This is a genomic window from Methylobacillus sp. DLP286 (assembly GCF_056636515.1).
In genome coordinates this window covers 1,992,085-2,049,755 of record NZ_CM153145.1, presented here as the reverse complement: position 1 = coordinate 2,049,755, position 57,671 = coordinate 1,992,085, and the positions used below count along the sequence as shown (strand labels likewise).

49 protein-coding genes and 1 riboswitch (2 of these 50 only partly in view) are annotated in these 57,671 nt (G+C 58.3%); of the genes, 23 read left to right on the top strand and 26 right to left on the bottom strand.

Annotation, left to right across the window (positions count from 1 at the left end; genetic code table 11):
- The 5 genes from ACWXTG_RS09820 to ACWXTG_RS09800 all read right to left on the bottom strand — a co-directional run.
- Positions 1-245: the 5' portion of a TolC family outer membrane protein gene (locus ACWXTG_RS09820; protein ID WP_480219761.1), read on the bottom strand. It extends 1,135 nt beyond the left edge of the window; only the first 245 of its 1,380 coding nucleotides appear in the window; the start codon lies at positions 243-245; its stop codon lies beyond the left edge, outside the window.
- 25 nt (positions 246-270) lie between these two features.
- Positions 271-3,447 carry an efflux RND transporter permease subunit gene (locus tag ACWXTG_RS09815; protein ID WP_480219760.1) on the bottom strand — a complete coding sequence of 1,059 codons (3,177 nt, stop codon included), beginning with the start codon at positions 3,445-3,447 and terminating at the stop codon, positions 271-273.
- The gene (locus ACWXTG_RS09810) at positions 3,444-4,538 is read right to left on the bottom strand and encodes an efflux RND transporter periplasmic adaptor subunit (RefSeq protein ID WP_480219759.1); all 1,095 of its coding nucleotides are present in this window, start codon (positions 4,536-4,538) and stop codon (positions 3,444-3,446) included. The genes ACWXTG_RS09815 and ACWXTG_RS09810 overlap by 4 nt, the downstream gene beginning before the upstream one ends.
- A gap of 8 nt (positions 4,539-4,546) precedes the next feature.
- Positions 4,547-5,191, bottom strand: a complete 645-nt coding sequence (locus ACWXTG_RS09805; protein ID WP_480219758.1) for a TetR/AcrR family transcriptional regulator — start codon at positions 5,189-5,191, stop codon at positions 4,547-4,549.
- A 193-nt stretch (positions 5,192-5,384) separates the two neighbouring features.
- On the bottom strand, positions 5,385-6,041 hold the full coding sequence (locus ACWXTG_RS09800) for a protein-L-isoaspartate O-methyltransferase family protein (RefSeq protein WP_480219757.1): 657 nt from the start codon (positions 6,039-6,041) through the stop codon (positions 5,385-5,387).
- 170 nt (positions 6,042-6,211) lie between these two features.
- Positions 6,212-6,322: riboswitch (TPP riboswitch) on the top strand.
- A gap of 70 nt (positions 6,323-6,392) precedes the next feature.
- On the opposite strand from ACWXTG_RS09800, the gene thiC reads away from it, so the two are divergent.
- Positions 6,393-8,279, top strand: coding sequence for a phosphomethylpyrimidine synthase ThiC (gene thiC / locus ACWXTG_RS09795; protein WP_480219756.1), 1,887 nt, complete (start codon positions 6,393-6,395; stop codon positions 8,277-8,279).
- 59 nt (positions 8,280-8,338) lie between these two features.
- Here the strand turns inward: thiC and ACWXTG_RS09790 are convergent, their stop codons facing one another.
- Positions 8,339-8,734 carry a type II toxin-antitoxin system death-on-curing family toxin gene (locus ACWXTG_RS09790; RefSeq protein ID WP_480219755.1) on the bottom strand — a complete coding sequence of 132 codons (396 nt, stop codon included), beginning with the start codon at positions 8,732-8,734 and terminating at the stop codon, positions 8,339-8,341.
- A complete protein-coding gene (locus tag ACWXTG_RS09785; protein WP_480219754.1) occupies positions 8,731-8,955 on the bottom strand; it encodes an AbrB/MazE/SpoVT family DNA-binding domain-containing protein in 225 nt (74 codons plus the stop codon). Before ACWXTG_RS09785 ends, ACWXTG_RS09790 begins: the two co-directional genes overlap by 4 nt.
- A gap of 115 nt (positions 8,956-9,070) precedes the next feature.
- Between ACWXTG_RS09785 and ACWXTG_RS09780 the strand changes: the two genes are divergently transcribed.
- From ACWXTG_RS09780 to mutY, 5 genes are all read left to right on the top strand, one after another.
- Positions 9,071-10,255: a pseudouridine synthase gene (locus tag ACWXTG_RS09780; RefSeq protein WP_480219753.1), complete on the top strand. Its 1,185-nt coding sequence runs from the start codon at positions 9,071-9,073 to the stop codon at positions 10,253-10,255.
- A gap of 26 nt (positions 10,256-10,281) precedes the next feature.
- Positions 10,282-10,677: a YidB family protein gene (locus tag ACWXTG_RS09775; RefSeq protein WP_480219752.1), complete on the top strand. Its 396-nt coding sequence runs from the start codon at positions 10,282-10,284 to the stop codon at positions 10,675-10,677.
- 95 nt (positions 10,678-10,772) lie between these two features.
- The gene (locus ACWXTG_RS09770) at positions 10,773-11,582 is read left to right on the top strand and encodes an undecaprenyl-diphosphate phosphatase (protein ID WP_480219751.1); all 810 of its coding nucleotides are present in this window, start codon (positions 10,773-10,775) and stop codon (positions 11,580-11,582) included.
- 84 nt (positions 11,583-11,666) lie between these two features.
- Positions 11,667-14,348: an AsmA family protein gene (locus ACWXTG_RS09765; protein ID WP_480219750.1), complete on the top strand. Its 2,682-nt coding sequence runs from the start codon at positions 11,667-11,669 to the stop codon at positions 14,346-14,348.
- A gap of 1 nt (position 14,349) precedes the next feature.
- Entirely contained in the window at positions 14,350-15,462 is a 1,113-nt protein-coding gene (mutY, locus tag ACWXTG_RS09760; protein ID WP_480219749.1) for an A/G-specific adenine glycosylase, read from the top strand.
- Positions 15,463-15,562: 100 nt separating this feature from the next.
- Here mutY and ACWXTG_RS09755 read toward each other — a convergent pair whose 3' ends face one another.
- Positions 15,563-16,759 (bottom strand): PepSY-associated TM helix domain-containing protein, encoded by a 1,197-nt coding sequence (locus ACWXTG_RS09755; protein ID WP_480219748.1) that lies wholly within the window; start codon positions 16,757-16,759, stop codon positions 15,563-15,565.
- Positions 16,760-16,994: 235 nt separating this feature from the next.
- Here ACWXTG_RS09755 and ACWXTG_RS09750 point away from each other — a divergent pair, with 235 nt between their 5' ends.
- Complete coding sequence (locus ACWXTG_RS09750) at positions 16,995-19,115, top strand: TonB-dependent siderophore receptor (protein WP_480219747.1); 2,121 nt, start codon at positions 16,995-16,997, stop codon at positions 19,113-19,115.
- A 67-nt stretch (positions 19,116-19,182) separates the two neighbouring features.
- Here ACWXTG_RS09750 and fae read toward each other — a convergent pair whose 3' ends face one another.
- Complete coding sequence (fae, locus tag ACWXTG_RS09745; protein WP_309565772.1) at positions 19,183-19,734, bottom strand: formaldehyde-activating enzyme; 552 nt, start codon at positions 19,732-19,734, stop codon at positions 19,183-19,185.
- A 340-nt stretch (positions 19,735-20,074) separates the two neighbouring features.
- Between fae and ACWXTG_RS09740 the strand changes: the two genes are divergently transcribed.
- From ACWXTG_RS09740 to ACWXTG_RS09715, 6 genes are read left to right on the top strand one after another with little or no spacing between them, the layout of a single operon-like run.
- On the top strand, positions 20,075-20,500 hold the full coding sequence (locus ACWXTG_RS09740) for a type IV pilin protein (RefSeq protein ID WP_309565771.1): 426 nt from the start codon (positions 20,075-20,077) through the stop codon (positions 20,498-20,500).
- A gap of 3 nt (positions 20,501-20,503) precedes the next feature.
- Positions 20,504-21,043, top strand: a complete 540-nt coding sequence (locus ACWXTG_RS09735) for a GspH/FimT family pseudopilin (RefSeq protein ID WP_309565770.1) — start codon at positions 20,504-20,506, stop codon at positions 21,041-21,043.
- A complete protein-coding gene (locus ACWXTG_RS09730; protein ID WP_480219746.1) occupies positions 21,034-21,486 on the top strand; it encodes a type IV pilus modification PilV family protein in 453 nt (150 codons plus the stop codon). The genes ACWXTG_RS09735 and ACWXTG_RS09730 overlap by 10 nt, the downstream gene beginning before the upstream one ends.
- A complete protein-coding gene (locus ACWXTG_RS09725) occupies positions 21,483-22,520 on the top strand; it encodes a PilW family protein (protein ID WP_480219745.1) in 1,038 nt (345 codons plus the stop codon). Before ACWXTG_RS09730 ends, ACWXTG_RS09725 begins: the two co-directional genes overlap by 4 nt.
- Positions 22,517-23,125, top strand: a complete 609-nt coding sequence (locus tag ACWXTG_RS09720) for a pilus assembly PilX family protein (RefSeq protein WP_480219744.1) — start codon at positions 22,517-22,519, stop codon at positions 23,123-23,125. Before ACWXTG_RS09725 ends, ACWXTG_RS09720 begins: the two co-directional genes overlap by 4 nt.
- 32 nt (positions 23,126-23,157) lie before the next feature.
- Positions 23,158-26,922 (top strand): pilus assembly protein, encoded by a 3,765-nt coding sequence (locus ACWXTG_RS09715; protein WP_480219743.1) that lies wholly within the window; start codon positions 23,158-23,160, stop codon positions 26,920-26,922.
- A gap of 52 nt (positions 26,923-26,974) precedes the next feature.
- On the opposite strand, the gene gshB is transcribed toward ACWXTG_RS09715, so the two are convergent.
- The 5 genes from gshB to ACWXTG_RS09690 all read right to left on the bottom strand — a co-directional run bounded on the left by gshB (position 26,975) and on the right by ACWXTG_RS09690 (position 32,185).
- Positions 26,975-27,916 carry a glutathione synthase gene (gene gshB / locus ACWXTG_RS09710; RefSeq protein ID WP_480219742.1) on the bottom strand — a complete coding sequence of 314 codons (942 nt, stop codon included), beginning with the start codon at positions 27,914-27,916 and terminating at the stop codon, positions 26,975-26,977.
- A gap of 13 nt (positions 27,917-27,929) precedes the next feature.
- Complete coding sequence (gshA, locus tag ACWXTG_RS09705) at positions 27,930-29,213, bottom strand: glutamate--cysteine ligase (RefSeq protein ID WP_480221224.1); 1,284 nt, start codon at positions 29,211-29,213, stop codon at positions 27,930-27,932.
- A 377-nt stretch (positions 29,214-29,590) separates the two neighbouring features.
- Positions 29,591-30,976, bottom strand: a complete 1,386-nt coding sequence (locus ACWXTG_RS09700) for an ammonium transporter (protein WP_480219741.1) — start codon at positions 30,974-30,976, stop codon at positions 29,591-29,593.
- A gap of 10 nt (positions 30,977-30,986) precedes the next feature.
- Positions 30,987-31,325 carry a P-II family nitrogen regulator gene (glnK, locus tag ACWXTG_RS09695; RefSeq protein WP_309565763.1) on the bottom strand — a complete coding sequence of 113 codons (339 nt, stop codon included), beginning with the start codon at positions 31,323-31,325 and terminating at the stop codon, positions 30,987-30,989.
- A gap of 68 nt (positions 31,326-31,393) precedes the next feature.
- On the bottom strand, positions 31,394-32,185 hold the full coding sequence (locus ACWXTG_RS09690; protein ID WP_480219740.1) for a TorF family putative porin: 792 nt from the start codon (positions 32,183-32,185) through the stop codon (positions 31,394-31,396).
- Between the two features lie 251 nt (positions 32,186-32,436).
- Between ACWXTG_RS09690 and ACWXTG_RS09685 the strand changes: the two genes are divergently transcribed.
- The 6 genes from ACWXTG_RS09685 (at position 32,437) to ACWXTG_RS09660 (ending at position 41,585) form a co-directional block, all read left to right on the top strand.
- A complete protein-coding gene (locus ACWXTG_RS09685; protein ID WP_309565761.1) occupies positions 32,437-32,679 on the top strand; it encodes an accessory factor UbiK family protein in 243 nt (80 codons plus the stop codon).
- A 2-nt stretch (positions 32,680-32,681) separates the two neighbouring features.
- Positions 32,682-34,172 (top strand): YifB family Mg chelatase-like AAA ATPase, encoded by a 1,491-nt coding sequence (locus ACWXTG_RS09680; RefSeq protein WP_480219739.1) that lies wholly within the window; start codon positions 32,682-32,684, stop codon positions 34,170-34,172.
- A gap of 5 nt (positions 34,173-34,177) precedes the next feature.
- Positions 34,178-35,221, top strand: a complete 1,044-nt coding sequence (locus ACWXTG_RS09675; RefSeq protein WP_407993306.1) for a VIT1/CCC1 transporter family protein — start codon at positions 34,178-34,180, stop codon at positions 35,219-35,221.
- Between the two features lie 184 nt (positions 35,222-35,405).
- The gene (gene metH, locus ACWXTG_RS09670) at positions 35,406-39,194 is read left to right on the top strand and encodes a methionine synthase (RefSeq protein ID WP_407993305.1); all 3,789 of its coding nucleotides are present in this window, start codon (positions 35,406-35,408) and stop codon (positions 39,192-39,194) included.
- 58 nt (positions 39,195-39,252) lie between these two features.
- A complete protein-coding gene (gene mpl, locus ACWXTG_RS09665) occupies positions 39,253-40,635 on the top strand; it encodes a UDP-N-acetylmuramate:L-alanyl-gamma-D-glutamyl-meso-diaminopimelate ligase (protein ID WP_480219738.1) in 1,383 nt (460 codons plus the stop codon).
- A complete protein-coding gene (locus ACWXTG_RS09660; RefSeq protein WP_480219737.1) occupies positions 40,635-41,585 on the top strand; it encodes an energy transducer TonB in 951 nt (316 codons plus the stop codon). The genes mpl and ACWXTG_RS09660 overlap by 1 nt, the downstream gene beginning before the upstream one ends.
- Positions 41,586-41,896: 311 nt before the next feature.
- Here the strand turns inward: ACWXTG_RS09660 and ACWXTG_RS09655 are convergent, their stop codons facing one another.
- Positions 41,897-42,358, bottom strand: a complete 462-nt coding sequence (locus ACWXTG_RS09655; protein ID WP_480219736.1) for an HIT family protein — start codon at positions 42,356-42,358, stop codon at positions 41,897-41,899.
- Positions 42,359-42,519: 161 nt separating this feature from the next.
- On the opposite strand from ACWXTG_RS09655, the gene ACWXTG_RS09650 reads away from it, so the two are divergent.
- The gene (locus ACWXTG_RS09650; RefSeq protein ID WP_480219735.1) at positions 42,520-43,437 is read left to right on the top strand and encodes an SdiA-regulated domain-containing protein; all 918 of its coding nucleotides are present in this window, start codon (positions 42,520-42,522) and stop codon (positions 43,435-43,437) included.
- Here the strand turns inward: ACWXTG_RS09650 and ACWXTG_RS09645 are convergent.
- Positions 43,434-44,000 carry an NADPH-dependent FMN reductase gene (locus ACWXTG_RS09645; RefSeq protein WP_480219734.1) on the bottom strand — a complete coding sequence of 189 codons (567 nt, stop codon included), beginning with the start codon at positions 43,998-44,000 and terminating at the stop codon, positions 43,434-43,436. The two genes, ACWXTG_RS09650 and ACWXTG_RS09645, sit on opposite strands and share 4 nt — an antisense overlap.
- Positions 44,001-44,030: 30 nt before the next feature.
- On the bottom strand, positions 44,031-44,687 hold the full coding sequence (locus ACWXTG_RS09640; RefSeq protein WP_480219733.1) for a pyridoxamine 5'-phosphate oxidase family protein: 657 nt from the start codon (positions 44,685-44,687) through the stop codon (positions 44,031-44,033).
- Positions 44,688-44,827: 140 nt separating this feature from the next.
- Here ACWXTG_RS09640 and ACWXTG_RS09635 point away from each other — a divergent pair, with 140 nt between their 5' ends.
- From ACWXTG_RS09635 to ACWXTG_RS09625, 3 genes are all read left to right on the top strand, one after another.
- On the top strand, positions 44,828-45,343 hold the full coding sequence (locus tag ACWXTG_RS09635; protein WP_480219732.1) for a sigma-70 family RNA polymerase sigma factor: 516 nt from the start codon (positions 44,828-44,830) through the stop codon (positions 45,341-45,343).
- A gap of 8 nt (positions 45,344-45,351) precedes the next feature.
- The gene (locus ACWXTG_RS09630) at positions 45,352-46,320 is read left to right on the top strand and encodes a FecR domain-containing protein (protein ID WP_480219731.1); all 969 of its coding nucleotides are present in this window, start codon (positions 45,352-45,354) and stop codon (positions 46,318-46,320) included.
- A gap of 116 nt (positions 46,321-46,436) precedes the next feature.
- On the top strand, positions 46,437-48,932 hold the full coding sequence (locus ACWXTG_RS09625) for a TonB-dependent siderophore receptor (protein WP_480219730.1): 2,496 nt from the start codon (positions 46,437-46,439) through the stop codon (positions 48,930-48,932).
- Between the two features lie 79 nt (positions 48,933-49,011).
- On the opposite strand, the gene ACWXTG_RS09620 is transcribed toward ACWXTG_RS09625, so the two are convergent.
- The 9 genes in view from ACWXTG_RS09620 to rodA are tightly spaced (at most 50 nt apart) and all read right to left on the bottom strand, a layout consistent with a single transcriptional unit that may run on beyond the window.
- Positions 49,012-50,280, bottom strand: coding sequence for an FAD-dependent monooxygenase (locus ACWXTG_RS09620; RefSeq protein ID WP_480219729.1), 1,269 nt, complete (start codon positions 50,278-50,280; stop codon positions 49,012-49,014).
- Complete coding sequence (locus tag ACWXTG_RS09615) at positions 50,270-51,583, bottom strand: hemolysin family protein (RefSeq protein ID WP_480219728.1); 1,314 nt, start codon at positions 51,581-51,583, stop codon at positions 50,270-50,272. The genes ACWXTG_RS09620 and ACWXTG_RS09615 overlap by 11 nt, the downstream gene beginning before the upstream one ends.
- A gap of 12 nt (positions 51,584-51,595) precedes the next feature.
- The gene (gene lipA, locus ACWXTG_RS09610) at positions 51,596-52,573 is read right to left on the bottom strand and encodes a lipoyl synthase (RefSeq protein ID WP_480219727.1); all 978 of its coding nucleotides are present in this window, start codon (positions 52,571-52,573) and stop codon (positions 51,596-51,598) included.
- The gene (gene lipB / locus ACWXTG_RS09605; RefSeq protein WP_480219726.1) at positions 52,570-53,226 is read right to left on the bottom strand and encodes a lipoyl(octanoyl) transferase LipB; all 657 of its coding nucleotides are present in this window, start codon (positions 53,224-53,226) and stop codon (positions 52,570-52,572) included. Before lipB ends, lipA begins: the two co-directional genes overlap by 4 nt.
- A gap of 21 nt (positions 53,227-53,247) precedes the next feature.
- The gene (locus ACWXTG_RS09600) at positions 53,248-53,541 is read right to left on the bottom strand and encodes an HP0495 family protein (RefSeq protein WP_480219725.1); all 294 of its coding nucleotides are present in this window, start codon (positions 53,539-53,541) and stop codon (positions 53,248-53,250) included.
- Positions 53,542-53,546: 5 nt separating this feature from the next.
- A complete protein-coding gene (locus tag ACWXTG_RS09595; RefSeq protein WP_480219724.1) occupies positions 53,547-54,413 on the bottom strand; it encodes a D-amino acid aminotransferase in 867 nt (288 codons plus the stop codon).
- Positions 54,414-54,424: 11 nt separating this feature from the next.
- The gene (locus tag ACWXTG_RS09590; protein WP_480219723.1) at positions 54,425-55,582 is read right to left on the bottom strand and encodes a D-alanyl-D-alanine carboxypeptidase family protein; all 1,158 of its coding nucleotides are present in this window, start codon (positions 55,580-55,582) and stop codon (positions 54,425-54,427) included.
- Positions 55,583-55,632: 50 nt separating this feature from the next.
- Positions 55,633-56,565: a septal ring lytic transglycosylase RlpA family protein gene (locus ACWXTG_RS09585; RefSeq protein WP_480219722.1), complete on the bottom strand. Its 933-nt coding sequence runs from the start codon at positions 56,563-56,565 to the stop codon at positions 55,633-55,635.
- A gap of 49 nt (positions 56,566-56,614) precedes the next feature.
- Positions 56,615-57,671 carry the 3' portion of a rod shape-determining protein RodA gene (rodA, locus tag ACWXTG_RS09580; protein ID WP_480219721.1) on the bottom strand. Its footprint extends 38 nt past the window's final position, so only the last 1,057 of its 1,095 coding nucleotides appear in the window; its start codon lies off the right edge, out of view; it ends in the stop codon at positions 56,615-56,617.

Sequence of the window (57,671 nt, the reverse complement as noted above, 5' to 3'; positions counted from 1 at the left end):
TCGGAATGGCTGGCATCCGTCGTGAAGTTGACGGTGGGGCGGTACAGCGCCTTGCCCTGCTCGATTTTTTCCTGCGCCGCCAGGTTGCCGCTGCGTGCGGCGGCCAGCGTCGGGTCGTTGGTCAAGGCGATTTCGTAGATGTCGAGCAGGTTCTGCCCATTGGCGGCGGCTTGTGCCTGGAACGAAGCCAGGCCGGCTACGGCAATGAAGAATAATGGAATGTGGGCAACTCTCATGGCAGTCATCTCTGAAATATCTGTTAATACCTTGTCAGGGTTGGTCGTCCGGCATTCTAACCCGATACCAGGCGGCATACAGTGCCGGCAGCGACAATATCGTCAACACGGTGGCGACGGTCAACCCGCCCATGATCGCGACCGCCATCGGGCCGAAGAAGGTATTGCGCGTGAGCGGTATCATCGCCAGGATCGCCGCCGCGGCGGTGAGCATGATGGGCCGGAAGCGGCGCACGGCGGATTCGACGATGGCTTCCCATTCGGGCTTGCCTGCGCGTTTGTCCTGCTCGATCTGGTCCACCAGGATCACCGAGTTGCGCATGATCATGCCCGATAGGGCGATGGTGCCCAGCATCGCGACGAAGCCGAAAGGCTTGTTGAAGATGAGCAGGGCGATGGTGACGCCGATCAGCCCGAGCGGCGCGGTCAATACCACGAGGAAAGTGCGGGAGAGGCTTTGCAGTTGCAGCATGAGGATGGTCAGCACGGCAAAGATGAACAGCGGCACGCCCGCCGCCACGGATTGGCCGCCCTTTGCCGACTCTTCCACTGCTCCGCCCGTTTCCAGGCTGTAGCCCAGCGGCAAGTGCCCGCGTAGCTCGACCAGTTGTTTTTCAACCTGGCCGGAGACCACCGGCGCCTGCAGGTCGCCGATCAGGTTGGCGCGTACCGTGATGGTGGGCGTGCGGTTGCGGCGCCAGATCACGGCATCCTCGAAACCCGGGGTGAGAGTCGCCAGTTGCGACAATGGCACGCTGGTGCCGGCGCTGGTGGGCACCATCAGTTCCGGCAGGTGCGAAAGATGGGTGCGTTCCAGCGTGTCGCCGCGCAGCACCAGGTCTATGCGCTCGATGCCTTCGCGGAATTCGGTGACGTAAAGCCCGCGCATGGCGGCATTGAGCAGGTTGGCAATATCGGTGGAGCTGACGCCGAGCAGCCTGGCCTTGGATTGGTCGACTTCTATCTTCATCACCTTGCTGGGCTCTTCCCAATCCAGCTGCACATTGCTGAGGTTGGGGTTGCGGCGCATGATGTCGGCCACCTGGTGGCTGATGTCGCGGATTTTATCCACGTCGGGGCCGGATACGCGGAACTGCACGGGGAAGCCGACCGGCGGCCCGTTCTCCAGGCGCAATACCGAAGCCCGGAGCGCGGGAAAGTCGGTGTCGAACAAATGCAGCAGCTTGCCGCGTAGCGCCTCGCGCTCGGCATTGCCTTCCGTCAGGATGACGAACTGGGCGAAGCTGCGCTGCGACAATTGCTGGTCGAGCGGCAAATAGAAGCGCGGGCTGCCGCTGCCGATATAGGCCACGTAATTCTCTATGCCGGATTGTCCTTGCAGCCATTGTTCCAGCTTTTTCACCTCGGCATCGGTGGCGGCGTAGGATGAGCCTTCCGCCAGGCGCAGGTCGACGATCAGCTCGGGCCTGGTGGAATCCGGGAAGAACTGCTGTTGCACCAGCCCGAAGCCCGCGACCGAGGCAATGAAGAGCAACACCGTGACAATGATGACCATCCATCGGTGGCGCACGCATTGGGTGATGAGGCTGCGCAGGCGCCGGTAGAAGCGAGAATCGTAGATATCGGCGTGCCCGCCCGCGGCCATGTGCTGCAAGTGGCGCTGCCTGCGCTCAGCGAGGCGTCGGCTGATTCTCGGGGCGATGCGTTGCAGCCAGTACGCCATGCGGGACGGTGGCTTGGCCGCCTGCTGCCTGTAGTCGGGTAGCAGGTAGTAGCCGAGATAGGGGACGAAGATCACTGCGGCCACCCAGGAGGCCAGCAAGGCGATTGCCGACACCTGGAAGATGGAGCGCGTGTATTCGCCCGTGGAAGACGCGGCTGTGGCGATCGGCAGGAAGCCGGCCACGGTGACCAGCGTGCCGGTGAGCATGGGGATGGCGGTGGAAGTGAAGGCGAAAGAAGCGGCCTTCATGCGTTCCCAGCCCTGCTCCATTTTTGACGACATCATTTCCACCGCGATAATGGCATCGTCCACCAGCAGCCCCAGGGCGAGGATCAATGCGCCCAGTGAAATCTTGTGCAGGCCCACGCCGAATATCTCCATCAGCAGAAAAGTGATGGCAAGGACGACCGGAATCACGATGGCGACCACGATCCCGGTGCGCAACCCCAGCGACAGCAGGCTGACTCCGAGTACGATGACCAGCGCCTCGACCAGCGAGCGGACGAAGTCATCGACGGAGTGGACGACGGCCCGGGGCTGCGACGAGACGGTATCCAGGCTGAGGCCCACAGGGAGCTGGGCGTCGATGCGCGCGACGGCGTGATCCAGCGAATGGCCGAGCTGGATGATGTCGCCGCCATGGTTCATGGCGACGCCGAGCAGCAGGGTTTCCTTGCCCATGTAGCGCACGCGCGCAGTAGGCGGGTCTTCGAATCCCCTGTAGACCTTGGCGATGTCGCCAAGGCGGAACTCGTTGCCGTTGGCGCGCAGTTTCAACTCGCGCAGGTTGTCCAGCCGGTCGAATCGACCGCTCACCGCAAGCCGGATATGCTCCGGCCCGCTGTCGTAAGCCCCGGCGCTATTGACCTGGTTCTGTTGCTGCAGCGTTTCCAGCAGGGTGCTGGTGCTGATGCCCAGCGTCGCCAGCTTGGCATTGGCCAGCTCGACATAGATGCGCTGCGGTTGCTCGCCGAAAAACTCCACCTTGGCGACATCCTTGATCTTGAGCAACTCGCCGCGGATGGATTCGGCCTGTTCCTTCAGCCTGGCATAGTCGTAGCCTTCCCCGTGCAGGGCGTAGAGGTTGCCGTAGACGTCGCCGAACTCGTCATTGAAGAACGGGCCTTGAATGCCGTCCGGCAACGTATTGCGGATATCGCCGATCTTTTTCCTCGCCTGGTACCAGACATCCGGCACGGCGGATGGCGGCGTGGAGTCCTTGGCCAGGATGAAAATCAGGGATTCCCCAGGGCGTGAGTAACTGCGCAGGATATCGAGGTAGGGCAGCTCCTGCAGCTTCTTTTCGAGTTTGTCGGTGACCTGCTGCTCCACTTCGTGGGTGCTGGCGCCTGGCCACATCGTGCGCACCACCATCACCTTGAAGGTGAAGGGCGGGTCTTCCGACTGCCCGAGCTTGGTATAGGCCAGCATGCCGGCCAGGGTCAGCACCAGCATGAAGTAAAGCACCAGGTTGCGATGCTCCAGCGCCCAGCTCGAGAGGTTGAAGGGCTGGCGCTGGCCGTTCATTGGTTGACCTCGGTTTTGACCGGAGTGACCACTTGCCCTTCGTTGAGGGTATGCACACCCGTGACGACGAGGGTTTCATCGCCCTTGAGCCCGGAAACGATGCTGACTCCCTGTTCGTTATAGCTGCCTATGCCGACCGCCCGCGAATGCACTTGATTGTCCGCCTCTACTACCCAAACCTGCGCCTGGCCATGTTGTTCCGACACGGCGGTGCTGGGCAGCACGAATTCGTGTCGCTCGCTTCCCAGCCGTGCGCCTGCCGTCATGCCGATTTGCACCTTCTCATCGGCATCCAGCAACGATACCTGGGTCTTGAAGGTACGGGTCGCAGGGTCGGCGGCGGGGGCGATTTCCCTGATGCGTCCCTTGTAGACCTGGTCGCGGTTCGACCAGAGGCGGACGACAGCGCTTTCTCCTGCCTTGATGTTTTGCATGCGGGATTCCGGGACGGCGATCTGTATTTCCAGTTCACTAGGCACCGCCACCCTGGCAACCACCTGTCCGGCATTCACTACCTGTCCAGGCTCCGCGTCGATCGCGGTAACGATACCGTCTCTCTCTGCTGCCAGCGTGGTGTATTGAGCCTGGTTGCTTGCAACTTTCACCTGGGCTTGCGCCTGCTGCACCTGGGCCCGGCTCGATTTCAGGCGCGTTTCCACCGAATCCAGCGCTGCTGCGGAAATGAAGCGTTGCTCGAACAGCTGCCGCTGGCGTTTGCTGTCGGCCTCGGCCAGTGCCAGCTGCGCCTCTGCGGAATGCAATGCGGCCTGGGCGGATGCCAGCGACAGCCTGTTGTCCTCCGCATCCAGCCTCGCAAGCACTTGGCCTTTCTTCACTCGGTCGCCGACTTCCACGTGTCGCTGGACGATCTTGCCCGCGATGCGGAAGCCTTGAGCCGACTCATAGCGAGGACGCACTTCGCCGGTCAGCCACTGGCCATGGTCGCTATGCTGCGCGGTATCGAGCCGCATGACGAGGGCGGGCCTCGGCGGCGGCGTTTCAGATGCCGGCTTCTGGCAAGCGACCAATGCCGGGATGGCGAGCGTCATCAGCCATGGGTTAAGCAGTGTTCGGGAAAATGGTAGAGGCATATCGATACCTAGTGCTGGGTGTGGGGCCTTGTGAGGCCTTGAATCATGGCGTTTTGCATGAGGGAAACGCGCTGGCCTATTGGCTGCCAGTTCACCCAGTCGTCTCCCGCCATGCCGATTTCCAGGGCGCATACTCCATGGATGCCGGCCCATAATGTCTGGGCGATCAAGTCCATGTTGACCAGGTCGCCACGGAATGCCTGCTGTTCAAACGCCTGCTGCACCATGGAGCGCAGGTAGGCATAAGCGTCCTGCTCGATATTGCCTTGGCGCAACTTGGATTTTTCCTTGCTGTTGCTCGGCTTGGGCGTCATGAACATGAAGCGGTAATGATTGGGATAGGCCAATGCGAAACGGGAATAGGCGCTGCAGAGTACCTTCAATTGCTCTACTGCGTCGGGCACGGCGTCTGCGTTGATATTGCGCAGGTCGTTCGCCAATATCAGGGAGTCGTGGTCGCACAAAGTTTGCAGCAGGTCGTTCTTGTCCTTGAAATACAAGTATATCGTGGTTGGCGAATAGCCGACCCGTTTGGCGATCTCGCGCATGGAGACTGCCTCCACGCCGTGCTGTACAAACAGGTCGCGCGCGGCATCGAGGATCAGCTTCTGCAGTTGCTGGCGTTCTTCTATGGTTTTGACTCTGGGAGGCATGCGCTGGAACATTGACATCATCGAGGGTGATTATTAAACGATGTTAACTTAACGGTGTCAATTTATAGTTTGAGTGAAAGGAAATTAGAAATAAAAAAAGCTGGTTTTGCTTGGATTGATGCCGACGCAGGCGGAAGGATAATTCCTGGCAGTACAACGAAAAACGGGAGCTTAGCTCCCGTTTAGAACATGGCTAGAAACTGAATTTTTCCGGCTGGGGGGCGTTTTCGAGCTGCGGGAGCGTGGTCTCGAAAATTACGTCCTGCCGTAATCCGTCTTCGCTGATGCGCCGCACGATGGTGGCCTCCATCACCGGCGGTTCGCCGATGACGGCAAACAGCCTGCCGCCGATATGCAGCTGCTTGGTTGCCAGCGACGGCAGCGCCAGCGAGCCGGTGAATACGATCACGTCATAAGGGCCGTTGTCCGGCCATCCGCGCGCGCCGTCGCCTATATGTAGCGTCACGTTGCTGATTTGCTGTTGGAGCAGCCTCGCATGCGCCTGGTGGCTGAGCTCGGCGTTGATCTCGACGCTATGCACCTCTTGTGCAAGGGAGGCGAGCAAGGCGGTGAAGTAGCCGCTGCCGGTGCCGATTTCCAGGACTTTATCGGTCGGCTTGATTTCCAGCGACTGCAGGATGCGGCCTTCCATCTTGGGGGAAAGCATGGTCTGGCCGAAGCCGATGGGGATTTCGATATCGGCAAACGCCAGGCCGCGATATTGCTCGGGGACAAACGCTTCGCGCGGCACGCGGCCCAGAAGGTCGAGCACGGTGCCGTCAAGCACCTCCCAGGGGCGGATCTGCTGCTCTATCATGTTGAAGCGGGCTTGTTCTACATCATGGTGCATCGCAATTGTCCTTATCCATCGCATGGCTATCGGTTTGCCGATTATAGCGCCAGACGGCAGAGTTTCAAGCTGGATCGCGTGACCTGCCAGCTTTAGGCACATGATGCTCTGCATCAACTGTGCATCGTCCACAATAATCTTGATCGAATCAGGGTTTTAACGTACATTCCTTCCATCGCTAGGGGTCTGCCGTTGCACGCTGAGGCATGCAATGGCAGTGAGAATTACCCTTTGAACCTGATGTGGATTATCCCACCGTAGGGAAGCGCAGTTTGGTTTGATGGGGTGGCTTCTATTTTTTTATTCCCCTGTCGGTACTCCAAAAACGCTTCCCGCATTTTGGAGACTTGAATGAACGCCACCGACAAAAACCTGCAGCAGAACTTCCTCAATGCCACCGCCCAGGTCGATCCGGGCGCAACGCAGCCTTTTACCAATTCCCGCAAGATCTATATCGAAGGCTCGCGCCCCGACATCCGCGTTCCTTTCCGCGAGATCAGCCTGTCCGATACGCCATCGGCATTCGGCGCCGAGAAGAACCCGCCGGTGATTGTCTACGACACTTCCGGTCCTTACACTGACCCGGATGTGCAGATCGACATCCGCAACGGTTTGCCGGCCCTGCGCGCTGGCTGGATTGCCGAGCGCGGCGATACCGAGCAACTGGACGGGCCGACTTCCAGCTATGGCCTGGAACGGCTGCACGATCCCAAGCTGGCCGACATGCACTTCAACCTGCATCGCAAACCGTTGCGTGCCAAGGCAGGCAGGAACGTGACGCAGATGCACTATGCGCGCCAAGGCATCATTACTCCGGAGATGGAGTTCATCGCCATCCGCGAGAACCAGCGCCGCGAAGGCATGAGCGAACTGTTGCAGACCCAGCATGCCGGGCAGCATTTCGGCGCTTCCATTCCTGAAATCATCACGCCTGAGTTCGTCCGGGACGAAGTGGCGCGCGGCCGGGCAATCATTCCTGCCAATATCAACCACCCCGAAATCGAGCCGATGATCATCGGCCGCAATTTCCTCGTGAAGATCAATGCCAATATCGGCAATTCCGCCGTCAGCTCAAGCATAGGCGAAGAAGTCGAGAAGATGGTCTGGGGCACCCGCTGGGGCGGCGATACCGTGATGGACCTGTCCACCGGCAAGAACATCCACGAAACGCGCGAGTGGATCATCCGCAATTCGCCCGTGCCGATCGGCACCGTGCCTATCTACCAGGCGCTGGAAAAGGTCAACGGCAAGGCCGAAGACCTGACTTGGGAAATCTTTCGCGATACCTTGATCGAGCAGGCGGAGCAGGGCGTGGATTATTTCACCATCCATGCCGGCGTGCGTTTGCAGTACATTCCGATGACCGCCAGGCGCATGACCGGCATCGTCTCGCGCGGCGGCTCCATCATGGCGAAGTGGTGCCTGGCGCACCATAAGGAGTCTTTCCTCTACGAGCATTTCGAGGAAATTTGCGACATCATGAAGGCCTACGATGTCAGCTTCTCGCTCGGCGACGGCCTGCGTCCCGGCTCGATCTACGATGCCAATGACGAAGCCCAGTTTGCTGAGCTGAGAACCTTGGGTGAATTGACCCGGATCGCCTGGAAGCATGACGTGCAGACCATGATCGAAGGCCCTGGCCACGTACCCATGCACATGATCAAGGAAAACATGGACTTACAGCTGGAGCATTGCGGCGAGGCCCCGTTCTATACTCTGGGACCTTTGACCACCGATATCGCACCCGGCTACGACCACATCACCTCCGGCATCGGCGCCGCGATGATCGGCTGGTACGGTTGCGCGATGCTGTGCTACGTCACGCCGAAGGAGCACCTGGGCCTGCCGGATAAGGAAGACGTGCGCGTCGGCATCGTCACCTACAAGATTGCCGCGCACGCCGCCGACCTGGCCAAAGGCCACCCCGGCGCGCAGATTCGCGACAACGCCCTGTCCAAGGCGCGTTTCGAGTTCCGTTGGGAGGACCAGTTCAACCTCGGCCTCGATCCCGAGAAAGCCAAGGAATTCCACGACGAGACCCTGCCGCAGGAAGGCGCGAAGCAGGCGCATTTCTGCTCCATGTGCGGCCCCCACTTCTGCTCAATGAAGATCACCCAGGACGTACGCGAATACGCCGACAAGCTGGGCGTGGACGAACAGGCGGCGCTGAGCAAGGGCATGCAGGAAAAGGCGATTGAGTTCGTCAAGCGCGGTAGCGAGGTTTACCAGAAGATTTGATGGCACAGGCAGGCTTAAATTGCCATGCATGAGACAACGGCCAGTTTAACTGGCCGCTTTTATGCCAGCGAAGTGCTGTGAAGACGTAACCAGTCTGCAAATGCATTTTCACTGAGATTGCCAGCAGCGACATCCAGCATGACGAATACCTTGTCTGCATCGGTTGCCGTGAGATCAAAACCGTTCAAACGCAAGAATAGTAATGTCGCTACAAAGGCCGTACGCTTATTGCCATCAGCAAAAGGATGATTACGTGCAATGTCATAACCGTAGGCCGCTGCAAGATCGGCGAAATCCGGGTTGTCATAGGCAGCAAGGTGTTCGGGACGAGCCAAGGCAGATTCCAGCAGGCCCTGATCGCGGATACCCCTTAATCCGCCATGTTCAGCCAATTGCTCGTCATGCACGGCAAGGATGATAGGCAAGGGGATCCATACCCAGTCATGCTGGTTCATTTTGCCAGTTCACGCAGGACGGCGCGGTTTTCCTTCATGATCTTGCGTGCAAGTTCCATTTGCTGCTCGAACTCTTCATTGTGTGGGGTAATGCTGAAGCCATCGGGCGTTTCAGTGACGAATAACTCATCGCCTTTTTCCAGCTTAAACTTGCCAAGCAGTTCCTTTGGCAGGATCACGCCCAGCGAATTGCCGATTTGCCTCAGTTTGAGTGTGGACATGGCGATTGCCTCATGAATGTTATAACTTTGGTTATAATACATAAGTTTCCCAGGCGTTCCAATGCATTGGCGCGTCAGTCCTGATTGCGATAGCCTGCTATGCTAAAATCACGCCATGACCACGCTTAAATTGAAACCCGGTGCAGCAACTTCGCCGAAGAATCCTGGCAAGCCGCCGGTACGCAGGGCCGACCCCGCCAAGCGTTCGCGTACGTCGGCGCCGGAATATGTGGCGAAGGCTTCGCCGGCAGCCGTTGCAGAAGCGAAAGAACCGGTAAAAAAAGAGCCAGCAAAACCTGTTTCCGCGACTCGACGAGAAGCAGCAGGGCCTGGTCGTACTGGCAGGAGTAATGCCACTGGTAAATCCCCATCTGCGACAAAACCAGCAGCGCAGCGGCCAGCATCCGCCAGGAAGCCTTACGGCAAGAAAGACGATAATCCTCGCCAGTTTTCTGACCGAGACACACCGCGCCGCGGCGGCAAGCAACGTGACGGATTCGAGCCTGGCGAGTTCAACCAGGACCGGAAGACCAATCCCAAGTTTTCGCCCAAGCCGCTTCCCAGCCAGCCTGAATTGCCCAGGCTTTCAAAGCGTATGGCCGAGCTCGGCCTGTGCTCGCGCCGCGAGGCGGATGAATTCATTGCCAACGGCTGGGTGACGGTGAATGGCGAGGTGGTGGACGTGCTGGGCACGCGCGTATCGCCCGATGCCGAGATCAAGGTCAGCAAGGAAGCGCAGAAACACCAGTCGGAGATTGTCACCATCCTGCTGCACAAGCCCGTGGGCTATGTCTCCGGGCAGGCGGAGGACGGCTATGAGCCTGCGGTGGTGTTGGTGCATCCGGACAACCAGTGGGAGGAAGACCCGACCCAGACGATATTCAAGCGCGGTCATTTACGCGGCTTGGCGCCTGCCGGGCGCCTGGACATCGATTCCACCGGCTTGCTGGTGCTGACCCAGGACGGCCGCGTGGCGCGCCAATTGATCGGCGAGGATTCGACGATCGAGAAGGAATACCTGGTGCGCGTCACCGGGACGCTCAGCGAGGAAGGGCTGAAAAAGCTCAATCACGGCCTAAGCCTGGATGGGGTCAAGCTCAAGCCAGCCAAGGTGTCATGGCAGAACGAGGACCAGTTGCGCTTCGTGCTGCGCGAGGGGCGCAAGCGCCAGATTCGCCGCATGTGCGAACTGGTCGGGCTCACCGTGGTCGGACTCAAGCGCGTGCGTATCGGCAGCGTGGCCCTGGGCAAGCTGCCTGTGGGGACTTGGCGCTATTTGCGGCCTGGCGAGCGCTTCTAGGCAGCTTGCCTTATTGAGGAACATAAATGGGATTGTTTGACAGTATTGCAGGTTCGGTGATGGGCAAGCTCGCTGGTGGCAGCGGCAACCCGATGGTGCAGGCCGGGCTGGAGCTCATGAACAAGTCCGGCGGGCCGCAAGGCGTGCTCGACAAGCTGCGGGCCAATGGCATGGGCGCCGAGGTCGAGTCATGGCTGGGCTCCGGCGGCAACCTGCCATTGAACCTGCAACAGGTATTGCAGGTTTTCGGAAAAGAGTTGATCCAATCGATGGCGGCGCAGTTTTCCCTGCCTGTCGACGATTTCGGCCGCAAGCTGGCGGAATACCTGCCGCAGGCGATCGACAAGCTCAGCCCGGACGGCAAGCTGCCGAGCAGCCAGGCGGAACTGATGGCACGGGCATTTTCCTTGCTTAAGGAATAGCGGTTCCTGCGGAAGCGTCGGGGGGCGGTTCATCGCAGGGTCACAAGCATGCGGCATGATAATGCCGCCAATATCAACAACAAAGACAGCAGGACATGGATATCTTATTACTATTCAAGGCATTTATCCTCGGCGTTATCGAGGGGGCCACCGAATTTCTCCCCATCAGCAGCACGGGCCATCTCATCATCATCGGCGATTTGCTCGATTTCAACGACGACAAGGGCAAGGTGTTCGAGATCGTCATCCAGCTGGGCGCCATCCTCGCCGTATGCTGGGAATACCGCAGCCGCCTGACCTCGGTGGCGACCACCTTGCATACCAATACGTCGCAGCGTTTTATTCTCAACCTGTTCGTCGCATTCCTGCCTGCGGCCATCCTAGGCCTGCTGCTGCACGGCTTCATCAAGGAGCACCTGTTCTCCTCGATTACCGTGGCGTGCGCCCTGATCATCGGCGGTTTTGCCATCCTGTTGGTGGAAAATCTCTATTCGCACGACAAGGCCCCTGCCGCCAAGGCATCGAACCTCAACGAGATTACGCCATGGCAGGCGCTCAAGGTCGGTTGCGCGCAATCGCTGGCGATCATGCCCGGCGTGTCGCGTTCCGGCGCCACCATCCTTGGCGGCATGATCTTCGGCCTCAACCGCAAGACGGCAACCGAGTTCTCCTTCTTCCTGGCAATCCCGGTGATGCTGGCGGCGACGGTCTATGATGTCTACAAGAATCGCGAACTGTTTGTCGCAGAAGACCTGGCGATGTTCGCCGTCGGTTTCATCACAGCCTTCCTCGCAGCGTTGGTGGCGATCAAGACCTTGATCCGTTACGTGGCCAATCACGATTTCAAGGGGTTTGCCTATTACCGCATCGTGCTCGGCATCATCGTGCTGGCTTATTACTGGTAATCGCCCGCATCCGTATCGCTGCCGGTCAGGCGCCGGCAGTGATACACTCATCCTCTTCGCGCGCAATCGAAACAGGATAGGTTAATGAATAAAATCCTTAAGTATTCCTTGTTTGGCCTCGGCGGAATCGTTCTGGTGCTGGTCATCATCGTGGCGGTGTTCGCCGCCACCTTCAACCCGAACGATTACAAACCCATGATCGTGAAACTGGTGCAGGACAAGAAGCAGCGCACCCTCAATATCGAAGGCGACATCAAGTTGGCGTTCTGGCCCAAGCTGGGTGCGGACCTGGGCAGGATTTCCCTGTCAGAGCACAACAGCGACAAGGAGTTTGCCGCCGTCGAGGGCCTCAAGGTTTCCGTGGCGTTGATCCCGTTATTGAGGAAAGAGCTGGTGGTCGATGCGGTCTATGTGGACGGCGCGCGTGCCAATATCGTGCGCCACCAGGACGGCAGCACCAATTTCGACGATTTGCTGAGCGAGGACAAGGACGAGCCTTCGCAGGAAATCAATTTTGATATTTCCAGCATCAACGTCAGCAATTCCGCCGTGAGCTTCCATGACGAGGCCGCGGACAGCACCTATGCCGTCAAGCAGTTCAACCTCAAGACCGGGCGCGTTGCGCTTGCCACGCCATTCGACCTTGCCAGCGATTTCGAAGTGAGCGCCAGCGCGCCCAAGGTGGAGGCCAAGGTCAAACTGCAAGGCAACTTCATGGCCGATGTCGAGAACCAGCATTTTGCCGCGCAAAAGCTGGATGCCGTGATCAAGGGCAATATCGCGGATGTGCAGGATGCGGACATCCGCCTGACAGGCGATGTGGATGCGCGCCCTGAAAACATGGAATTCCTCGTGAACGGTCTCAAACTCGCGTTTTCCGGCCAGCTTGCCGATGCCAAGCTGGTGGCGGATTTCGCTGCGCCCAAGTTGGTAGTGCGTCAGGATGAAGTGTCTGGCGACAAGGCCGAACTGGCCTTCAGCCAGGAAAAAGCAGGCGACAGCATCAAGGCCCAACTGGTGTTGGCGGACATCAAGGGTTCGCCAAGGGAGCTGCAAAGCAGCGGCGTCAATGGCGAGTTCAGCCTCAAGCAAACCGACCGCAGCGTGGAAAGCAAGTTCTCATCGCCATTCAAGGGCAACCTGGAAGATTTGGTGTTCGAGCTGCCCAAGCTGGCAGGCAAGATAGACATCAAGGACAAGGCCTTGCCGAAAGGCGTTGCCCAGGGCGAGTTCGCCTTCAAGCTGCTGGCTGACGTCAAGCAGGAAAAGGTAGACAGCGATTTCAGCCTGGATGTCGAGGACACCAAACTTAAGGGCGACGTGGTCGTGGTCGGCTTTGCCAGGCCCGATGTCCGCTTCAACCTCAGCGGCGACAAACTGGACTTGAACAAACTGCTGGGCAATAACGCGGCCAGTACAAAGCCGGCGCAGAAAACCGCAAGCAAGCCGGCAGCCGAGCCGTCCGCGCCAGATCTTTCCGCATTGAAAGACCTGCTGTTGCAGGGCAATGTGAACATCGGCAGCATCGTCTACGAGAAATTCCGCCTGGCCGGGCTCAAGCTCGGCATCAAGGCCGACGGCAAGGCGCTTAATGTCAGCCCGTTCAACGTGAGGCTCGACGAAACCACGATCAACGGCAAGTTCGGCATTAGCCGGTTCGAGCGGCCGATCTACCATTTCGACGTCGATATCGACAAGCTGGATGCGGACCGCTATATCACCGATTCCGAAGCGAAGCCTGCGAAACCGGCGCCAGCCACGGCCAGCAAGCCGCAGGAAGACGCCCCCATAGACCTGAGCGCGTTGCGGCAATTGAATGCGGACGGCGAGCTGCGCATCGGCTCGCTCAAGGTGGCCAACGTCAAAAGCACCAATGTGCGCATCAAGCTAAAGGCGGACTCGGGGGTGGCCGAACTCGCCCCTTTTTCCGCTAACCTCTACGAGGGCTCCATGAACGGCGCCCTGACGGTCGACGCCCGCAGCACGCCGAATATCGCCATCAAGCAGGACATGAAGAGCATCGCGATCGGCCCCTTGCTGACAGACGCCATCAACAACGACATGCTCAACGGCAAAGGCAGCCTGAACCTGGACATCACCACCAGTGGCGATACCGTGAATTCCCTCAAGAAAGGGCTGAACGGCAAGGCTGCGCTCAACCTCAAGGACGGCGCGGTCAAGGGCATCGATATCGCCGGGACGCTGCGCGGAGCCAAGGACAAGCTCAATGCGCTCAAGGGCAGCACCAGCGTCGCGGGCGACAAGAGCAAGCAGACGGATTTCAGTGAGATGTCCGCCAGCTTCAATATTCAGAACGGCGTGGCGCACAACGACGACCTCGACATGAAGGCGCCCTTGTTCCGCATCGCGGGCAACGGCAGCGTCGACATTGTCAACGAAACCCTGGATTACCTTGCCAAGCCTACTGTCGTCGCCTCCCTCAAGGGCCAGGGCGGGGCCGGCCTGCAGGAGCTCAACGGCCTCACCGTGCCGGTCAAGCTCACCGGGACCTTCACTAAGCCGGCCTACGCCATCGACTTTGCCGGACTGGCTGCTGCCGTGGCCAAGAACAAGTTGTTGGAAGGCGCCGGCGGCGCCAAGGGCGAGGCGGTCAAGAACCTGTTGGAAGGCAACCGTGAAGAAGCGGTGAAATCCCTGCTCAACAAGAAAAGCGACAACAGCAAGGACGAAGCCGGCAGCGATGCCCCGCCTGCCTCCTCCGAAGACAAGGTCAAGCAGAAACTCCAGAACCTGTTTGGCCGTTGAAATGAACATCGCTGAGATGACCTTGCCGCAATACACTCCCATCTCCGACAGGCTGATAGCCTGGCAGAAACAGCACGGCCGCCACGACCTGCCCTGGCAGAATACTCACGACCCTTATGCCATCTGGGTATCCGAGATCATGCTGCAACAGACGCAAGTGGCGGCGGTGATCGGCTACTACCAGAAGTTCATGCGGCGTTTCCCAAGCATTGCCAGCCTTGCGGCAGCTAGCCAGGATGACGTCATGCAGCATTGGAGCGGCTTGGGCTATTATTCGCGCGCGCGCAACCTGCACAAGGCGGCGCAGCAGGTGGTGAGCCTGCATGCGGGCGAATTTCCGCGCGACTTCGATGCCATCCAGGCCTTGCCGGGAATTGGCCGCTCCACGGCGGCCGCCATCTCTTCGTTCGCATTCGGGCTGCCGCAGCCGATCATGGACGGCAACGTAAAACGCGTATTTGCGCGGTATTTCCTGGTCGAGGGCTGGCCGGGCCTGCCCAGCGTTGAGAAAAAGCTGTGGCAGATCGCGGAAGCAATGCAGCCCCAGGCGGAAATGGGCACTTATGCGCAGGCCTTGATGGACCTGGGAGCCACGGTTTGCGTCCGCAGCCGTCCGCGTTGCGCCAATTGCCCATTGCAGGAAGATTGCGGCGCGCTGCTGGCGGAGCGCGTTGGCGAACTGCCTGCTTCCAAGCCGCGCAAGACCATCCCGGAGAAAGCCGTGCAGATGCTGGTGATGACGCATGAAGGCCGCGTCTTGCTGCAGAAACGCCCGGATAGCGGTATCTGGGGCGGGCTATGGAGCCTGCCTGAACTGGAGATCGGCCAGGACGGACGGGCATGGGGGAGGCAGGTATTCGGAGTGGAGGGAGCTGCGCCGGTTTCGCTTGTGCAGCTGACCCATGTATTCACGCATTTCAAGTTGCACATCACCGCCAACCATATGCCCGTGGATGCCTTGCCTTTGCAGGCGCGGGAGCCGGGCCTGCAGTGGATTGCGCTGGATGAGGCGATCGACGCCGCGCTGCCGGTGCCGGTGCGCAAGATACTGCAGGCCTTGGCTGCGCAGCAACAGGTTGCAAGCTCGGGCCAGCGGCAACTGGCGTTGGTTTGATGTAGAGCCGCTAATCCTTCTGTCGTTGTTGCCCTGCCTTACCGTGTTGTTTGTATTGTCTACGGAAGCCTGGCCAGAGTCGCTGTGCTTAATGCGGAGTCTAGGCGGCTCTCCTGGCCCGCAGGTCCAGCCGTCGCGATTGCCGCTTGCGCAGCCAGATGATGATGCCTGTCACGCTCAGCATGGCGACAACCGCGCCCATGACAGAAATCAGGATGCGCCCCGGCAATCCCAGGATACGTCCGGAGTGCAGCGGAAACTGGGCTTGCATGAAGATGTCCCCTGCGCTGCCTGTGCCGGGAATGCTTTCTCCGGCCATGCTGCCGTCCTTGCCGTCGAAATAGAGCCAGGGATTGCCCAGGCCGCCGTCGCCATGGTCGTTGCCGGCCTCGAAGAATCCCACGCCATAGAGCCCGAACGCGGGCGAGTAGAACACGGCGCCAGCCGGTGCCGTCCAACCGCGTTTGCGGGCCTCTGCACGCGCAATCTCCAGGACTTGCTCGCGCCGGATGCCCGGCAGCAACGGTTCGTCCTCGGGCTGCGGCATGCGGGATGCGAACGGGCTGGGGCTGAGGCTGGAGAAGGTTTCCACCAACGGCCGCATGACCTGGAAATTCAGGTTCATGGAGACGGAGGTAACGGCTAGCATGAGCAACAGCAGCCATACCCAGACGCCGCCGGAGCGGTGCAGGTCGAAATTGAGCTTGTAGCCGCCCTGCTTCCAGCGAAAGGCGAACGATTTGCGCCAGGACTTGAAGTTGGGAAACGATATCCACAGCGCGATCAGGTTGTCGAACACCCAGATGATGGCGATGATGCCCATGAACAGCACCCCGAGTTCCAAGCCCCAGGCGTCGGGGATATGCATGCTGTAGTGCAGCTTGTAGAGAAACGGCAGCAGGTTCTCGCGCGTCAGCGACACGGCGCCCCATTCGCGCTGGCCCTGGATTTCGCCATTGCCCGGGTTGAGGGCCACCTGGTTGTAACCCAGCGGCTTGGCTTTTCCAGTCGCCGCATCCGGTGTGGCGCTGACGCTCATGCCCAGCGTATGGCCCGGCTCTATGGCAAGCGGCAGATACGTTACCATCAATTGCGGGCGCTCCTGTTCCAACTGGTTGGCAAGTGCCAGCGGGGATTGCGCGGTTCCTTCGCCGGATGCGTGGAACAATGCGGGGTTCAGCCACTCGTCCAGCTCGTGGTCCCACGAGATCACGGCGCCGGTCAGCCCGGCGATGAAGAGGAACACGGCCATGGCGAGGCCGAACCAACGATGGATGACAACCAAGTATTTACGCATTGAAAAGCAATAATGGGTGGAGGTAAAAGTCGATATTTTATATAATAGATAATGAGTTTTATTAAAAATAATCAAGCACAACAGTAATTTTGTGCATCTTGTAGGCCGGAATTTCGACTGGCTGCATCAGTATCACCATATCCGATCGGGGAATTTGCACCGCTGGGCAATTCCCTGTCCCACGCCTTGCGTTCGCAGGCTTGCCCGGCATTGCTGAATTCAATGCGGGAGCATCATGAAACCCAAATCTACACATTACAGTATGTGCGGGTGGCTGGTCAGCCTTGCCATCATGCAGGCACACGCTGCCGAGGAGAAATTGCCGGAAGTGCAGGTGAGCAGCCACTTGGAAAAGGAAACCCCCACAAGCGCCGTACGCGGCTATACCGCCAAGCGAAGCGCGACGGCGACCAAGACGGACACCAGCATCCTGGAGACGCCGCAATCCGTCTCCGTGATCACGGCAGACCAGATTGAAGACCAGCGCGCGCAATCGATACAGGAAGTCCTGCGCTACACTGCCGGGGTCGTGTCCGACCAGTACGGGCTGGATTCGAGGTCGGATTCCTATGCCATCCGCGGCATGGATGCCACGCAGTACCTGAATGGCCTGCGCCAGATCAACACCTTCTACTCCGAGACCGTACGTCCCGACCCTTATGCCATGGAGCGCGTCGAGGTGTTGCGGGGGCCTTCTTCCATGCTGTACGGGGCGGGCGGCGTCGGCGGCGTGGTCAACCTGGTGTCCAAGCGCCCGCAGACGGAAACCAAGCGCGAAATGAGCGTCCTGCTCGGCAATTACCAGCGCAAGCAATTGCAGGCCGATTTCACGGGGCCGGTCGCGGACAGCGACAGTTTGTTCTACCGCTTGGTATTGTTGGGACGCGATAGCGAGAGCCAGGTCAAGCATGCGGGGGACGAGCGCACCCTGATTGCGCCTTCGCTGACCTGGAAGCCGAACGATCGCACCAGCGTTACCTTGCTGGCCCAGTATCAGCGCAATGACGGGCGGCCTACGCCGCAATTCCTGCCTTGGTCCGGCGTGCTGCGTCCCAACCCGAACGGCAAGATTCCGTTCGACACCTATCTCGGCGATCCCGGCTTCGACCGCTACGTCTCCGAATCCACCCATCTGGGCTGGACACTCGAGCATGCGTTCAGCGACCACCTGAAGTTCAGGCAAAACGCCCGCTACACCAGCAGCACGAACGATTACCGCAGCCTCTACCCCGACAGTTTCAGCGCCAACCCTTATATCGATGCCAACCAGCGCGTGCTGAACCGGTACGTGGATGTTTCCGAGACGAATTCCAAGACCGTCAATCTCGACAATCACCTGGAAGCCAGCTTCAATACCGGCAATTTTTCGCATACCTTGCTGCTGGGCTTGGATTACGGACGTTTCCGCCAAGCCAAGAATGCCGGTTTTTCCCTCAATCCCAATAACTCGATCGATGTCTACGACCCGACTTATACCCCTGTAGATACGTCCGGCCTAGTATTGACACCTTCATTCTCGCGCCTGACCCAGGCCGGCGTCTACGTGCAGGACCAAGTGCGCTACAAGCAATGGGTGCTGACGGCCGGCATACGCCGCGACGAGGCCAAGAATGAGGTCCAAGGGGCTGAAACCAAGCGGGATTACGCCACCACGGAACGCTACGGCCTGACCTATGTGGCCGAGAATGGCTGGGCGCCTTATGTCAGCTATGCCGAATCCTTCCTGCCTGTTGCCGGAACAGACCGCTTGGGCGGCCTATTCGAGGCTCAGCGCGGCAAGCAATGGGAGCTGGGAGTGAAGTACGAGCCGCCAGGTTCGCGCACGCGCCTGACTGCGGCAGTGTTCGATATACGCGACCAGAACCGCCAGACGCCCGATCCCGTCAACCCCAACTATTCAGTCCAGAGAGGCGAAATTCATACAAGAGGCCTCGAATTGGAAGCGACCAGCTCTTTGACCAACCACCTGAGCCTGATTGCGAGCTACAGCTACCTGGATGCGCGTTACAACAAGACCAACAACCCGGCCGAGCGAGACAACCAGGTCGAGACCATTCCCAAGCACCTGGCTTCTGCATGGGCGGTGCAGCGTTTTGCGCTGGGCGACCTGCACGGGTTCCGCGCCGGGCTCGGCGTGCGCTACATCGGCAGCAGCCAGGATGCCAACGAGCAGGTCAAGGCGCCCGACGTCACCCTGGTCGATGCCATGCTCGGGCTGGATTACGGGTCGTGGCGCTATGCGCTCAATGCCAGCAACCTGTTCGATAAGGAGTATGTATCCACTTGCATCTCGCGGGGCGATTGCTGGCTGGGGCCGCGCAGGCAAGTGATTGCCAGCGCCACCTATTATTGGTAAGCGCTTGCTTTTGATGATGAGGCAATAAAAAAGCCCGCTCAGCGGGCTTTTTAGAATGAAGCCAGGCTTAGATATCGCCCCAGCTTTCCTCCCACATGCAGTGCTTGATCTTGTGGCGGTTGGCGATCAGTTCGTCGATGGTAGGCTCATCGTTCAGGGCGCGCTTGATCGCGAGCTTGGTGGCTTCGTAGTTGTTCTTGTACATGTCGGCCTTGTCCAGCTTGCCTTCCTTCGCCAGCGGGCCGCAGCCTGGATCGATCCAGACCAGGCTGATGATGGCCAAGTCGTTGACCTGGTCCTTGGGGATGATGCCTTCGATCACACAGTCGAGGATCGCATCGGCGGTAGCGGCCTGCACTACGCCGCCGAACAGTTCGATGTTGATGGAATCCTTCAACGTCACCTTAGGCACCATCATGGTGGCGGGACGTACCAGCTGGTTGATGTCGCGTACGGCGAACATGGCGGAATGGCCCTTGGTCTGCGCCATCAGGTTGGCAAACGCCTGGCCGACTGGGCCGTCAACAGCGCCGATCACAATCTCCGGCATGGCCGCGGTGACGTCCTTGCCTTCGCTGAAAATAGTGGCTTCACCAGCCTTGAAAACGATTTTTGACATCTGGGTATCCTTAAGGGAGAGATAATGAACGAAACGCCATATTTTACCCAAGCGGCAGGGGTGGGGCAAACTTCCGGCATGTTCAGCCCCTTGCTAAAGTTTGCTAAAGGCGTCTGACAAAACTCAGTGAAGCCATCCTGGCTGGGCGGCTGTGCCGGCAAACTAAAAGTGTCGGGACAAGGACGCCAGGAAAGTTTTTGGCAGCCGCTCTAAATGGCTAAATTCAGCTGAGCTGTGATCGTTATACCGTTTATCGGTGCAGCGCTTCCGTTTGTCGGAAGAATTGGCAAACGAGCGGGCTTGCACTGCATGATGCATTCTGGGCAAAAAAGGAGTTCTGATGAAACCTGGGCAAAAGGGCTTTACCTTGATCGAACTGATGATTGTGGTGGCCATTATCGCCATTCTGGCATCCATCGCCGTGCCTTCCTATTCGCGCTACGTGGCGCGTGCCAAGGTGGCCGAGGCCATCTCGCAATTGTCCGATATCCGCAACCGCATGGAGCGCAACTACCAGGATAAGCGCCGTTACAGCTGCGAGGATGTCGTCATGCCAGCCGCCCCTGCGGTGCAGTATTTTACTTACGCATGCGGCACGCCCAACGGAGACCAGACCTTCCTCATCACGGCTACTGGCGTGGCGGCGCAAGGCATGACCGGTTACGAATTCACCATCAACCAGGATAATGCACGCCGGACGACGGCGTTTCCCGATGCCACGGTGCCGGCGAATTGCTGGATCACCAAGCACGGCGGGAGCTGCTGAGGCATGAAGCAACGCGGTTTTACATTGGTGGAGTTGATCGTGACCTTGACGGTATTGACGATTCTATTGGCGGTGGCCGTCCCCAGCTTCCGGGAAATGTTGCTGAACTTCCAGATACGCTCCGCTGCGGAAGGCTTGAATACAGGCTTGCAACTCGCGCGGGCCGAGGCTATCCGCCGCAACGTCAATGTCGTGTTCACCTTGAGCGGCAATGCCACCTGGACGATCGGCTGCCAGGTGGTGGTGGCCGATGCCGACAACGATGGCGTGGAGGATTGCCCCGAAGTCATCCAGAGCAAGGAAAGCACTGAAGGCGCGGTCAACGTCAATGTCGAAGTGGTGCCGGCAGGCGCCACCAGCGTGACCTTCAACGGGCTGGGCCGGGTCACGTTCAACAATGACGGCAGCAACGTCATGCGCCAGGTGGATATTGCCGCGAACGAAGGCAACGGCCGCAACCTGCGCATCCTGATCCGGGGCGGCAGCGTACATTTCTGCGACCCTGGCATTTCGACAGTCGGAGACCCACGCGTATGCGCCTAAGGTCAGTTCATCAAAAGCTGCGCGCTGCCCAGGGCGGCTCCATCCTGCTGGAGGGGCTGATCGCGATCCTGGTGTTTTCCATGGGCATATTGGCGATCATCGGCTTGCAGGCCGCTTCCATGAGGACCGTATCCGACGCGCAATACCGCTTGGAGGCAAGCTACCTTGCCAATCGTCTGGTTGCCAGCATCTGGACGGCCGGGCCATCCCAGATCGCGAACTATGGCTTGCCCGGAGGCAGCTCAGAAACGCTGGCGGAGTGGCTAACCGACGTGAAGAAGCGTTTGCCTGGTGCCGACACCAAAGCGCCCACGGTCGTGATCGCGGGAGACGCGACCGCAGGCTACACCGCGACAGTGACCGTATTCTGGCAGCCGCCTTCAGAAACCGAGCCGCATAGCCATACCACCGTGGCCTATATCAATAACAACCCAACGCCATGAAGACGAGCGCAATCCTGAAGCATCATGCCGGGTACAGCCTGGTGGAAATCATGGTCGGCATGACCATCGGCCTGCTGGGCCTGCTGGTGATCGCGCAGGTGTTGTCCGTATCGCAGGACAGCAACCGCACGACCAACAGCGGCGGCACAGCCCAACAGAATGGCGCGTTGGCCCTGTTGGCGATCGAGCGCGACATCCGCCAATCCGGCTACGGCATGAACGTATCGCAGAACCTGGGTTGCCAGGTGGCTGGCGTCGATAGCACCACAGGGCGGGATGTGCGTTTCCTGTTTACCCCGACGGTGATTACCCAGGGACTGGCCACGGCTCCGGATGAGATCCAGTTGACCTACAGCAATGCCAGCATGGTGACCAGTCCGTCTGCGCTCATGAAAGACTCAGCGGCTACCGGCACCAGTACGGTATACACGGTCACCAATCGTTTCGGCTTCACCGTCGGCGATGTGGTCGTCGTGGCAGCGCCTGGCCTGGATTGCGATTTGGCCCAGATTACGGCTACGCCCGCCAACCCTTACCAGAACGACATCCAGGTCGCTGCCACGGCGCGTTATCGCGGTAGCCAGGTGTTCAGTTCCGGTGCGCAGGTCTACAACATGGGCAGGAACCCGGTCAGCAACCGGTATTCCATCGTGGATGGCGGATTGCAGGTATTTTCCGAGCTCACTGGCGAGGCGGAGCTGGTGGCGGATGGTATCGTCGATCTGCAGGCCGATTACGGCCTCAACCTGGATGGCGATACGGAAAACACCGTGGACGAGTATCGCGCATCACCGGATTTGGATAGCAGTGGCGTGGTCAGCTGGGATGAATGGGAGAAAGTCATCGCCATCCGTGTCGGGCTGGTGAGCCGCAGCAGCAAAAAGGAAACAAGCGCAGTCACGACGGAAGTGCCAAGCTGGGCAGGCGGCACATTCAGCAACGTGTCCAACCTGGCGGATTGGCAGCAGTATCGCTACCGGGTATTTGAAACCACAGTGGTGATCCGCAACATCTTATGGAAACCTCCTTCATGAAGACGCGCTTGCAAACCAGTTCGAGCTTCATGCGCCAGCAGGGCGTCGTGCTCATGGTGGCGCTGATCGTGCTTATCGCCATGACGCTGGCAGGTTTGGCCTTATGGCGCGCCGTGGATTCCGGCAACGTTATCGCCGGCAATCTTGCCTTCAAGCAATCAGCCACCATGTCGGCTGACCGCGGTTTGCAAGCGGCGCTGGTTTGGCTGGATAACAACCGCAATGCGTTGAATGACAACAATACCTCCCACGGCTATATCGCCAACACCCTCACCACGGAACCTGACTGGTATGGCAATGCGGTTTGGAGCAATGCCGTGGACCTGGGTACCGATGCAGCAGGCAACCGCGTGCAGTACCTGATCCACCGGCTCTGCCGTACCACGGGCGCTTATAACGGCGAGGACGGCACAGGCCAGGCCAATTCCTGCTCTACCTCTTTATCAAAGGCGCCAGTTACCAATGCCACGCTGGGCAGCAGCCTGCAGATCGGCGCGGCCGTTTACCAGTCCAACCCGTCCGTGTACTACCGCATCACGGCCCGCGTGCTCGGGCCAAGGAACACCGTCAGCATCGTGCAGGCCACGGTCATGGTACCGGTATAGATAGAACCCCAGCATTTCCAGGGAGCAAGACAATGCAGCAACAAAAAAATCAAAAAGGATTATGGTGGCAGGCTCTGCTGATTGCGGCGGTGCTAATGACGAATACCTGGTTTGCCCAGGCTGCAGTTACAGATATTTCCAGCAATCCTCTATCTACAGCTTCAGGGACGGTAGTGCGTCCCAACGTGATGTTTGTATTGGATGATTCGGGGAGCATGAACTTCAATTTTATGCCGGATTTTCTTGGATACGGCAATTATCGAGCAGGTAAATGCAAGGCAAGTAATGGCAATATGAGTGCGTCATGTGCAGGTACTTCACAAAGTGGTCAAAGTAAACCAACTGCAGGTGGTGATCCTCCAGTCTACAGTCCTTTGGTTAATGCGATTTATTACAACCCTGCTATCAGTTACACGCCGCCAATAAATCCTTGTGATATATCACAAACATTGCCAACCATGAATGGTACTAATACCAATGGATGGCAGTCTGTAAGAGTGGTTGGGCATCAACTTGACGATAACTGTGCTCAGAACTCAGGTGTTGCCAATATTCTCACGCAATATCCTGAGCGTATATATTGCAGAAACTCAAGTTCCTCTGATTGTAAGCGTAATGGCCTTGATACTGTGACAAATTCCACAGTTGCAGGTTATGACTGGCCTGGTGGTTCATATACATCAGCCAGAAACTATTCTAGTAATCCTCATTATTTCTTGATTCGGCCTAAAGAGTATTGTCAGGACGTTAATCTTACCGATTGTCAATCGGCGTCATCTCAAACATATGCAAGGCCTGCATATGTTAGATATTGTAAAACTGCAGATGATGCGGATAGTGCTTCTGTTGTTAGCGGAACTGATGCACGTTGCCAAGCTAAGCATGATAGTGATCATCGTCATGCACGGTATGGAGATTTTGTACGGATTGATATCACCTCGGGAAAAACATTTACGAAATATGCAGATCGTATAGATTGTGCTGGTGCTTCATGTAGCTATGCCGAGGAAATGACTAACTTTGCTAACTGGTACGCTTATTACCGTACCCGATCTTTTGCAATGAAAAGCGCAGCAGGGCAGGCATTTGCAACAATTGATAATAATTATCGCGTGGGGTTCGTCACAATTAATCCTGGGTCGCCAGTAAGCGCTAATAAATATTTAAAGATTGATACATTCGAGTCTGCTCATAAAGCAAACTGGTATAAGAAGTTTTATTCTTCAGAAGCTTCAGGAGGAACGCCTCTCAGAGAAGCACTATCCCGTGTAGGTCGCCATTTTGCAGGAGTAACTACTGGAATCAATGCGGGAATGAAAGATGATCCTGTGCAATTTGCTTGCCAACAGAACTTTACTATCTTGACCACGGATGGTTACTGGAATGGCAATAAGGGAATGACGAAAGATGGTGGTGAGATCGGGACTCAGGATAGTACAGACGGAGGGTACTCTAGGCGAGCCGATGGAGCATATGACGGAAACCCAACGACGATTGTAAATAAAAAAACAGTTTCATTGGCCGCTGAAACACTTGCTGATGTCGCCATGTATTACTACCAGACTGATTTGAGGGAGGACATGGAAAACAAAGTGCCAACGACGAGTAAAGATAGGATTTCGGCACAGCATATGAACACCTTTACACTTGGCCTCGGGCTTGATGGCATAATGAATTATCGGTCTGATTATGAGATCGTCAATGAAGGCGATTTTGCAATGATCAAGCAAGGCGCTAGTGATTGTCATTGGGCTTTAGGAGAGGTTTGTAACTGGCCTATTCCTGCGGCTGACTCTCCTAGTGCTCTGGACGATCTCTGGCACGCCGCAGTCAACGGCCGTGGCTTGTATTTCAGCGCTAAACAGCCAAAAGAGCTGATTTCTGGCTTACGCAGCGCCTTGGCGGGTGTATCAGATAGAACCGGTGCAGCCGCCGCATCTGCAACCAGTAGCCCCAATATTACCCAAACCGATAACTATATCTTCAGCTCCACTTACCGTAGCGTGCACTGGGACGGCGATGTGCAGGCGCAGACGATCAACCCGGCCGATGGAACCGTAAGCGAAGCGCATGTATGGAGCGCGCAGGCTCAGTTGAGCGGCGGACGGAGCATTTTCAAGTTTAACCGTGATACCAAAGCAATCGAGCCGTTTGCCTGGGACAACCTGAGCACTGAGGAAAAAGCCTATTTCAATAACAAGTGCGAACTGCTCTCGCAATGCAATGGTTTCAATGCAGATCTCAAAGAGATTGCAAATTCGGGCGAGAACCTGCTGAATTACCTGCGGGGGCAGTCTGTCAATAGCGGCGAAGTGAGCCAGACGGACAAGGCATACCGTTTGCGCACGCACTTGCTGGGGGATATCGTGAATTCGGCGCCCGCATACGTGAAGCAGCCGCGATTCAATTTCATTGACAACGTGGCGCCTAATTATCAGACCTTCAAGAATGATCATGCCGATCGCCATGGCATGCTGTATGTCGGCGGCAATGACGGCATGCTGCACGCGTTCAACACCACCAACGGCAATGAGAGCTGGGCCTATGTGCCGCAGTCCGTCATGCCGAACTTGTACAAGCTGGCGGACAAGAACTATGGCGCCAATCACCAGTTCCTGGTGGATGGGTCGCCCCAGGTCATGGATGTTTACGATGCCGCTACTTCGGCCTGGCGCACGATTCTTGTCGGCGGGCTGAATGCTGGCGGGCGCGGATATTATGCTCTGGATGTGACCGATGAAGACAATCCGAAGGCGTTGTGGGAATTCTGCCATACCAACAGCTATTGCAACCGTTGGGATGAGGACCTGGGCCTGACATACGGCAATCCCATCATTACCAAGCTGCCCGAGGGGAATGCTCGTCCCGGCCGCTGGGTGGTGATTTTCACGTCGGGCTACAACAATGTCTCGCCAGGCAACGGCCAAGGGTATTTGTATATCGTCGATGCCATTACAGGCGAATTGCTTGATAAAGTCGGCACAGGTGTAGGGACGGCGGAAAGCCCGAGCGGTTTCGCCAAACTGGCCAGCAGTTCGGGCATCAACGGCAATGCCGATATCAATGCAACCTCCGTAGCGGTATATGGAGGCGATCTGGAAGGGAATTTATGGAAGGTGAATCTTGAGGCAACTTCTTTACAAGCTGTCCGGATGGCCAAGCTGACTGATCCCAATGGCTTGGGACAGCCCATTACTACAAGGCCGGAAATCGGTAAACTGCCCAAAGTGGCGGAGCCAGTGATTTTTGTGGCAACAGGCCGTTATTTGGGGCTGAGCGATGTGACGAATACCCAGGTGCAATCTGTCTATGCAATCCGTGACAATGGCGTAAGTTATAACGGGCGTGCTTTGACGCCAAGGACGATTACCCATGGCGATACGACCTCTTCGATTGCAGGCAGCGATCTGGATTGGGCGGGCGGGGGCTGGTATGTCGATTTGCCCGAATCGCGCGAGCGGGTGAATCTTGATCCCCAGTTGGCGTTAGGCACGCTGACGGTCAACAGCAATACGCCGCAGATCGACAACGTGAATTCAGACGGTTGCTCACTGGGCGGGACAACCCGGGTTTACCAGTTTGATTACAGGACGGGCTTGATGGTGCCCGGCGCGACGCATTTCGGTCAGAAGCTTGCAACGGGGTTGTCTGTGGGGATGGTGATTGTCCGGTTGCCGAACGGACAGCTCAAGGCCATCATTACCGACGCGCAAGGCCGGAAGACCACTATAGGCATTGATACGGCTGCATCTGATAGCGTGTCAAGACGTACAGGCTGGCGTGAGCTGACCAAATAGCGAGTGAGGGAAATAACCTCTTAAAGCCAGGATTGTTCCCTGGCTTTTTTATTTATTCTTGAGCCAATTTTTCCAGCCTGTCTAGCAGGATGCCGGCCGGGTTGCATTCTGTTTGTGCGGCAATTTCCACCATGCCGGTCGGGCTGGTGACGTTGATTTCGGTCAGGTGCTCGCCGATCACGTCCAGGCCGACCAGGAACAGTCCCTTTTCCTTGAGTACCTTGCCGACGGCATTGGCGATTTCGTAGTCGCGTCCGGTCAGCGGCTGGGCCATGCCTTTGCCGCCTGCGGCCAAGTTGCCGCGCGTCTCGCCGTTTTGTGGGATCCGGGCCAGGGCGTAAGGCAGCGGTTCGCCGTCAATGACGATGATGCGCTTGTCGCCTTGCGTAATGGCGGGCAGGTAGCGCTGGGCCATGATGGTCTGGCTGCCGTGGCGCGTAATGGTTTCAAGAATGACACCGAGGTTGGGATCGCCTTCTTGGAGGCGGAATACGCTGCTGCCGCCCATGCCGTCCAGTGGTTTTACGACAATATCCTGGTGTTCCGCCAGGAACTCGCGGATCAGTGCTTGCTCGCTGGAGACCAGGAATGCAGGTGCGAACTGCGGAAAGTTGAGCACTGCGAGCTTTTCGTTCCAGTCGCGAATGGAGCTTGGGTTGTTATAAACGCGCGCGCCTTGCCTGGCGGCCTGTTCCAGCAGGTAGGTGCTGTAGAGGTATTCGTTGTCGAACGGCGGATCCTTGCGCATGAGGATGGCATCGAATGCCTCCGGGGCTTCTTCATGGATTTCACCTAGCGAATACCAAGGGGCGCCGTCAATGAATCTGAAAGGCCGGCTACGCAGCATGGCTTCATTGTGGCGCAGCAAAAGGTCGTGTTGCAACGCCACGAATAAGGAGTGCCCACGCGACTCGGCTTCGCGCATGATGGCGAGGCTGGTGTCCTTGTATGGCTTGAGGCTGTCTAGCGGGTCGAGGATGAAGGCGATGCGCATTAATAGGCCCTAGTCAGTCCAGTAAGTCCGGGTCGGTTTCCTGCAGCTCGATGGTGGCGGCGAGCAATGCCAGGCGCGCTACCACGCCGTAAGCATAGAAGCGGTTGGGTGCCGCATCCGGCGCGCCGGCACAGTCCGGCGTGGAGCATGGCGTTTCGAATGCCAGGGGTTCGAAGTGCATGCCTGGCGCATTGAGGTTTTCGTCGGCGCCGCGTGAAGTATGGACGCGGTAGAAGCCGCCCACCACGAAGTGGTCCATCATGTAGACGACAGGTTCGGCCACTGCGTCGTTGAGGTGCTCGAAGGTATATACGCCCTCCTGCAGGATAACCTCGCTCACTTTGAGGCCCTCCTTCACCACGGACATCTTGTTGCGCTGCTTGCGGTTGAGGTCGCGGACGTCATCAGCGCTCTTGACGGTCATGATGCCCATACCGTAGGTGCCCGCATCGGCCTTGACGATGATGAAGGGCTCCTGGTTTACGCCATATTCCGCATATTTGCTGCGGATTCTCGCCAATAAGGCTTCCACTTTCTCGGCGAGTTGCTCCTCGCCGACGCGAGCATGGAAATCCAGCCCGCCACAGGTGTCGAAATAGGGATTGAGCAGCCAGGGATCTATGCCGATCAGCGGGGCGAATTCCTCCACCACGCGGTTATATGCGGCGAAATGGTTAGACTTGCGGCGCGTGGCCCAGCCTGCATGCAATGGCGGAATCAGCGATTGTTCCAGGCCCTTTAGGATGTCGGGAACGCCGCCGGAAAGGTCGTTGTTGAGCAGGACGGCGCAACTGTCGAAGTTGTCCAGTACCAAGCGATTGCCTTTGCGTTGCACTGGCTCTAGCAGGATGCTGTGGCCGTCGTGCGTTTCCAGGAAGGTGGGGCCGGTAATCTCGGGCGCAATGCTGCCAATACGGACTTCGAGTCCGGCCTGGCGCAGGATATGAGTGAGAGCGTAGATATTGCGCAGGTAGAAGGTATTGCGCGTGTGGTTCTCCGGGATCAGCAGCAGGCGCCGAGCATCAGGGCAGATCTTTTCCACCGCCACCATGGCGGCCTGGATGCATAACGGCAGGAAATCCGGGTTCAGGTTATTGAAGCCGCCCGGGAACAGGTTGGTGTCTACCGGTGCCAGCTTGAAGCCCGCGTTGCGCAGATCCACCGAGGCATAGAACGGTGCGCCGTATTCCTGCCATTGGCTGCGGAACCAGTGTTCGATGCGCGGCATGTTTTCCAGCAGGCGTTTTTCCAGGGTGAGCAATGGGCCGGTGAGGGCAGTCGTAAGGTGGGGAACCATCATGTTGTAAGGAGCACCTGATAAGCCAAGAGAGTAGGCGGAGATTTTAGCCTAAAGCAGGGGGGAGGCGAAAAAAAAGGGCGCTTTAAGCGCCCTGAGGAGGAGGAGATAATGCATAAAACTAGGCAGTAAGATGTTCCTGGTCTTGCGACGTAAAGATCAAATTACGCTTGCTAATACATAAGCAATCACCATGCCAGTTTTATAGGCTTGAATCAGCCCGGTTTAGGCTGGTTTAACGCCGGCATTGTGATGAAGTGGTGCAGGATTGCCCCGATTGGGTGCAATTGGATATTTTTTTATGCGCGATGCTGGCAGGGGAGTGTAAAAATACAAACGGGCGCTTATGCGCCCGTTTGTATCGAACCTAGAAGGTCTTAGTAGTGATAGGCACGTTCACCGTGCTCGGAGGTGTCCAGGCCCTCGCGTTCAGCCTCTTCGCTGGCACGCAGGCCGATGACCAGGTCCACGATCTTGAACAGGATGTAACTGCCGATGCCGCCCCATACAATGGTTACGCCAATGGCTACCGCTTGTGCATAAAGCTGGCTGCCCATGGTCACGCCTTCTTCGTAGCCCACGCCGCCGAAATCAGCGCTCATGAGGATGCCGGTACCGATGGCACCGATCAGGCCGGCTACGCCGTGGATACCGAAGACATCCAGGGAATCGTCATAGCCAAGCTTGACCTTGAGGCTGGTGACCGCCCAGAAAGCGATGACGCTGGCAATGAAGCCCAACACGATGGAGCCGACAGGGCCTAGGAAGCCGCAAGCAGGCGTGATGGCAACCAGGCCTGCAACCGCGCCGGAAACGGCACCCAGCAGCGAAGGCTTGCCCTTGAACAGCCATTCGGCAAATACCCAGCCCAACACTGCGGCGCCAGTGGCCGCCTGGGTGTTGATCAATGCCAAGCCGGCAGTGCCATCGGCAGCCAGTTCACTGCCGACGTTGAAGCCGAACCAGCCTACCCACAGCATGGAAGCGCCTACCATGGTCAGCGTGATGCTGTGCGGAGGCATGGCTTCCTTGCCGTATCCGAGGCGCTTGCCGACGACGATGGCGCCTACCAGCGCTGCAATGCCGGCATTCATGTGAACGACGGTGCCGCCTGCGAAGTCAGCCGCGCCGAGGTCGCCCAGGAAGCCGCCGCCCCATACCATGTGGGCGATCGGGATGTAGATGAATGTCACCCACAATGCGAGGAACGCCAGTACTGCGGAGAATTTCATGCGCTCGGCAAAACCGCCGACAATCAGCGCAGGGGTAATCGCCGCAAAGGTCAATTGGAAGGTGACGAATACATATTCAGGAATGGTGCCGCCATCCAGCAAAGTGTCTGGCGTGATGCCGGACAACAGGGACTTGCTGAACCCGCCGATATAGGCGTTCAGGCTGCCGCCGTCGGTAAAGGCCAGGCTATAGCCGTAGACGACCCAGATCACGGACATCAGCGCCGTCGTCACGAACACTTGGGTTAGGACGGAAACCATGTTCTTGGTGCGAACCAGGCCGCCGTAGAACAAGGCGACGCCGGGAATGATCATCGCTAGCACTAACACAGTGGCGACGATGGTCCAGGCCGTATCGCCGGCGCTGAGCGACAGCACTGCTTCAGCCGTCGTTTCTACCGCTTCTGCGGCAGCGGGTGCAATTTCAGTGGCGACGGCTTCATCGACGATGACAGCTTCTTCTTCAGCAAGCGCAAAGCCGGAAAAACCCAGCGCGCCAACCAGTGCAATCATGGAAAGAATTTTTTTCATATCAAACCCCTTAAAGCGCATCTGTGCCGGTTTCGCCAGTACGGATGCGATAGACTTGTTCCAAGTCGAAGACAAAGATTTTGCCATCACCGATTTTGCCAGTTGTGGCAGATTTTTCGATAACTTCCACTACCTGGTCAAGTAATTCGTCGGCAATCGCAACTTCCAGCTTGACCTTGGGCAAAAAGTCGACAACGTATTCTGCACCACGGTAAAGCTCAGTGTGGCCTTTTTGGCGGCCAAAGCCTTTGACTTCAGTGACGGTGATCCCCTGCACGCCAATGGAAGACAGGGCTTCACGCACTTCGTCAAGCTTGAAGGGCTTGATGATGGCGGATACGAGTTTCATGGTTATCTCCTCTAATAAAAAGCAGAAAGGCAAGGCGATCTGCCTTGCCTTCTATCATGTCTGTCTTCTTAGAAAGTCTTTTGTACGAACAATGTCCAGTTTTCCTTACCGGAAAACACAGGGCCGTAAGTGAATGCACTACGGTCAGCATCGGTGTCGGTGTAGTAACCACCCACTACGATACCGTTATCCCAAGCCTTGCTCAGGCCAAGTTTCCAGTCTGTATAGTCGTATTCGTTAGGGCCATTGCCGAACTCTTGGCGACCAACGTGAGCGATGGCGCTATAGCCACTGTCACCAAATGGGATATCCAGAGTCAAATCGACATAGCTAGCGCCACGACCTTGGAAACCAAATGCAGACTTGCTTGGAGACCAGTTATAACGCAAAGAAACCCACTTGTATGCAAGACCACCGTAGATTTCAGTAGTGTCGGCGTTGTATGTGTTAGGGGCACTATTTCTACGACCTGGGTAGATGTATTGATTCACGCCAACATCATAAGTAATGCCAGTTTCACCGATTTCAGCAGTGTAACCACCGTAGATGTCCCATTCCATGCTTGAGCTATTGTATGCACGATCACCACCTGCACCATCTGCACCGGTGTCTGCTAGCCAGCTGATGCTGGAAGCCCATGAGCCTACATAGAAGCCACTGGAATGTGAGTAATCGATACCACCTTGAATAGCTGGACGATCACCAGATTGGCTGGTACCACGGAAGATGTAGTTGCTTGTGAGGCCGATGTTGTATGTAATGGTGTGAGGGGATGTAGCCTCAGCAGCTTCTTCGGCCATAACGGCGGCAGGTGCTGCAAAAGTGCCAACGATGGCGGCAACTAGAAGCGAATTACGCATGATTTACCCTTTCAAGGTTAAAAATAAAACAGCAACGAAAACTCTGCGTTGGGTAATAAGCAACACCTGTGCCATAAAAACAACATCCATATAAAACAACAGGTTAAGTGGTATTTTTTGGGAATTTTCCCGGTCTGGAATGGTGCATTTCTTGTTTTTTATTTGTAAGTGATTGAGTTTGTTATATTTAATTTGGATTTTTGCAGGTGAAAAACTGCTAAACTGCGGATGTTTTGGGAGGTTTTTACGTAATGAGTACTCCGTTTATTGATGAATTATCAAATAAAATCAAAGAAATATATTCTTCTTTGCCAGCCGATGGCGCAGAGCGCAATTTGCATGCACTATTACAGGGCGCATTCACTAAACTGGAGCTTGTAACGCGTGAGGAGTTTGATATCCAGGCGGAAGTGCTACGCAAGACCCGGGCTCAACTGGCTGATCTGGAAAAGCAATTAGCCGAGATTGAAACGAAGCTGGGGCAGTCTTCCTGAGCATGGCGCTGGCGGTTTTGCATAGCCGTGCCCTGGCCGGTATGGAGGCGCCGGAGGTCGCGGTGGAAGTTCACCTTGCCAACGGCTTGCCGAGCTTCACCATCGTCGGCTTGCCCGAAGCCGAGGTCAAGGAGAGCAAGGACAGGGTGCGTGCCGCCCTGCAAACGGCACAGTTTGAATTCCCGGCCCGCCGGATCACCGTCAACCTGGCGCCTGCAGACCTTCCCAAGGAAAGCGGCCGTTACGATTTACCGATCGCGCTGGGGATTTTGGCTGCCTCCGGGCAAATACCCGCAAAAGGGCTGGATCAATATGAGGTGGCGGGCGAGCTTGCGTTGACCGGCGAACTGCGCCCGATACGCGGTGCATTGGCCATGGCGTACAAGGCCAGGGAAAGCGGCCGTACCTTCATCCTGCCCCAGGAGAGCGCCGCCGAGGCGGCATTGGTGCAAGGCGCTACAGTCCTGCCTGCCGCTAGCCTGCTGCAAGTATGCGCCCATCTGGCAGGCCGTGAGTTGTTGGTGCCGCAACCAGTCAATATCCCGCAAAGCTTTGCAGTCGATGCCGATTTTGCCGAGGTCAAGGGGCAACTGCAGGCCAAGCGAGCATTGGAGATTGCAGCCGCAGGCGGGCACAGTGTGCTGATGTCCGGGCCGCCCGGCACGGGGAAATCCATGTTGGCCTCGCGTTTTGTCGGCTTGTTGCCCGCCATGACGGAGGCCGAGGCGTTGGAATCTGCCGCCATCCAGTCGTTGAGCAAGGGTTTCCGTGCCGGCGATTGGGGCAAGCGGCCTTATCGTGCGCCTCACCACACGGCTTCGGGCGTGGCGCTGGTGGGTGGCGGCGCGATTCCCAAGCCCGGCGAGATATCTTTGGCGCATCACGGAGTCTTGTTCCTGGACGAGCTTGCGGAGTTCGACCGCAAAGTGCTGGAGGTCTTGCGCGAACCCCTGGAATCCGGGCATATCACGGTCTCGCGCGCTGCGCGCCAGGCGGAGTTTCCCGCACGTTTTCAATTGATTGCCGCCATGAATCCGTGCCCATGCGGCTACTTCGGGCACCCCAATGGCAAGTGCCGATGCACGCCGGACCAGATAGCCCGGTATCGTCATCGTCTGTCCGGGCCGTTGCTGGACCGGATCGATATTCATATCCAAGTACCGGCGTTGAGCGAGGATGAATTAATGCATGCGCCGGCAGGAGAGGCGAGCGCCGCGATCAGGTCTAGGGCCGAGGCGGCAAGGCAGCGCCAGCTGGATCGGCAGGGGGTCTGCAACCATTTGCTCACAAGCCCGCAGGTGGACGAGCATTGCCAGCCGGACGAAGCAGGCGGCGCGCTGCTGAAGCAGGCGATCACCCGCCTTGACCTTTCCGCGCGCGCTTTTCACCGCATCCTCAAGGTGGCCCGCACGATTGCCGACCTGGCTGCCAGCGAAGCCGTGCAAAGCACGCATATCGCCGAAGCGGTGCAATACCGCAGGCTGGGGCTGTAGCCGCGGTGGATTTATTGCAAGGTTGGCGCGAAGAGCAGCGCTCCGCGTATTTATACAGGGAGTTGTCCCGGCGCGAGCCGGACAAGGCGCTTGCCGACATGTTTCAGGGCTTGGCTGCAGCCGCCGCTGAGCAGGCTGGAATCTGGGAGGCAAAGCTAGTTGCGGCAGGACATGTGGTGGAAACCTACCGGCCGGATTTGCGAACCAAAGTGGTCGTGTTGCTGCTGCGCAGCCTGGGGCCCAAGCGTATCCGCCCGGTGTTGGCGGCAAGCAAGGTGCGGGGCCTTTCGGCATATGGCGCCAAGAATATTGCATTGTCCTCGCATGCCATGCCGATGCAGGCCAATGAAGTGGGCGGCCGGCACAAGCTGGCTGGCAGCAACGGCGGATTGAGGGCTGCCGTGTTCGGCGTCAATGACGGCCTGGTATCGATTGCCTGCCTGGTGCTGGGGGTGGCGGGGGCGGCAAGCAATGCCTCGGTCATCCTGTTGTCAGGCGTCGCTGGGTTGTTGGCCGGGGCCTTTTCCATGGCGGCGGGCGAATATATTTCCATGCGTTCCCAGCGCGACTTGTTCGAGTACCAAATTGCGTTGGAGCGCGAAGAGCTGGACCTGTACCCGGAGCAGGAAGCAGCAGAGTTGGCGCTGATCTACGAAGCGCGAGGATTGACGCAGGACGAGGCGCGGCAACTCGCCGGCCGGCTGGTGGCTGACAAGGAGCTGGGGCTGGATATCCTGACCAGGGAAGAGCTGGGCCTCAACCCCGACGAATTGGGTTCGCCGTGGATGGCGGCCATATCCTCATTCGCATCGTTTCTGGTCGGGGGCACGATCCCGTTGCTGCCGTGGTTGCTGAATGTTTCATCCCATGCGTTGACGCTGGCGTTTGGCCTGACCGGCGGTGCCCTGTTCCTGGTGGGGGCCTTGCTTGCACTGTTCAGCGGGCGCAACATGATCTACGGCGGCGCGCGCATGCTGCTGATCGGCGCTGCGGCAGGCGGCATGACTTACTGGGTCGGCAGCCTGCTGGGCTCGGGCATACCTGTTTAACGGCAATCAAGAGCGATCCCGGTCAGGCACTGCAGAGGTATGGCAAGGCAACAGCGTCAGGAGAGTCTTATTGGCATGCCAGAATGTTGGGCATGTTATGCGCCATGCCGCTCCTGTTTTATAATCACGCCCTGAATATTCAATCACCTGGCAATTATCCGATTCGCCGGCATTAAGGTTCCGCATGAAACGTTACGAAATGTCCCCCACCGAGGTCTTGCTGCGAGAAATCCTCGCCAAGCGCATCATGATTCTGGATGGCGCGATGGGGACCATGATCCAGCAATACAAGCTGACCGAGGAGGATTACCGCGGCGGCCCGCAAGGGCGTTTTGCCGATTTTGCCGCGCCAGAGGGCGAGCGGGAGCTGTTCGTCAAGGGCAACAACGAGTTACTGACTTTCACCCAGCCGCGAATCATCCAGGAGATACACGAGCAATACCTGGCAGCCGGGGCGGACATTATCGAGACCAATACGTTCGGCGCGACCAGTGTGGCGCAGGAAGACTATTTCATGGCCCACCTGGCCTATGAAATGAACGTCGAGGCCGCCAAGCTGGCGCGTGCGGCGTGCGACAAGTACTCCACGCCGGACAAGCCGCGCTTCGTGGCGGGCGCGCTGGGCCCCACGCCCAAGACCGCCTCCATCTCCCCGGACGTGAACGACCCGGCGGCGCGCAACGTGACGTTCGACCAGCTGGTGGCGGCTTACCATGAGCAGACTCGCGGCCTGGTCGAGGGCGGCGCGGACATCCTGATGGTCGAGACCATCTTTGATACGCTCAACTGCAAGGCGGCCTTGTTCGCGATCGACCAGTATTTCGAGGAAGCCGGCAAGCGCCTGCCGATCATGATTTCCGGCACCGTGACGGATGCTTCCGGGCGCATTCTTTCCGGCCAGACCGTGCCCGCGTTCTGGAACTCCGTGCGCCATGCGCGTCCGCTGACGATAGGCCTCAACTGCGCCCTGGGCGCTGCCCTGATGCGGCCGTATGCCGAAGAGCTGAGCAAGATCGCGGATACCTTCGTCTGCATCTACCCGAACGCGGGCCTGCCCAACCCGATGTCGGACACCGGCTTTGACGAGAAGCCCGCGGATACTTCCGCCTTGCTCAAGGAGTTCGCCGAGAGCGGCTTCGTCAATATTGCCGGCGGCTGCTGCGGCACCACGCCGCCGCATATTGCCGCGATTGCCGAGACGGTCAAGGATATCCCGCCGCGCCGCATCCCGGAAATCCCTGTGGCGACCAGGCTGGCCGGGCTGGAGCCGTTCACGATCGATGAAAACTCCTTGTATGTGAATGTCGGCGAGCGGACCAACGTCACCGGCTCCAAGGCCTTTGCGCGCATGATCCTCAACGAGCAATACGAGGAAGCGCTGGTCGTGGCGCGCCAGCAGGTGGAGAACGGCGCGCAGGTGATCGACATCAACATGGACGAAGGCATGCTGGACGCCATCCATGCCATGACGCACTTCCTCAACCTGGTGGCTTCCGAGCCAGACATCGCCCGCGTGCCCATCATGATCGACTCGTCCAAGTGGGCGGTGATCGAGGCCGGGCTCAAGTGCGTGCAGGGCAAGTCCATCGTCAACTCCATCTCCATGAAGGAGGGCGAGGCCGAGTTCCTGCGCCAGGCCGCGTTGTGCCGCCGCTATGGCGCAGCGGTGATCGTCATGGCGTTCGACGAAGTCGGGCAGGCCGATACTTTCGAGCGCAAGGTCGAGATCTGCAAACGCGCTTACGACTTGCTGGTGGAAAAGCTGGATTTCCCGCCCGAGGATATCATTTTCGACCCTAACATCTTTGCCGTCGCGACCGGCATCGAAGAGCACAACAACTATGCCGTGGACTTCATCAACGCCACGCGCTGGATCAAGGAAAACCTGCCTTATGCGCGCATTTCCGGCGGCGTATCGAACGTGAGCTTCAGTTTCCGCGGCAACGAGGCCGCGCGGGAAGCGATACACACCGTGTTCCTCTATCACGCCATCCAGGCCGGCATGACCATGGGTATCGTCAACGCCGGCATGATAGGCGTGTACGACGACCTCGACCTCGAGCTGCGCGAGCGCGTGGAGGACGTGGTGCTCAACCGCCGCGAGGATGCCACCGAGCGCATGATCGAGTTTGCCGCCACGCTGGCGGCGGGCGGCAAGAAGCAGGAAGCCACGCTGGATTGGCGCGGCACGCCGGAAAGCCCGGTGACGGTGGAAAAGCGCCTGGAATATGCCATGGTGCACGGCATTACCGAATTCATCGTCGCGGATACCGAGGAGGCGCGGCAGAAGGTCATGGATGGTGGCGGACGCCCGATTCACGTTATCGAGGGGCCGCTCATGGACGGCATGAACGTGGTCGGCGACTTGTTCGGCCAGGGCAAGATGTTCCTGCCGCAGGTGGTGAAGTCGGCCCGCGTCATGAAGCAGGCGGTGGCGCACCTGGTGCCGTTCATCGAAGAAGAAAAGCGCGCCGAGGAAGCGCGCACGGGCATCGTGTCCAAGCCCAAGGGCAAGATGGTGATCGCCACCGTCAAGGGCGACGTGCACGACATCGGCAAGAATATCGTCTCGGTGGTGTTGCAGTGCAACAACTTCGAGGTAGTCAACATGGGCGTGATGGTGCCTTGCGCGGAGATCCTGGAGCAGGCAAAAGCCACAGGGGCAGATATCATCGGCCTTTCCGGCCTGATTACGCCTTCGCTAGAGGAAATGGCCTACGTGGCGCGGGAAATGCAGCGCGACCCGTATTTCCACGGACTCAAGATGCCGTTGCTGATCGGCGGAGCGACCACTTCGCGCGCGCATACCGCGGTCAAGATCGCGCCGCACTACGACGGCCCGGTGATTTACGTGCCGGACGCCTCGCGTTCGGTCTCCGTGATGCAATCCTTGCTGACGCCGGAGCAGCGCGACAGCTATATCGCCGAGCTGGAACAGGATTACGAGCGGGTGCGCACCCAGCATGCCAACAAAAAGGGCACGCCGATGCTCAGCCTGGCCGAGGCCAGGGCCAACAAGGCCAGGCTCGATTTCACCGGCGAATATGCCCCGGTCAAACCCAAGTTCATCGGGCGCCGCGTATTCAAGAATATCGATTTAGCCACCATCGCCCAATATATCGACTGGGGCCCGTTCTTCCAGACCTGGGACCTGGCGGGGCCTTATCCCGCCATCCTCAAGGATGAGGTTGTGGGAGAAGCGGCGACCAAATTATTCGCCGAAGGCCAGGCCATGCTCAAAAAGATCATCGACGGCCGCTGGCTTACGGCCAGCGGCGTAATCGCCCTGTTGCCGGCCAATACCGTCAATGACGACGATATCGAGATTTACACGGACGACACCCGCACCCAGGTAGCGTTCACTTACTACGGCATGCGCCAGCAGACGCAGAAGCCGGTGGTGAACGGCGAGCAGCGGCCCAACCAGTGCCTGGCGGATTTCATCGCGCCCAAGGACAGCGGCATTGCCGACTACATCGGCATGTTCGCCGTGACGGGCGGGCTGGGCATCGAGAAATACGAACAGCGTTTCGAGGCGGAGCATGACGATTACAGCAGCATCATGCTGAAGTCGCTGGCCGACCGCTTGGCGGAAGCGTTTGCCGAATACCTGCATGAGCGCGTGCGCAAGGACTTGTGGGGCTATGCGCCCGGGGAGGCATTGGGCAACGAGGCGCTCATCAAGGAGCAGTACCGCGGCATCCGTCCGGCGCCCGGGTATCCTGCGTGCCCTGACCACACCGTCAAGCCTGACATGTTCAACCTGATGAAATGCGAGGAAGTAGGCATACAACTTACCGATTCGTTTGCCATGATGCCGGGCGCCGCGGTTTCCGGTTTCTATTTCGCTCACCCGGAATCGAAGTATTTCAGCGTCGACAAGATCGGCGAGGACCAACTGCTGGACATGGCCAAGCGGCGCGGATTGCCGCGCGAATACCTGGAACGCTGGCTGGCGCCGAATTTGTCGTAAGCTTACGATGCTGCCGCTTTGCTACAATCAACCCTGATTCGAAAGTTTATTTAGCGTTATGCATATCCATATTCTCGGTATTTGTGGCACCTTCATGGGCGGCATCGCGGTGCTGGCGAAGGCGGCCGGGCATCGCGTGACCGGCTGCGACGCCAATGTCTACCCGCCCATGAGCACGCAGCTCGAGGCACAGGACATAGAACTGATCGAAGGCTTCGGCCCGGAACAGGTTTCCCTCAACCCCGACATCTACGTCGTGGGCAATGTGGTGGCGCGCGGCAACCCGTTGATGGAGGAAATTCTCAACCGCGGCCTGCCCTACATCTCCGGCCCGCAATGGCTGGCGGAAAACATCCTCTACGCCAGGCAAGGCGAGCAGGCAAAGTGGGTGCTTGCTGTTGCAGGTACGCACGGCAAGACCACGACCACTTCCATGCTGGCATGGATACTGGAATATGCCGGGCTTGCGCCTGGCTTCCTGATTGGCGGCGTGCCGGAGAATTTCGGCGTATCCGCGCGGCTGCCCGGCGTGCCGCGCCAGGACGACAAGAGCATCTCGCCGTTTTTCGTGATCGAGGCGGATGAATACGACACGGCGTTTTTCGACAAGCGTTCCAAGTTCGTGCACTACCGTCCGCGCACGGTTATCCTCAACAACCTCGAGTTCGACCATGCCGACATTTTTGCCGACCTGCATGCGATAGAAACCCAGTTCCATCACCTGGTGCGCACCGTTCCCAGCAATGGCCTGGTGGTGGCGAACGGCAAGGAAGACAGCCTCAAGCGCGTGATCAAGCGCGGATGCTGGACGCCAGCGGAATATTTCGGTACCGATTGGCAGGCGGCGGATGTCGATGCGGAAGGCAGCTTCACTGTGCGCTTCAAGGGCAAGGCGCAAGGCCGCGTGCAATGGCAATTATTGGGCGAGCATAACCGCATGAACGCGCTGGCTGCGCTGGCCGCGGCCCGGCATGCCGGGGTCGCCATCGATGCCGGGATAGAAGCCTTGTCCCAGTTCAGGAACGTCAAGCGCCGCATGGAGGTGCGGGGCGTGGCGAACGGCATCACGGTTTATGACGATTTTGCCCACCATCCCACGGCGATCGCCACCACGGTGGCCGGCTTGCGCGACAAGGTCGGCAAGGCGCGCATTCTTGCCGTGCTGGAGCCGCGTTCCAACACCATGAAGCTGGGCGTGATGAAGGATGCATTGCCCGGCAGCTTGGCCGACGCGGACCTGGTGTTTTGCTATGGCGAGCATTTGGGCTGGGATGCGGCAGCGGCCTTGCAGCCGATCCAGCACAAGGCGGCGGCGTTCGACAGCATGCCGGTGCTGATCGAGGCGATCGCCGCCGAGGCGCAGCCGGGCGACCATATCCTGGTCATGAGCAACGGCGGCTTTGGCGGCATTCATGAACGCTTGCTGGAGAGGCTGGCCTAGTGAAGCTGCAAGGCCTGAAAGAGATGGGCGTCCTCGGCTGGGCCTTGCTGCTTTCGGCCGTGTTTCACGTCATCCTGATTCTTTCAGTCAATTTCGAGGCGCCCGACCTCAAGTTCCTCAAGGACAAAATCCCGCCGCTGGAGGTGGTTTTGGTCAATGCCAAGACCGAGTCCAAGCCGAAGAAGGCCGATGCCCTGGCGCAGGCCAACCTCGATAAGGGCGGAAATACCGACCAGGACAGGCAGATGAAGACTGCCCTGCCGCCGCCGAGGAAAAAGAAGACCGAGGTGGCTCCCAAGCAGGCGGTAGAAGCCTCGGCCGCCTCGCGGCCGGGCGAGGAAAAGCAGGAACAGACCCAGCAGGACAAGGTGGCGGAACTGGAGCGCCAGGCGCAGGAGCTCATGACACAGCTCAAGGAGCAGAAAAAGCTGGAGTCCGCGCCTGCGCAAAGCGCTGCGACTTCAACGCCCGACCACGGCCAGCAGCAGGATGCTCCCAAAAACCTCAATGCACGCGACCTGATTGCCAGCAGCATGGATATTGCTCGGCTGGAAGCGCAGATCGCCAAGCAGCAGGATGAATACCAGAAGCGGCCCAAGCGCAAGGAGTTGGGCGGACGCACGCAGGAATACCGCTTTGCCACTTATGTCGAGGCATGGCGGCAGAAGGTGGAGAAAATCGGCAACCTCAATTATCCCGAGGCGGCCAAGGAGCAAAAGCTTTACGGCAAGTTGCAGCTGTCGGTCGATATTCGTGCGGACGGCTCCATAGACAAAATCCAGATCACGCGCAGCTCAGGCCACAAGATACTCGATGACGCGGCCAAAAGGATCGTGGAGCTGGCGGCGCCTTATGCGGCGTTCCCCGAGGATATCCGCAAGGAGTACGACATCATCGGCATTACCCGTACCTGGACCTTCACCAAGGAAGACAGCCTGGCGACCCAGTGAGCGCTTAACGATCTCTGTTACCGGAGACCTTGTCCTGTCATGGCAATGGCAAACCGTCATCCCGGCCCCAGAGCCGGGATCCCGTGGCGCTGAGGAATGGGCCAGGCGGCAGGGCATGGGGCGAGATACCGGGTCAAGCCCGGTATGACAAGGGGCCGGTATGATGAGGGGGCTGGTATGTTGCGGTGCCATGCATGCCTCATGATAAAGATCGTGAACAGGCTCTAAGAGCGAATAAACAAATCCGGCATAGCTATCTTTCTACTAAGAGCGGCTCACAACACCCAGGAAAGCGATCCTGACTAGCCGCTCTAAATGCCCATGAAAACGTGCTCGCCCTGATCAAGCCGGACGGAAATCGCTTTCTTCAATGCGGCGCTACTGCCTTGGTCCAGCGCCTGCGGCAGACTCTCGCGCTTGGCTTCCCCCCATATCGGGTTGGGAAAGTGGCGGTCGCGCTTGAAACGGGGAATTACATGCCAATGCACGTGCGGCGTCATGTTGCCGAGGCTGGCGAGGTTGATCTTGTCCGGGCGCATGACTTCACGCACGGCTTCTTCCACCGCAAACACGACCAGCATGAGATGCTCGCGGTCCGTGGGCCTGAGGTCGCTCATTTCTTTGACGTGGCGGTTGAGGATGACGCGGCAAAACCCCGGGTAATCCTGGTCTTCCACGCGCACGACCCTGCAGAGCTCGTCCTGCCAGAGGATTTCGCCTCCGGCGGTGGTACAGAGTTCACAATTCTTGTGGAAGGGCATTGTTCTGGTCATGAGGGGTTGTGAGACTTAAAATATTGGCACGTTTAATGCTGAGTGTTTGTATGGATATGATATTCAATGTGAAACTTTGTGCCCGCGTGCACAGTCATGCATTGGATTCGTTTTGGCCGCAAGTCGGCGGCTGCAGGTATTTTCAGGGATTATAAATCAGGATGTCCAGATTTCTGCCGGGCAAGCGCTTGGGCTTGCTGTTGATCATCATGGCTGCATTGCTGACCGTCGCTTACGCTTTCAGGCTGGAAGCCATCGCATGGCACTTGTGGGGCACGCAGCAGGTCAAGCACGATACATTGGGCCTTAAGAATTACACCGTCGAACATGAGGCGATCGAAATACCAGGAGTCGGGTCGGACCTTTCCGATTTGAGCTATAACCACGAAACCCATACCCTGTTCACCGTTTCCAACCAGCAGCCCTTAATTGTCGAATTATCCCTCACGGGCGAAGTGCTGCGTACAATCCATGTCAAGGGCATCAAGGACATGGAGGGTATCGCCCATATCGGCGGCAACCGCTTCGCCCTGCTCAACGAGGCCAAGCATAGCCTGGTGATTGCCGACATTCACGCCGGCGTGGACAAACTGGATGTCAGCAGGTCGCCTTCCCTCACGCTTGCGATGTATGCCCATGACAACAAGGGATTCGAGGGTATCGTCTGGGACAAGGAGCGCCAGCGCTTGCTGGTGGCAAAGGAACGTTCCCCCAAGCGCGTGATTGCCATTCATGGCTTCGTCGACGCATTGCCTGGCCAGCCCGTGGCTATCCATATCGAGAAACTGCAGGAGACCGCTTCCTGCGGCCTGAGGGATTTATCCGCAGTGACCTATGACGCCAGCACGGGGCATGTCCTGCTGTTGAGCGACGACTCGCGCATGGTGGCGGAATACGACGCCGAAGGCAAAATGCTGGATACGCTGGCGCTGTGGCGCGGTTTCCAGGGCCTTTCCCGCAGCGTGCCGCAGGCTGAAGGTTTGGCCATCGGGCCGGACAAGCGCATTTACGTGATCAGCGAGCCCAACCTGTTTTATGTTTTCAAGCCGGGCTCCGCCGGCAGAAAGTCTACGATTTAGCTTGAGGATTTAGCCTGGGCCGCGAATTGCGCAAAGCCCTGGAGGAATTTCCCCAGCTCATCCTTATGGCGCTGGTCAGTCAGGTTGCCTTGATCGTCAAACGCCTCATGGGCGCGAGAGAGAAGCAGCTTCCCACCATTCCAGTATTGGACGCCGAGCTGGCGTAGCACAGTCAGCCAGGCATTTTGCGCCAACATGGTGCCGAAGCCCGATGGCGTGGCGCCAACCACGGCAAAAGCGCGCCCCTGAAAGACCTTGGGAATGTCCGCGGGCGGGCGCGACAGCCAGTCGACCGCGTTCTTCAACACGCCGGGAATGCTGCCGTTGTATTCAGGCGTGGCAATAATGACGCCGTCGCTGGCGATGATCTTTTGCTTCAATGCCGTCACGGCTTCCGGGATGCCGGATTGCTCTTCCAGGTCGCCGTCGTAAAGCGGTATGCCGTGCAAGGTGGCAATTTCAAGCTCGATACCTTCTGGCGCCAGCGTTTTGGCGGCGTTCAACAACGCCGTGTTGAATGATTGTTTGCGTAAACTGCCGGAAATCCCGAGTAGCTTTGCCATACCAGTCTCCTATGAGGTTGTGCTTTTCTGTCAGGCATTGCCTTTCATCACGAGTTCCCCATATTGCTCGGGTGAAATCGTGCCGCCCATGGAGGCCACCTTGGCGAGATACTTCGGCTGCAGGACATCCTGCACGACGTCAAGGCGCTTCCATTGAGGCGTCGGCGTGACGCAGCCCGGCTGCGGAACGTAAGGGGAGGTCTGCACGCGCTGGTGCTTGTGGATATAGCGCGGGCAATTGACGAAGATTTCCTCGATCTTGACTCTCACGACTAGTTCGGCTTCCTGGTATTCCGCAAGCAAGGGGTCGTCCGGCGTAATGCTGGCAGTGCCATGGACGCGGATGCGGTGCGGGGTTTCAAAGTCGATGAACAGCATGCCTATCTTGGGATTGAGCGAGAGATTGCCCATGGAGAGATACATGCTGTTGCCGTCCAGGCTGGGGAACGCCAATGTCGTGTCGTCCAGTATTTTCACAAACCCGGGCTGGCCGCCCTTGTGGGAGCAAGTGGGGAAGCCGCGGTGATCTATGGTGGAAAGGAAAAAGAAATCGCGGCTGCCGATAAAGGCAGCATGCTCTTCCGGGATGCTGGGCAGCACGATCAGGTCGCGCACCCGGTCCGCCATCGCTACCCCGTCGAATTGTTCCTGCCATTGCCTATGCTGCTCTCCGTAGAACTCGCCCATGTTCACCTCCTCCATTACTTTGTATTTACTGACCTGTATAGCGTCATGGTAGGGACAGTTCTTTCCATGAGTCAAGAGTCCTTGCCTGATAAATTGGCGCTCATATAAAATGAGAAATATTCTCATTAGCTGATGGTCAAATGGAAACGCTTCCGGATTCGCAGCAACAAATGCTGGGCACGCTGTATACCGAGCATCACGGCTGGTTGCAGGGTTGGCTGCGCAAGAGGCTGGGCTGCGTATTCGAGGCGGCAGACTTGGCGCAAGATACCTTCGTGCGGATCGCCTTGCAGCGCGAGCTGGAAAACCTGCGCGAGCCGCGTGCCTACCTCACCACCGTCGCGCATGGGCTCATGGTCAACCAGTTGCGCAGGCGCAAGCTGGAGCAGGCCTATCTCGCAGCCTTGGCGCAGGCGCCCGCCCATGAGATCCCCTCGCCAGAGGCGCAGGCCATGCTGCTGGAAACCTTGCTCGAAATCGACGCCCTGCTGGACGGCCTGCCTGGCAAGGTACGCATGGCTTTCCTCATGGTGCAGCTGGAAGGCGCCTCGCATGCCGACATTGCGCGCCGCCTCGACGTCTCGGTAAGCTCGGTGCGCAAATACATCATGCGGGCATTGGCGCATTGCCTGTCGGTAGACACGCCATCGGCCTGACGTTATCCATGACAAATACTTCCCTATCCTCCGAACAAGCGGCGTTACAGGCGGCGATCACCTGGTATGCCCAGTTGAGTTCGGGCGAGGCAAGCGAGGCTGACCATATCGCATGGCAAGCCTGGCGCGACCAAAGCACTGACCACGAAACCGCTTGGCAGCAGGTGGAACGTATCACCGAAAAATTCGAGCGTGTGCCGGCCCAGCTTGGCATCGCCACACTCACCCCGCAAAAGCGCCTGGAACGCCGCAAGGCGCTCAAGCAGCTCGCAGTGCTGATTGCCGTGGGCGGCGCGGGCTGGCAGGCCTATCGGGAGTTGCCGTGGCAAAGCTGGAATGCCGATATCCGTACCGCGGTTGGCGAACAGCGCACGTTGGCGTTGGCTGACGGCAGCCTATTGGTCGTCAATACCGATTCCGCACTGGACGTGGCGTTCGATGCCCGGCAGCGCCTGATTCGCCTGCACAGCGGCGAAATCATGGTCGATACCGGCCAGGAAGCCGAGCCATACCGGCCTTTTGTCGTACAGACCAGCGAAGGGCTGCTGACTGCCTTGGGCACGAAATTCAGCGTGCGCCAGACCGATGGCGGTACCTTGCTCAGCGTGATGGCGCATGCCGTCAAGGTCGAGCCGCAGTCCGTGCCTGGGCAGGCTTATACCGTCAGCGAAGGCATGGCCAGCCTGTTTTCTGCCCATGGGCAAATCACACTGGGCCCGTTGTCGCCACAAGCGTCGAGCTGGGCCGATGGGTTTATCTATGCCGACAACCTGCCCTTGCCGCAATTCATCGCAGAACTGCAACGCTACCGCAAAGGCTGGCTGCGCTTGGCTCCTGAATTGCATGAGTTGAAGATTTCCGGCTCTTTCCCGGTCAAGGATACCGATGCCGTATTGCACAGCATTGCCAGGACCCTACCGGTCAATATCACCATGTTCACCCGCTACATCGTATTGCTGGAACCTCGCGCAACATAAAGCCTGACCTCTGGTTCGGGCAAGCCCGCCAAAATAATTTTCATTTTCGATTGTCACTTTTCGATTTTCGTTTGGCAAAGCAGATAGAGACGTTTAATCACTATCCAGGGAGCATCATGCCAAGAGAAAACAAAACCCATCCATTCAAGCGCAGCACTATTGCCTTGCTGTTGCAGGCCAGCATTGCAACAGGCGCATTGATGCCGATGCATATGACACATGCCGCCGAAGCGGCTGCGGCGGAAGCAAAAACCTACGCTATCGCAGCCGGCCCTCTGGGCGCTGCGCTTTCCAGGTTCGCCACCCAGGCTGGCGTACTACTTTCGTTCGATCCTGTCACGACGAAAGGCAAAACTACTTCGGGATTGAACGGTAGTTATTCCGTGAGGGAAGGCTTCGAGCTTTTGTTGCAAGGCAGCGGGCTGTCCGTGAGGCAGGAGAGCGATGGCGGTTATTCTTTGACGATAGCGCAGAAGCCCAAGGCTAGTGCAGAAAGCACTCTACCCGAAGTGAGCGTCAAGGCAAGGCGGGAGGAATTGCTCAGTACAACCGAGGGCACGCGCAGTTATGCTGTGTTTGGGCCGGTTGATACCGCTACTCGTCTGCCATTGACGCTGCGAGAAACACCGCAAAGCATCAGTATCATGACGCGCCAGCGTATAGAGGATGAGAATCTACGCAGTGTTGAAAGCGTGTTGGACCGTGCCCCGGGCATTTCAATCCAGAATGTCGGGACCAGCCGATTCTCCATTAATTCCCGCGGCTATGCGATCGACAATTATCAATTGGATGGTGTATTGACCGCCACTGACATTGTGTCGCAGAACATTCCACAAGCTCAGTCTGATCTTGTTATTTATGACCGTGTGGAAATACTGCGTGGCGCAACCGCATTGCTGACGGGAGCAGGCGACCCGTCAGGCACGATCAATCTGGTGCGCAAGAAACCTACTCATGACTTCCAGGGTTATGCCAGTCTGGGATTGGGCAATTGGGATCGTTACCGGGGAGAGCTGGATGTATCAGGGCCTTTAAACGATAGCGCCAGCTTGCGTGGACGCCTTGTGGCTGCCTATGAGAAAGGTGGTACCCATATTGATTATTACGATACTAAAAAGACAGTGCTCTATGGAGTGCTGGAAGCGGATATTACGGAGCGCACGTTGATAAGAGCTGGGTTGGATTACCAAAAATCCGATCCGCAAGGACAATCGCCGGCAGGATTGCCCCTGTTTTACAGCGACGGAACACGAACCAATTTTTCACCATCCGACAATGCAGCCTCGCGTTGGAGCAAAAATGAGATCGAGGTTTATAACGCTTTTCTCAACCTCGAGCATCAATTTGGTAATGATTGGAAATTAAAGCTATCTGCCAATCATTTGTATGGCGAGCGGGATTTCTCCTTGGCATACGCCAGCTGGGGATTTCCCAATCAGGCAACTGGCAATGGCGTGAGGCTCTACGGTGGTCTCGGGAGTGCAGTCCAGCGGCAGACAGGATTTGATGCGCATATACAGGGGCCGTTTGAACTTTGGGGGCGTCAGCAGGAGTTTGTATTGGGCTTCAACTGGTCGGAATTCGATAATCAGCATGAGCCCATGCGGGGTGCTGGCATTGAGGGGCGCAATATCAATATTTACACCTGGAATAATGAAACTGCCGGGCCGACCATTACTGGACAAAAATTGATGGATTACGACGGTTGGCAGAAGCAGTATGGCACTTATGGCATGTTGCGTTTAAAACCCTGGGATAATATTTCATTCATCGTAGGCGCGCGTATTAACAATTACGAGTACCAGCTCTCGCAGATTTATACCAATCCTGCATCTGCGGCAAACAATCGCATTACCAACATGCAAGAAACAGGGGTGGTTACGCCTTATGCTGGTATTGTCTATGACTTCAATCGTATCCATTCCGGATACGTGAGTTATACCAATATCTTCAAGCCGCAAAGCGTGCGCGACCGCAATGGCGCAGTTCTCGACCCTCGCGAGGGAGATAACTATGAAGTCGGCCTAAAGAGCGAATTCTTCAGCGGTAAGCTGAATAGTGCGGTTTCGCTGTATGAAATTCGTCAAGACAACCTGTCTGAAGCTGATCCAGGACAAACGGTACCAGGCACCTCTCCGGTCCAGGCTGCCTATCGTGCGGTGAGCGGGGCTAAAACGCGAGGCGTTGATATTGAGCTTAACGGTGCACTGATACCTGGCTGGCAATTAAGCGCCAGTTATAACTACAGTATTACCAAAGATGCTGACTGCGAACTTATACGCACCATTTTTCCTCGTCAGATGGCCAAAGTCTGGACTAGTTACCGTTTGCCTGGCATATGGAACAAACTTAGCCTTGGCGGTGGTGTGAATTGGCAGAGTCGGATTTACTACACGGCCACTTCTTCAGGGTTTGCGCTGAAAGGCGAGCAGGAGTCCTATGCCGTGGTTAACCTGATGGCCAGGTACGATATCAGTAAGCAGCTTTCCGCGACATTGAACGTCAATAATTTATTCGACAAAGAGTATCTGCAAGGATTGGATACAACGTTCCACACCGGCATTTATGCGCCGACGCGCAATGCCTGGCTAAGCTTGCGCTATAACTTCTGAAGCTGATTATGGAACCTGGCTTAGAATATGAACAAGTCCTTGATGCTGCAATGCTCATCAGGCTTGTTCCTCAACAGCATCAAGAGTTGATCAACGCAGCGAGATTTCGCAAAGGTGCGGGCAAAGGCAGCGAGGAGTGGCCGAATCCCAGAGCATAGCGAATCACTTCCCGTTTGACTGGGCCGTGATGATTGGCGGCCCTGAGCCCCAGGTTGCGCAGCAGGCGCAAGGGCGCGCTATCGTTGCTGAAGCCGTAGCTGAAAGCGTCCATGGCGCGCTGCATGACGAGGTTGGCGAGCTTGCGCTGGCGTTCGTAGCCTTGCAGGCGTGGCAATGAAGCAAGGTCGCCGTCTTCCTGCCAGGCTTGCTGCAGAATCTCGTTGAGCACGGCGGCATCCTGAAATCCGAGGTTCACACCCTGGCCTGCCAGTGGATGAATGGTGTGGGCGGCGTCGCCGATCAGCGCGACGCCCTGGCGCGCATAAGCCTGTGCATGGCTGCGCGCGAGCGGGAAACTGCCGCGTTGCACCAATCCCGTGATCTCGGGCAATGCGGCGGGGAAGTGCTGGCGGAACGCGTCCAGCAGCGCATCGTCGTCCAGCGTCAACAGCCGGCGTACCTCGCTCGGGCGGTGGTACCAGACCAGCGAGGCATAGTCCCCAGGCAGGGGCAGCAGCGATTGCGGCCCGTCGGGGGTGAAGCGCTGCCAGGTGATGTCGCGTTCGCCGCCTTGGATGCCGACGGTAGCGACCAGCGCATGCATGGGGTATTGCCGGCTGTCCAATGCAATACCAGCAGCCTTGCGCACTTGAGAGTTGGCGCCGTCGGCACCGATGAGGAGTCTTGCCTCGAAGGCCTGGCCGCTTTTCAGGCGGATGTGGCTGCCTTCGGGCCGATAGGCAATCTGATCGATTTCGTCCGGGCACAGTAAGATGACGTTGTCATAACCTTGAAGCGCCTCCAGGCAGGCCAGCTGCACCAGCCTGTTCTCGACGATATGGCCGAGCCAGGGCGCATCGACTTCCGCGGCATCAAACAAGGTGCCCTGGTCCCGGCGGTTTTCCCAGACCTGCATGCGCTTGAACGGCGCAGTGCGCATGGCTTGTATCGCCGGCCATGCGTGGGATTGCTCAAGAAAGCCGATAGAGGCGGGGCTCAGGGCCGACACGCGCAAATCGGGGGGGCTGGAAGCGTCAAAAGGAGCAGGTGGATGGTTTTCCAGCAGGGCGATCCGCATGCCGCTGGGCGCGAGCCTGGCAGCTAGTGCGCTGCCTATCATGCCGCCGCCGACGATGAATAGGTCGACTTTTTGCGGGTAGTTCACTTCGGCCACTATATCACTCATCATGCTTCTGCTTCGGGTGGATGCGGACCAGGATGATGCGCGGGCCGTTCATTTTCTTGACGACGATGTCGAATTGCTCGAAGGCGATGCTCTCGCCCTCCTTGGGGATGTAGCCCAGCTTGGATAGCACCAGCCCGCCGACGGAATCGACTTCGTCGTCGTTCTCGATCTCGATGCCCAGGGCGCGTTCCAGCGTGAAGATAGGCAGGCTGCCCTTGCCGATCAGCGTGCTGTCGTCGAGCTTGGTCCAGTCGTTCTGGCTCTGGCGGAACTCGTCGCGGATCTCGCCGACCAGGGCCCCCAGCATGTTGTCCAGGGTGATGAAGCCCTGGGGTTCCTGTCCCTTGCGGCCGACGATGGCGAAGTGGCTGGCCTTGCCCTCGCGGAAGCGGCGGAACAGTTCTATCGCAGGCAGGTCGGGAGCGACAAACGGGGCAGGGTGCACAAAGCGGCTCAGGTCCTGCAGTTCGTCCTCTTCGAACTTGGCGAGGAACAGGCTCTTGAGGTGGATGACGCCCTTGACCTTGCCGTCCTGCTCCACGAAAGGATAACGGCTGTAGCGGTGCTGGGAGATGATTTCCAGGTTTTCCTCGAAGCTGTTTTTTGCTGACAGGGAAATGGCCTCGTTGAAGGGCCGCATGAGGTCGGCGACTTCCAGGTCGCTGAAATCCAGCGTATGGGCGAGGATGTTCCATTCGTCCTTGGTGAGCTCTTCCGAGGCACGGCTGCTGCGCAGGATCAGCTTCAGCTCGTCGGCCGAATAATGGGCGTCGCTGGCATGGCCGGTGCTGAGGCCGAACTTGCGCAATATCCAGTTGGAGCTGGCATTGAGCAGCCAGATGGCGGGATACATGACCCAGTAGAAAACATACAGGGGCGCGGCCGTCCATAGGCCGACCGTTTCCGACTGACGTATCGCCATGGATTTGGGGGCGAGCTCTCCCAGCACGATATGCAGGTAGGAGATGGTGAAGAAGGCGACCACGAATGAGATGCCGTGCACGAGTTCGGGGGCGGTGACGCCAACGCTGAACAGCAAGGGCTCCAGCAATTGGGCGAACGCCGGTTCGCCTACCCAGCCGAGGCCTAGCGAGGCCAGCGTAATACCCAACTGGCAGGCGGACAGGTAGGCGTCGAGCTGGCCATGAACCTTGGCGAGGATGCGGCCGCGCCAGCCGTGGGTCTTGGCAATCGCCTTGACGCGGGTTTGCCGGAGTTTGACCAGCCCGAACTCGGCCGCCACGAAGAAGCCGTTGAGCAGGACCAGGAAGAATGCGAGCAGGATGAGTAGAAGGTTGCTTTCCATGATGGTGGAATGTTAGAAACTGACTCCTGCTTGTTGCGCCTGGTTGTCGGCATGGTAGGAGGAACGCACCATGGGGCCGCAGGCGGCATGGGTGAAGCCCATGGCGAGCGCTTGCTGCTCGAATTCGGCAAAGCGCTGCGGCGTGACGAAGCGCTTGACCGGCAGGTGGTGCGGGCTAGGCTGCAGATACTGGCCCAGGGTGAGCATGGTGACGTTATGCGCGCGCAGGTCGCGCATCACTTCCAGGATTTCCTCGTCGGTTTCGCCCAACCCTAGCATCAAGCCGGACTTGGTCGGCACTTCCGGGTGCAGCTCGCCGAACTCCTTGAGCAAATCCAGCGAGTTCTGGTAGTCGGAGCCGGGCCGTGCTTCCTTGTAGAGTCGCGGCACGGTTTCCAGGTTGTGGTTCATGACGTCTGGTGGCGCGGCCTTGAGGATATTGATGGCGCGATCCAGGCGGCCGCGGAAGTCGGGCACCAGGATTTCCACCTTGATATTGGGTGAGTGGGTGCGCACTGATGCGATGCAGTCGACAAAATGCTGGGCGCCGCCGTCGCGCAAGTCGTCGCGATCGACGCTGGTGATGACGACATACTTGAGGCGCATCTGGGCGATAGTGCGGCCCAGGTTCTCCGGTTCGTTGGCATCGGGCGGCAGCGGTTTGCCGTGCGATACGTCGCAGAACGGGCAGCGGCGCGTACAGATGTCGCCAAGGATCATGAAGGTGGCGGTGCCGCCGCTGAAGCATTCGCCGATATTGGGGCACGATGCTTCTTCACAGACAGTATGCAGGTTGTTCTCGCGCAGCACTTGCTTGATTTCGCGGAAACGTGCGCTATCCGGCACTTTCATGCGTATCCATTCCGGCTTGCGCATGGCCGGCATGGGAATGATCTTGATCGGAATGCGCGCCATCTTCTCGGCGCTGGTTTCCTTCACGCCCGCGACCTTGCGTGGCGGCGGGACGATGCGTTCGGTAATTTCTGTCATAAGGTGTTCTCGGTCAGGCAATCAGTATAGCCTAACTGTGATGTCAATTTATCAAGCAGCTTTTGTGCCGCCGCCTCGGGTGCCAGGCATATTCCCAGGTCGCGGGCCTGGGTGACCTGCAGGCCCTGGTAGCCGCAAGGGTCGATGGCGAGGAACGGGGCCAGGTCCATGTCGATATTCAGCGCCAGGCCGTGATAGCTGCGCTGGTTCTTCAGGCGCAGGCCGAGAGAGGCAATCTTGGCGCCGTTGACGTATACGCCGGGTGCATCAGCCTGCGCCACTGCCGTGACGCCGTGCTCTGCGAGCAGGCCGATGATACTGTCTTCCATCGCGCTGACCAGCGAGCGGACAGTGAGACCGCGGCGCTTGAGGTCGAGCAAGACATAGATGACGACCTGGCCCGGGCCATGGTAGGTGATCTTGCCGCCCCTATCCACCTCGATCAATGGAATGTCGTCCCGGCTCGGCGGACGCACGGCCTTGCGGTTCAAGCCCAGGGTGTAGACGGGGGCGTGCTCGGTGAGCCAGAATTCATCATTGCTGTATTCGGTCCTGGACTGTGTGTAGGCCTGCATGGCCTGCCAAGTGGCGAGGTAATCGGTGCGGCCCAGTGTACGGATGACCAAAGGCCGGTTCATGCGCTCATGCTGCATGGGGTATCGCTGCCGCCGTCATCAAAGTACGTATTTCACCTTGGGGTGCGATGTGAGCGAGCGGTAGATGTCGTCCAGCTGCGGCTTGGAGTGCACGAGCACGGTACAGGTCAGGCTGACGTATTTGCCGCCGGTGCTGGCCCGCATCTCGATGCGCGTGGCGTCGAAATCCGGCAGGTGCTGCTGGATCACGGCCAGGATCAGGTTGGCGAATTCCTCGTGCGCCTCGCCCATCACCTTGATAGGGAAGTCGCAGGGAAATTCGATCAGCGTTTCCTGATCATCGGGTTTGTTGTCATTGCGCTCATTTGCCATATTGCTTACCTCGCAGGCCTCATTACTTGGTTCTTGAATGCCTGGTACAGCACATGCATGCGCTTGAATACCGGGCCGGGCTTGCCGTCATTGACCGCCACGCCGTCCAGCGCGACTACGGCAAGCACTTCCTTCGTGGACGAGGTGAGCCAGATTTCATCCGCCGCGCGCAATTGCGCTTCGCTCACCGGGCCGACCTTGGTCGGCATGCCGTTTGCCTGAGCGAGCTCCAGCACCACGTCATAGGTGATGCCGGGGAGCATGAACTGGTTCTTGGGCGGGGCCAGCAATACGCCTTCTTTCACGATAAAGATATTGCTGCTGCTGCCTTCGGTGAGATAGCCGTCTCGCAGCATCAGGGTTTCCGCCACGCCGTGATCCACGGCTTCCTGCCGCAACAATACGTTGGCAAGCAGGGAGATGGCTTTTATATTGCAGCGCTGCCAGCGAATATCAAGTGCCGTGATCGCGCTCACGCCGGATTCCACTAGCTCGGGCGATGGCGTCACCAGGGGCATGCTCATCGCCAACACGGTCGGGCTGACTTCCGGCTGTGGAAATGCCTGGTCGCGAGGTGCGACGCCGCGCGTGACCTGGATATAGAGCGATTGGTCGGTCAGTCCGGCATTGGCGGCGACCAGGCGCGTGCAGACGTCATGCCATCCGGCCGTATCGAGCGGGTTGCGGATACGGACCGCTTCCAGGCTCTGGGCCAGCCGGGCGAGGTGTTCGTCAAGGCGGAACGGCTGGCCGGAATAGACCGGGACGACTTCATACACGCCATCGCCAAAGATAAAGCCACGGTCCAGCACCGGGACCGTGGCCTGAGCCAATGGCAGGAATGAGCCGTTGAGGTAGACGGTTTCATCCATGCGCTGCGGGATTACTCGAACCAGAGCTTGATCGTGTCCAGCAGGCGGCCGAAGATGCCGGCCACTTCCACGCCCTTGGCGGCGACCAGCTTGTGCTCGGCAATCACTTTATCATCCAGGATGAACTGGATGGTGCCCACCTGCTGTCCGGCGCTTACCGGGGCCACCAAAGGCTGCTGGCTGACCACCTTGGCCTTGACGCGGGCATATTCGCCCTTGGGCAGGGTGATGGAGACATTCCTGGCCACGGTGGCCACGACGTTGTTCTCTGCGCCCTTCCATACCTTGAGGCTGCTGACTTCCGCGCCGCGCTTGTACACCAGCTTGGATTCGTAGAACTGGAAGCCGTAGTTGAGCAGCTTCTGGCTCTCGGTCGCACGCGCGGAATCGGACGGGGCGCCAAGCACGACCGAGATCATGCGGGTGTCGCCGCGCTTGGCCGAGGTGACCAGGCAGTAGCCCGCGCTCTTGGTATGGCCGGTCTTCATGCCGTCAACGTAAGGGTCCAGCCACAGCAGGCGGTTGCGATTAGGCTGGCTGATCTTGTTATAGGTGTATTCCTTCATGGAATACAGGCGCTTGTACTGGTCGGGGAAGTCGCGGATCAACGCGGCCGCGAGCAAGGCCAGGTCATGCGCGGTGGTGTAATGCTGCGGGTCGGGCAGGCCGGTGGCGTTGACGTAATGGGTCTCTCGCATGCCCAGGCGCGCGGCTTCCTTGTTCATGAGTTCGGCAAAGCCCTCCTCGGAGCCGGCAATGCCTTCGGCCAGCGTGATGGAGGCATCGTTGCCGGACTGAATGATCATGCCGTGCAGCAGTTCATCGACAGTTACGGGTTTGTTGGGCTCGATGAACATCTTGGAACCCTCGACCTTCCAGGCCTTGACGCTGACCGGAAGGGTCTGCGTCAGGGTCAGGTGGCCGTTCTTGATGGCCTTGAAGGCCAGGTAGGCCGTCATGATCTTGGTGAGCGAAGCCGGCTCGACACGGGAGCTGCCATCCTGTTCCGCAATCACGCGCTCGCTGTTGAAGTCATAGAGCTGGTAGGACTTGACGGCCAGCGCCGGGGGTTGGGGGATGTCTGCCGCTTGCGCCGTCAGGGCATTGGTCACAAAGGCGGTCACTGCAGCGATGAGGATCGCTGGCTTGCGGATGGAAAGATAGGACATAGAATCTCTTTAACTCAATGATTTAGGGTTCAAGCCGGTAGCCAACAAACTCACTGGTATACCACGATCGCGTTGGTATTGAGTGTCTGCTTGATTTTTGCCGCCGCTGCCTCGGCCTGCTGGCGGCTGCTATATGGCCCGAGGCGAACGCGATAAGTTCCGGCATTATACCAATTCTCTACCTGGACATTGTTCGCGAGCTGGTTTTGCTGCAAGGTCTCGACCAGCCGGTCGCCGTTGGCCTTGACCGAGAAGGCGCCAACCTGCACATAGGCGCCGGTGATCGGCTGGTTGGTGACGGTTTCATTCATGGCGTTGGTGAGGCTGCCGTTGCCTGCCTCCGCAGCGGCAGGCTTGGCCTGTTGCTCGACAGTGGCCCCGGCTGGGTTTGAGATCGGCCTGCCATTTTCGTCCAGCGCCTCCACATCGACGATGCCGCTGCCTTTTTCGACCAGGCGCAGCTTATAGGCTGCGGCGTAGGAAAGGTCGATCAGCCGGTTGTCATGGAACGGGCCGCGGTCATTGATGCGCACGATGACGGAGCGGCCGTTCTCCGGGTTGGTGACGCGTACGTAGCTCGGCAGCGGCAGAATGGTATGCGCGCCGGTCATGGCGTACATGTCATAGACTTCGCCGCTGGAAGTCTTTTGTCCGTGGTAGCGCTTGCCATACCAGGAAGCGATGCCGCGTTGCTTGTAAGGAGTGTGTTCCGTCAGCGGGGTGTAGCGGCGGCCCAGCGCGCTGTACGGGCGCATGGCGCGCGGCAGCGGCGTTTCGGCGCGTGGCTTGGCATCCGGAATGCTGTCGATGTCGGCGGGCGGGTTGTCGCCAGGGCCGTCATCCAGGTAGTAGCCGCCTTTCTTGGGCGCGGACTGTGTCGTCGGGGCAGGCTTGCCCGCATCCGGTTTGACGCTGGTGCCGCCGCCGCAGGCCACCAGAGTGAGGGCAATCATGCCAGGAATCAGGTTGCGTATCAGTTTCATGGGGTCTGCAGGCCTGAATACTCTAAGGCCCGTCTCGCTCCTTTCTTTCCTAAGAGGTAACAAGCTTTTTGTGCGTATGAATACTCATGAGTATGCCAAAACCGACCAGCAAGGTGACCAAAGAGGTGCCGCCGTAGCTGATGAGCGGTAAGGGCACGCCCACTACCGGCAGGATGCCGCTGACCATGCCGATGTTGACAAACACATAAGTGAAGAAGGTCAATGTAATGCTGCCTGCCAGCAAGCGGCTGAACGTGCCTTGCGCCTGTGCCGCGATCACGAGGCCGCGGCCGATGATGACGGTGAACAGCAGGATCAGCAAGACGTTGCCGAGCAGGCCGAACTCTTCGCCGAACACCGCGAAAATGAAGTCGGTGGTGCGTTCTGGCAGGAAATCGAGCTGCGACTGGGTGCCGTTGAGCCAGCCCTTGCCGGCGAGGCCGCCGGAGCCGAGCGCAATGCTGGCCTGGATGGTATGGTAGCCGGCGCCTAATGGGTCCTGGTACGGATCGAAAAGGATTTCAATGCGCCGCCGCTGGTAATCATGCAGCATGGACCAGAGAATGGGGGCCATGACGGCCACGCTGACCGCCGCGCCGATCAGGATGCGCCAGCTCAAGCCGGCCAGGAACAGGACATAGAAGCCGGAGGCGGCGATCATCAGCGAGGTGCCGAGGTCGGGCTGCTTCATGATCAGGCCGACCGGGATCGCAAGCAGCACGGCGCCAATGACATGGTCCTTGAACGTTGCGGCTGATTCGCGGCGGGAAAAATACCAGGCCAGCAGCATGGGCACGGCGATTTTCATCAGTTCCGAAGGCTGTATCTTGGCGACGCCGATATGCAGCCAGCGCCTGGCGCCGTGGCTGATCTCGCCGAATAGCGCAACGCTGATCAGCAGCAGCACGCCCAGCACATAGGCGGGCAAGGCGATACGTTCCAGTATCTGGGGGGAGATATTGGCGGCGATCCACATCAGGCTGAGCGCTACCGTGATGTTGACCAGCTGGTTGCTGATCTTGCTCATGCTCTGCCCGGAAGCGCTATAGAGGACGCACAGGGCAAGCACGATGGTGACGATCAGGCAGCTCATCAGGAAGCCGTCG

What these genes read in the sequence shown, in the direction of transcription:
- ACWXTG_RS09815 (WP_480219760.1), bottom strand. Translation starts at nt 3,447, where the DNA reads ATGAACGGCCAGCGCCAGCCCTTCAACCTCTCGAGCTGGGCGCTGGAG.
- ACWXTG_RS09810 (WP_480219759.1), bottom strand. Translation starts at nt 4,538, where the DNA reads ATGCCTCTACCATTTTCCCGAACACTGCTTAACCCATGGCTGATGACG.
- ACWXTG_RS09805 (WP_480219758.1), bottom strand. Translation starts at nt 5,191, where the DNA reads ATGCCTCCCAGAGTCAAAACCATAGAAGAACGCCAGCAACTGCAGAAG.
- ACWXTG_RS09800 (WP_480219757.1), bottom strand. Translation starts at nt 6,041, where the DNA reads ATGCACCATGATGTAGAACAAGCCCGCTTCAACATGATAGAGCAGCAG.
- thiC (WP_480219756.1), top strand. Translation starts at nt 6,393, where the DNA reads ATGAACGCCACCGACAAAAACCTGCAGCAGAACTTCCTCAATGCCACC.
- ACWXTG_RS09790 (WP_480219755.1), bottom strand. Translation starts at nt 8,734, where the DNA reads ATGAACCAGCATGACTGGGTATGGATCCCCTTGCCTATCATCCTTGCC.
- ACWXTG_RS09785 (WP_480219754.1), bottom strand. Translation starts at nt 8,955, where the DNA reads ATGTCCACACTCAAACTGAGGCAAATCGGCAATTCGCTGGGCGTGATC.
- ACWXTG_RS09780 (WP_480219753.1), top strand. Translation starts at nt 9,071, where the DNA reads ATGACCACGCTTAAATTGAAACCCGGTGCAGCAACTTCGCCGAAGAAT.
- ACWXTG_RS09775 (WP_480219752.1), top strand. Translation starts at nt 10,282, where the DNA reads ATGGGATTGTTTGACAGTATTGCAGGTTCGGTGATGGGCAAGCTCGCT.
- ACWXTG_RS09770 (WP_480219751.1), top strand. Translation starts at nt 10,773, where the DNA reads ATGGATATCTTATTACTATTCAAGGCATTTATCCTCGGCGTTATCGAG.
- ACWXTG_RS09765 (WP_480219750.1), top strand. Translation starts at nt 11,667, where the DNA reads ATGAATAAAATCCTTAAGTATTCCTTGTTTGGCCTCGGCGGAATCGTT.
- mutY (WP_480219749.1), top strand. Translation starts at nt 14,350, where the DNA reads ATGAACATCGCTGAGATGACCTTGCCGCAATACACTCCCATCTCCGAC.
- ACWXTG_RS09755 (WP_480219748.1), bottom strand. Translation starts at nt 16,759, where the DNA reads ATGCGTAAATACTTGGTTGTCATCCATCGTTGGTTCGGCCTCGCCATG.
- ACWXTG_RS09750 (WP_480219747.1), top strand. Translation starts at nt 16,995, where the DNA reads ATGAAACCCAAATCTACACATTACAGTATGTGCGGGTGGCTGGTCAGC.
- fae (WP_309565772.1), bottom strand. Translation starts at nt 19,734, where the DNA reads ATGTCAAAAATCGTTTTCAAGGCTGGTGAAGCCACTATTTTCAGCGAA.
- ACWXTG_RS09740 (WP_309565771.1), top strand. Translation starts at nt 20,075, where the DNA reads ATGAAACCTGGGCAAAAGGGCTTTACCTTGATCGAACTGATGATTGTG.
- ACWXTG_RS09735 (WP_309565770.1), top strand. Translation starts at nt 20,504, where the DNA reads ATGAAGCAACGCGGTTTTACATTGGTGGAGTTGATCGTGACCTTGACG.
- ACWXTG_RS09730 (WP_480219746.1), top strand. Translation starts at nt 21,034, where the DNA reads ATGCGCCTAAGGTCAGTTCATCAAAAGCTGCGCGCTGCCCAGGGCGGC.
- ACWXTG_RS09725 (WP_480219745.1), top strand. Translation starts at nt 21,483, where the DNA reads ATGAAGACGAGCGCAATCCTGAAGCATCATGCCGGGTACAGCCTGGTG.
- ACWXTG_RS09720 (WP_480219744.1), top strand. Translation starts at nt 22,517, where the DNA reads ATGAAGACGCGCTTGCAAACCAGTTCGAGCTTCATGCGCCAGCAGGGC.
- ACWXTG_RS09715 (WP_480219743.1), top strand. Translation starts at nt 23,158, where the DNA reads ATGCAGCAACAAAAAAATCAAAAAGGATTATGGTGGCAGGCTCTGCTG.
- gshB (WP_480219742.1), bottom strand. Translation starts at nt 27,916, where the DNA reads ATGCGCATCGCCTTCATCCTCGACCCGCTAGACAGCCTCAAGCCATAC.
- gshA (WP_480221224.1), bottom strand. Translation starts at nt 29,213, where the DNA reads ATGGTTCCCCACCTTACGACTGCCCTCACCGGCCCATTGCTCACCCTG.
- ACWXTG_RS09700 (WP_480219741.1), bottom strand. Translation starts at nt 30,976, where the DNA reads ATGAAAAAAATTCTTTCCATGATTGCACTGGTTGGCGCGCTGGGTTTT.
- glnK (WP_309565763.1), bottom strand. Translation starts at nt 31,325, where the DNA reads ATGAAACTCGTATCCGCCATCATCAAGCCCTTCAAGCTTGACGAAGTG.
- ACWXTG_RS09690 (WP_480219740.1), bottom strand. Translation starts at nt 32,185, where the DNA reads ATGCGTAATTCGCTTCTAGTTGCCGCCATCGTTGGCACTTTTGCAGCA.
- ACWXTG_RS09685 (WP_309565761.1), top strand. Translation starts at nt 32,437, where the DNA reads ATGAGTACTCCGTTTATTGATGAATTATCAAATAAAATCAAAGAAATA.
- ACWXTG_RS09680 (WP_480219739.1), top strand. Translation starts at nt 32,682, where the DNA reads ATGGCGCTGGCGGTTTTGCATAGCCGTGCCCTGGCCGGTATGGAGGCG.
- metH (WP_407993305.1), top strand. Translation starts at nt 35,406, where the DNA reads ATGAAACGTTACGAAATGTCCCCCACCGAGGTCTTGCTGCGAGAAATC.
- mpl (WP_480219738.1), top strand. Translation starts at nt 39,253, where the DNA reads ATGCATATCCATATTCTCGGTATTTGTGGCACCTTCATGGGCGGCATC.
- ACWXTG_RS09655 (WP_480219736.1), bottom strand. Translation starts at nt 42,358, where the DNA reads ATGACCAGAACAATGCCCTTCCACAAGAATTGTGAACTCTGTACCACC.
- ACWXTG_RS09650 (WP_480219735.1), top strand. Translation starts at nt 42,520, where the DNA reads ATGTCCAGATTTCTGCCGGGCAAGCGCTTGGGCTTGCTGTTGATCATC.
- ACWXTG_RS09645 (WP_480219734.1), bottom strand. Translation starts at nt 44,000, where the DNA reads ATGGCAAAGCTACTCGGGATTTCCGGCAGTTTACGCAAACAATCATTC.
- ACWXTG_RS09640 (WP_480219733.1), bottom strand. Translation starts at nt 44,687, where the DNA reads ATGGGCGAGTTCTACGGAGAGCAGCATAGGCAATGGCAGGAACAATTC.
- ACWXTG_RS09635 (WP_480219732.1), top strand. Translation starts at nt 44,828, where the DNA reads ATGGAAACGCTTCCGGATTCGCAGCAACAAATGCTGGGCACGCTGTAT.
- ACWXTG_RS09630 (WP_480219731.1), top strand. Translation starts at nt 45,352, where the DNA reads ATGACAAATACTTCCCTATCCTCCGAACAAGCGGCGTTACAGGCGGCG.
- ACWXTG_RS09625 (WP_480219730.1), top strand. Translation starts at nt 46,437, where the DNA reads ATGCCAAGAGAAAACAAAACCCATCCATTCAAGCGCAGCACTATTGCC.
- ACWXTG_RS09620 (WP_480219729.1), bottom strand. Translation starts at nt 50,280, where the DNA reads ATGATGAGTGATATAGTGGCCGAAGTGAACTACCCGCAAAAAGTCGAC.
- ACWXTG_RS09615 (WP_480219728.1), bottom strand. Translation starts at nt 51,583, where the DNA reads ATGGAAAGCAACCTTCTACTCATCCTGCTCGCATTCTTCCTGGTCCTG.
- lipA (WP_480219727.1), bottom strand. Translation starts at nt 52,573, where the DNA reads ATGACAGAAATTACCGAACGCATCGTCCCGCCGCCACGCAAGGTCGCG.
- lipB (WP_480219726.1), bottom strand. Translation starts at nt 53,226, where the DNA reads ATGCAGCATGAGCGCATGAACCGGCCTTTGGTCATCCGTACACTGGGC.
- ACWXTG_RS09600 (WP_480219725.1), bottom strand. Translation starts at nt 53,541, where the DNA reads ATGGCAAATGAGCGCAATGACAACAAACCCGATGATCAGGAAACGCTG.
- ACWXTG_RS09595 (WP_480219724.1), bottom strand. Translation starts at nt 54,413, where the DNA reads ATGGATGAAACCGTCTACCTCAACGGCTCATTCCTGCCATTGGCTCAG.
- ACWXTG_RS09590 (WP_480219723.1), bottom strand. Translation starts at nt 55,582, where the DNA reads ATGTCCTATCTTTCCATCCGCAAGCCAGCGATCCTCATCGCTGCAGTG.
- ACWXTG_RS09585 (WP_480219722.1), bottom strand. Translation starts at nt 56,565, where the DNA reads ATGAAACTGATACGCAACCTGATTCCTGGCATGATTGCCCTCACTCTG.